Source organism: Modestobacter excelsi (genome assembly GCF_005930495.1).
Classification (GTDB): domain Bacteria; phylum Actinomycetota; class Actinomycetes; order Mycobacteriales; family Geodermatophilaceae; genus Modestobacter; species Modestobacter excelsi.
This window is the reverse complement of the sequence record NZ_SJEX01000044.1, coordinates 1-41,853: the sequence shown is the minus strand read 5'-3', so window position 1 is coordinate 41,853 and position 41,853 is coordinate 1. Positions and strand designations below refer to the sequence as shown.

Sequence of the window (41,853 nt, the reverse complement as noted above, 5' to 3'; positions counted from 1 at the left end):
CCCCGCCTCCGTCCCCGCCCACGCCGGCGCCCGTGCCGCCCGCGGCCGGTCCGCGGCCGGCGGAGTACGGCGACCTGCTGCGGCTGGGCGTCCGGCTGGCCTGCTGGTCCCTCCGCCAGCCCGGCCGCCTGCTGCACCGGCTGCTCGGCGGCCGAGGCTGACCCCGGCGGTCAGCGGGCGGCCCACCACCGCGCCGCGGCCGCCTCGGGCGTCAGTCCCTCGACCTCCACGGCCCGGTTCAGGCTGATGAGGTCGGCTGTGGTCAACCGGGCGCTGACCGCGTCCAGAGCGTCCGCCAGCCGGTGGCCCCACCGGTCCAGGGCGGCGGTGCGCACCAGCGGGACGACGTTCTCGTGCGGCTGGAGCGAGCGGTCGTCGGTGAGCAGGACCACCGGCGCCTTGCCGCCCAGCCGGGCGTCCGTGGTCTCCAGCAGCCCGACCTGGATCGACCCGGCGACCAGCGCCTCGACGGTGGCGGACCGGGACGGCATGTTGACGACGGTGCCGAACCGCAGGCCGTAGACGGCCCGCAGACCGGGCAGGCACAGCGGGCGCTCCGGGCACTCCGGCGGGCCGCCGAAGGTCAGGCCGGGGGCCAGCTGCTCCAGCTGGGACAACCGGCTGACCCCGTGCTCGGTGGCGAAGGCCCGGCTGACCGCGAAGCCGTTCTGGTCCTCGGCCGCCGCCGCGGCGAGCACGTCGACGCCACGGGGGGCGAGCACCTCGCTGAGCGTGGCGTACAGCTGCTCCGGTGTGCTGGTGCCGGCCGTGCTGCCGGGGTCGACGAACTGCACCGCCGTGCCCAGGTAGTCGATCACGACGTCGACGACCCCCTGCTCGAGCGCCGGCTCGACGACCTCGCGGGTGCCGGCGGCGGGCTGCAGCGACACCGGCAGGCCCGCCTGCCGGGCGGCTTCCGCGTAGACCGCGGCGAGGATCTCGTTCTCGCTGAAGTCGTAGGAGGCGAAGCGGATCGTGTCCTCGGCGGGTTCCCCGTCGTCCGAGGACCCGGAGCTGCAAGCGGTCAGCCCGGCGAGCAGCAGCACGACGAGGAGGAGGACGGACGGCGCCCGGCTCCTGAGCACAGTGCCCGCCTTCCCTGCCGGAGCGTCACCACCGTCGGCGTGGGGCCACGGCGGCGCGGCACACGGCCACGCTAGCGGCATCGCCGCGCAGGAGGGGATGTTCGGGACCGCCGGTGAGGTGGAGCATCTGCTGCCGTGACCTCGCTGCCGCAGGCAGTGCCCACCGCGGTGCCTCCCTCGGGGCAGGGACCGCCGGCGATCCACCGCGTCCGGCGCCGGCGGCGCCCCTCGGGCGAGCCGCCGCCGCTGCCGCGGCACCTCAACGCCTCGGGCAAGTGGTGGCTGGCGCTGTCCGGTCTGGTCGTCCTCGCCTGGGTGGTCGTCTGGGCCACCGACAGCGTGGGCCGGTTCGACGTCGCCGACACCTGGGTCCTCCAGGGGTTCGAGCGGATCCGCAACCCGGTGCTGACCGACGTGGCCGACGTGGCCGGCGTGCTGGCCTCGGCCACGGCCATCTACGTGCTGTGGCTGGGCAACCTGGCGGTGCTGATCGCCGTACGGCGGTGGCGGCACCTGTTCGTGGTGCTCGCCGTCGGCATCATCGTGGTGAAGGTCGGCGCCGACATGGCCGGCACGCTGCAGCGCCCCCGCCCCTTCGAGGTCGAGGTGATCGGTCCCTGGGCGGGTTTCTCGATGCCGTCGCTGCCGATGACCGTGCTCGCCACCTTCCTGCTCAACGCCGTCTACTCGCTGGTCCCCGCCGGCCGGTACCGCACCACCGGCAAGTGGGTCGTCTGCGTGCTGCTCGCGGTCACCGCGCTGTCCCGCCTCTACCTGGGCCAGGACCACCCGACCGACATCGCCGCCGGCGTCATCCTGGGCGTCGCCGTCCCGCTGGCAGCCTTCCGGCTGCTCACCCCCAACGACGTCTACCCGGTGCGCTACCGCCGCGGCCGCCCGGCGCACCTGGACGTCACCGGGCCCCGCGGCGAGGCGATCATCCGCGCCCTGGAGGACCAGCTCGGGCTGCTGGCCACCGCCGTGGAGCCGTTCAACCTCTCCGGCTCCGGCGGCTCCACCCCGCTGCGGATCACCGTCAAGGCGGCCGGCGCGGGGCAGAGCTGCGTGTTCGGCAAGCTCTACGCGGCCACCCATGTGCACTCCGACCGCTGGTACAAGCTCGGTCGCACGCTGCTCTACGGCCGGCTGGAGGACGAGCAGCCGTTCCACAGCGTGCGCCGGCTCGTGCAGTACGAGGACTACGTGATGCACCTGTTCACCGACGCCGGGTTGCCCACCCCGCGCCCGCTGGGCATCGTGGAGATCACCCCGGAACGGGAGTACCTGCTGGTCGCCGAGTTCATGGACGGCGCCCAGGAGGTGGGCGACGCCGAGGTCGACGACGCGATCATCGACCAGGGGCTCGCGCTGGTCCGCCGGATGTGGGAGATCGGCGTCGCCCACCGGGACATCAAGCCGGCGAACCTGCTGGTCCGCGACGGCCGGCTGGTGGTCATCGACACCGCGTTCGCCGAGGTGCGGCCCAGCCCGTGGCGGCAGGCGGTCGACCTGGCCAACATGATGCTGGTCCTCGGGCTGCGCACCGACGCCGAACGGGTCTACCGACGGGCCCGCACCCAGTTCTCCGACGAGGAGATCGCCGAGGCGTTCGCCGCCACCCGCGGGCTGACCATGCCCTCCCAGCTGCGCCGGATGCTCCGCCAGCAGGGCCGCGACCTGCACGCGCAGTTCGTGGCGCTGCTGCCCTACCAGCTGCCCTCGGTGCGCATCCAGCGCTGGAGCTTCCGGCGGGTCGGGCTGACCCTCGCGACCCTGCTCGTGGCCCTGATCTGCCTCTCGATCACGGGTGACCTGCTCCGGTCGCCGCTGTGAACCGGCCCGTGGCCGCCGCCGCGCTGGCACTGCTGGCGGCCGGGTGCCTGGCGGGGTGCGGCAGCGACTCGGCGAACCCGACGGCCGCGATCACCGAGCCCCCGCTGTGCCCGGTCGAGGACAGGGCTGGTGCGGGCAACGGGGTGATCCTGATGGCCCAGTCGGTGCCGACGTCGTCCTGGGTGCCCTGCCTGGACGTCCTGCCCTCGGGCTGGACCTTCCAGCACCTGGACGCGCGCGACGGTCTGTCCCGGTTCTGGCTGGACTCCGACCGCGACGGCCCCAGGGCCATCGAGGTCCGGCTCGAGGAGTCCTGTGACACCTCCGGCGCCGTCGAGATCGCCAGCGACCACGAGTACACGCACCGGCTGGAGCGGGTCCGGCGGGTCAGCCCGGCCTATGCGGGCGAGCGGTACTACGTGTTCCGCGGCGGCTGCCTCACCATCGTGTTCCAGCTGGACAAGGGGAGTCCCGGCGAGGCGCTGGCGGTGGCCTCGCAGGCCGTCGGCGTGGTCAGCCGGGAGGACCTCCAGGCCCAGGTGCACGCCGACAGCGGCGGACGGGTCGACCTCGACCCCAGCGGAGGGGACGGACAGCCATGACCACCCTGGATGCGGCCACCACCCCGGCGCGGCCCCGGCGACCGGTCTGGCGACGCTGGCTGGCCCCGGCGTTCTCCCTGGTGCTGGTCGCGGCGATGGTCTTCTGGTTCCTCCCGCAGTTCACCAGCCTCAGCGACGTGTGGGCCTCCGTGCAGGACATGACCGCCCTGCAGATCGGCCTGCTGCTCCTGGCGACGGTGTGGAACCTGGCCACGTACCAGTTCGTCATGGTCACGACGACGCCGGGGATGACCCTGCGGCAGGCCACGGTCTCCACCGAGACGACCACAGCGGTGGCGAACACGCTGGTCGGTGGTGCGGCCGTCGCGATGGGGCTGACCTACGCGATGAACTCCTCCTGGGGCTTCTCGCGCTCCCGGACGTCGGTGTCGCTGCTGACCTCCGGGTTGTGGAACAACTTCGCCAAGCTGGGGCTGCCGGTGGTGGCGCTGGCGCTGCTGGCCTTCACCGCACCCCCCACGCCGGGGCGGCTGCTGGCCGGCCTGCTCGGGGTCGCCGGCCTCGTCGCGGCGGTGGTCGGTCTGTGGCTGGTGCTGCGCAGCCGGGCGAGCGCGGCCCGGGTGGGGGTGGCGCTGGCCCGCTGGGTCTCGGCGCTGCTGCGGCTGGTGCACCGGCCGCCGGTGCGCGGCTGGGACCTGGCGCTGACCAAGTTCCGCGACCGGACCGTGCTGCTGCTGCACGCCCGCTGGCACTGGCTGACCCTGGCCACGGTCGTCAGCCACCTGTCGCTGTTCCTGGTGCTGCTGCTGGCGCTGCGGTTCTGCGGGGTCAGCGCCGACCAGGTCGGCTGGGCCGAGGCCCTGGCGGTGTTCGCCTTCGCCCGGCTGCTCACCGCCATCCCGTTCACGCCGGGCGGTCTCGGCGTCATCGAGGTGGCGATGATCAGCGGGCTGGCCGCCGCCGGTGGGGACCGTCCGGCCGTGGCCGCCGGGGTGCTGGTCTTCCGGGTGCTGACCTACGTCCTCCCCATCCCGTTCGGGGTGCTCACCTACGTCTTCTGGCAGCGCAACAAGTCGTGGCGGCGCGCGCCCAACACCGCGCCGCGCACCGACCTGGTCCCCGAGTCGGCATGACGACCGCCGCGCGGACCGGGCGGCCGGTCCGGGTCGTCCGCCGGCCGCGGGACGCGCTGCTGCTGGTCGGTGGCGCGGCGCTGCTGGTGCTGGCGTCCCTGCCGGTGCACCCGGACACGGTCAGCGCCGCCGAGACGGCGGTGTTCCGGGCGCTGAACGCGACGACGGTGCTGCCCTTCGTGCTCGTCTGGCCGGTGATGCAGCTGGGCAACGTCGTCGTCGTGCCCTGCGCCGCCGCGGTGGCGGCCGCGTTCCGCCGCTGGCGGCTGGCGGCCGGGCTGCTGCTCGCCGGGGCCGGTGTCTACCTGCTGGCCAAGGTGGTGAAGGGGGTGGTGCCGCGGGGCCGGCCCGACGGGCTGCTCCCCGACGTCGTCATCCGGGGGGCCGCGGCGCTGGGCCGCGGTTACGTCTCCGGGCACGCCGCCGTGGTCACCAGCCTGCTCGTCGTCGCCTGGCCGTGGCTGGGCCGGCCGGCCCGGATCGGCTGCACCGTGCTGGTCGTCCTGGTCTGCCTGGCGCGGGTGCACGTCGGCGCGCACCTGCCGCTGGACGTCGTCGGCGGTGCGGCCCTGGGGGTCGCGGTCGCCGGCGGGGTCCGGCTGGTGCTCGGGCACCCGCGCTGATGCTGGTCGACACCCGGCGGGCGCTGGCGGTCAGCGGTGCGCTGCTGGCCGGTGCCGTCGTGGTCGGCGCCCTGGTCATCTGGCCGGTCACCCACCCGGCGGTGCAGGCGGTGGACGACGCGGTGTGGCGGGCGGCGGGCACGGTGGAGAACCGCCCGACCACGGTGGTCGCGGTCGGCATGTCCTGGTTGGGCAGCGCCTGGGTCAACTGGCCGGTGCGCGTCGCCGCGCTGGTCCTGCTGGCCTGGCGGCGGCACTGGCTCCGGCTGGCGGCCTTCGCCCTGGCGGTGGTCAGCAGCGAGGCGCTGATCGGTCCGGTGAAGACCTGGGTCGACCGCCCCCGACCGCCGGACAGCCTCATCGTGACCTCGGGAGCCGCCTTCCCGTCGGGGCACGCGATCGCCGGTGCGGTGACCGCCGTCGGGGTGGTGCTCGTCGTCGCCGCTCCCGGGTCCACGCGCTGGCGCTGGGAGGTGCGCGCGGTGGTGTTCGCCGTGGTGATGGCGCTGTCCCGGGTGTACCTGCGGGCGCACTGGCTGTCGGACACGGTGGCCGGTGGCCTGCTCGGCGCCGGTCTCGCCCTCGGCTGGCCGGCGCTGCTGATGGCCGTGCGGCACGGGACGGAGGGCAGCGCCCCTACCGGCGACCGCCGCGGAACCCGTCGCCGAACCCGTCGCCGAACCCGTCGCCGGGCCCACCGTCCCACAGCCCGTGGACGACCAGGCTGACCAGCACCGCGACCAGCACGACCGCGACGACGGCCGTGACGAGGGCGCGCCGGGACCGGATGCCGGCCGCCCGGGTGCCGGCCACCTCCTGCCGGAGCTGGGCGACCAGGGCCGCGGCGAGGGCGCGCCAGCCGGCCGGGGCGGCGGGCACCGGATGAACCTGCGCGGGCAGGTCGGCCGTGACGGCGGGCAGCTCGTCGCGGTGGCGGGCCGCGAACGCGGTGGCCATCCGGTCGCTGCCCTCCTCGGGCGTGAGCAGCCCGTGTGCGACCGCGTCCTCCAGCACCTCCACGGTCGCCAGGCGGTCGGCGTCCGAGGCGCGCAGCCGGGGTCGGGCCTGGTGGTCGTGGTCCTGCGTCGTCCCTGACGTCATGGCGACGACGCTAGGGGCGCCGGCCCGCCCTGCCATCCTCCTGGCGGAGTGCGTCGGCTACTGCGCCTGCAGTACGTCCCGGACCTCAGCGGGGCTCGGGGTCGCCGGCCCGGACCAGACCGGTCTGGTAGGCCAGCACGACCAGTTGCGCGCGGTCGCGGGCCCCCAGCTTGCTCATCGCCCGGTTGACGTGGGTCTTCACCGTCAGCGGGGACAGGAACAGCCGCCCGGCGATGTCCTCGTTGCTGAGCCCGTGCGCGACGAGCGCGACCATCTCGCGTTCCCGGTCGGTGAGGACGTCGAGGGTCGTCCCGGGCAGCGGGGGCCGGCCCTGCTCGGGCTGGTCGAGGAACCGGGCGATGAGGCTGCGGGTGGCCTGGGGGGACAGCAGCGCGTCGCCGCGGGCGACCACCCGGATGGCGTCCAGCAGCTCCTCGGGCTCCACGCTCTTGCCCAGGAAGCCGCTCGCCCCCGAGCGCAGCGCCTGCAGGACGTACTCGTCGGCCTCGAAGGTGGTCAGCACGATCACCCGGACGTCGGCCAGCTCGGGGGACCCGGTGATCTGCCGGGCCGCGGTCAGCCCGTCCAGCCCCGGCATCCGGATGTCCATCAGGACGACGTCCGGGCGCAGCGCGAACGCCTGCCGCACCGCCTCGGCGCCGTCGGAGGCCTCGCCGACCACCTCGAGGGCGTCGTCGCTGCCGATCAGCGCGGCGAAGCCCGAGCGGATGAGGACCTGGTCGTCGGCCAGCAGCACCCGGATCGTCACACCGACCTCCGGGGGACCTCGGCGTGGACGGTGAAGGTGCCGTCGCCGTCCGACCCGGTCACGAGCAGGCCGTGGACGGCCTCCACCCGCTCCCGCATGCCGATCAGCCCGTGGCCCGCGCCGGGGGACCCCGACCGGCTCGCGTCCACCGGGTTGCGCACCTCGATGGTGACCGCGTCCGGCCGGTGGTCGATCACCAGGTCGGCGGTGCCGGTGCCGTACTTGACGGCGTTGGTGAGCGACTCCTGCACGACCCGGTAGGCGGTCAGGTCCGGGATCGGCGCCAACGGGTACGGGTCCCCGCTGGAGGTCCAGTCCAGCTGCAGGCCGGCCCGCCGGACGGACTCGACGAGGGCAGGCACCCGGGAGAGACCGGGGGCGGGCTCGGTGGGCGCGTCCTCGTCCTGCGTGCGCAGCAGGCCGACGACCGCCGACATCTCCGACAGCACGGTCTTGCTCGCCTCGCGCACCAGCCCGAGCGCGGTCCGTGCCTGCTGGGGGTCGGCGTCCATCAGGTGGCGGGCGACGCCGGCCTGCACGTTGATCACCGAGATGTGGTGCGCGACGACGTCGTGCAGCTCCCGGGCGATGCGCAGCCGTTCGTCGGTGACCCGCCGCTCGGCCTCCTCCTCGCGGGTCAGCTCGGCCTGGTGCGCCCGGTCCTGCGCCGCCGCCAGTGCGGCCCGCTGGCTCCGGACGGCCACGCCCACCGCGGCCGCCGCACCGCTGAGCGCCACGGTGGCCAGCGCCGGCAGGTCACCGCGGTCGTCGAGCCAGCTGCCCATGGCCAGCGCCATGGTGACGGCGTACGCGACGGCGGTGACGGCCGTGGCGACCACGGTGCTGCTGACCGGCAGCAGCCGGCCCACGGTGTACAGGGCGAGGAAGAGCGGGAGCGGCAGCGGCAGCCGCCCGTCGCTGGTCAGGACCGCGAGCACGCCGAGGACCGCGGTCGCCGCCCACACCGGCAGCGGATGGCTGCGGCGGAGGGCGAGGAGGAGCGCGGCCAGCGCCAGCAGCAGCGTGGTCAGGGCGTCCGCGCCCCGGTCGTCGAGGTCGCCGGGGCCCGGGCCGTGGCCGTGGGACAGCCCGGGCAGCGTCAGCAGGGTGAGCACGACCAGGGCCGCCGCGAGGGCGGCGTCGACGAGCCGGGGGTGCGCCCGGCCCCACCGCCGGACCGTCGTCAGGGTGCCCATCGGGATCATCCTCGGCACCGGCGCAGCGGGCCGCGAGCCGGGCCGCCCGGCACCCGGTCCCCCGGTCGGTCGGCGGACGTCGGGCACCGCGGTCACGACCGGGCGGCGAGCGACCAGCTCCGGTGCGACACCCACACCAGCGCGGCTCCGGCGCCGCCGACGGCGAGGTACGGAGCGGCGACCGGGACCGCGTCCAGCACCGACTGCCACCGGTCGACCAGCAGCACGCCCCCGCCGATCAGGCTCGCGTTCCAGCAGAAGGCGCCGACGGCGGTCAGCACCAGGAACCGGGCCATCGGCATGCGCAGCGTCCCGGCCGGGACGGACGCCAGACCGCGGAGGCCGGGGACGACCCGGCTGACCAGCACGACGACGGTCCCGTGCCGGGCGAACCACGACTCCGCGCGGGACATCCGCTCCTCGCGCACCCCCAGCAGACGCGAGAGCCGCAGCACCGCCGGCCGGCCGCCCCACCGGCCCACCGCGTACAGCGCCCAGGCGCCGAGCACCGAGCCGAGGGTGGCGGCCAGCGCGGCCGCCCAGAACAGCAGCTGACCGGTGGAGACCCGGGCGCCGACGAGCGGCAGGACGACCTCCGAGGGGATCGGCAGCACCTCTCCCGCCGCCATGACGACGGTCAGCCCGGCGTAGCCCGCGCTCGCCGCGACCTGCTCGGCGGTCGAGGCGATGTCGGCGAGGACGCTCATCGCGTCGGCCCCGGAGCGGTCGGTGTCATGGGGAGAGCCTCTCCCGGCGGGGGACGTCCCCGCGTCGTCCCGGCGCAGGCCCGCAGGGAAGGGGGATACCGCGGCTGGAGTACGGCGGGAGCCTGCCGAGGGACGACGACGGGCCGGGTGCCGCGGGCCAGGCTGGTCCCGTGCTCACCGAGTCCCGCTCTGCTCCGGCAGGCGACCCCGCCCGTACCGCCGCTGCGCCGCCGGCGGCCCGCGCCCGGCTGGATGCCGGCGTCCGGCTGGGTGCCCTGGTCGTGCTGTGGGCGGGCCTGCTGCTCGTTGCGTACTGGTGGGCCGCCGGCGGCGGGGTCTCCGACCTGGGCTCGTGGGCCGACGGGCTCACCTCCAGCGGGCGGCTGACCGGCCTGCTGGCGTCGGTCCTGCTGCTGGTGCAGGTGCTGCTGATGGCCCGGGTGCCGCTGCTCGAGCACGCCGTCGGGCAGGACCGGCTCGCGCGGGTCCACCGGCTCGTCGGGTTCACCTCGTTCACCCTGATGCAGGCGCACATCGGTCTGGTCACCTGGGGCTACGCCGCCGGCGAGCTCAGCGCGACCCCGGGTGAGCTGTGGGACCTCACCGTCACCTACCCCGGCATGCTGCTGGCCGCCGCCGGCACCGGTTGCCTGGTGATGGTGGTGGTCACCAGCGTCCAGGCGGCCCGCCGTCGGCTGCGCTACGAGTCCTGGCACCTGCTGCACCTCTACGGCTACCTGGGCGTGGGCCTGGCGCTGCCGCACCAGCTGTGGACCGGGCAGGACTTCCTCGCCTCTCCCGCCCGCACGGTCTTCTGGTGGGGGCTGTACGCGGTCACCGCGGCGTCGGTGCTGGTCTGGCGGGTCGCCCTGCCGCTGGTGCGCAGCGCCCGGTACGGCGTCCGGGTCGGCTCGGTCGTCCCGGAGGCCGACGGGGTGGTGTCGGTGGAGTTGACCACCCGGCGGCCGATGCCGGTCGAGGCGGGGCAGTGGTTGAGCTTCCGCTTCCTCGCCGGCGCCGGCTGGACGCGTGCGCACCCGTACTCGCTGTCGGCGGCGCCGGGCCCGCACGGCCTGCGGATCACCGTGCAGGTGGTCGGGGACGGGAGTGCCGCGGTGCGCGGGCTGCGCCCCGGCACCCGGGTGCTGGTGGAGGGGCCCTACGGCCGGCTGTCCGCCCGGGCGCGCACCCGCCGGAGGGTCGCGCTCATCGGCGCCGGGGTCGGGGTGACGCCGCTGCGCGCGCTGGCCGAGGGGCTGGACTACGCACCGGGTGAGGCGGTGCTGCTCCACCGGTACTCCGGCCCGCCGCTGTTCCGGCGCGAGTTCGAGGTGCTCGTCGCGCAGCGCGGCCTGCAGGTGCTCTGGCTGCCCGGACACCGGCGCGCGCCCGGGTCCTGGCTCGGCGACGGGGTCGGCGCCGCGTCCGACCTGGCCGCGCTCACCTGGTGGGTCCCCGACATCGCCGACCGCGACGTCTACGTCTGCGGCCCCCAGCAGTGGGCCGACGACGTCCGCCGGACGACCGCGGCTGCCGGTGTCCCCGCCGACCGGTTCCACGTCGAGAGCTTCGGGTGGTGACGGGGATGCGCAGGATCGTCCTCTGGCTGATGAGCACGCTGACCGTGCTCGTGCTGCTGTTCGGTCACTCCACGTCCACGTCATCACGGCTCCCGGCGGGTGCAGAGTCCTCCGCGGTGGCCCCGGTGAGCAGCGCGACCGGCTCGACCTCCGGTTCGACCTCGGGTTCGACGACCACGTACACCGGGGACTCGGCTCCCACCCGCTGGGGTCCGGTGCAGGTCGAGATCACCGTCTCCGACGGCAGGGTCACCGACGTCTCGGTGGTCGAGTACCCCCACGAGAACGGCAAGGACCAGCAGATCAACGCCCGGGCGCTGCCGGTGCTGGTGCAGGAGACGCTGGACGCGCAGAGCGCCGACATCGACATGGTCAGCGGGGCGACGGTGACCAGCGACGGCTACGTGGAGTCGCTGCAGAGCGCGCTGGACCAGGCCGGGCTGTGACCCCTCCGCCGCCCACCCGGTACGTCGAGCACGTCATGGGCATGCCGATCAGCCTCGCGCTGCGCGGCCGGCACACCGACGACGCCTCGGCCCGGACCGCCTGGGCGGCGGCGATGGCGGTGCTCCAGGAGGCGGACCGGGTGTTCAGCACCTACCGGGAGAACTCCTGCGTCTCCCGGCTGCGCCGCGGGGAGGTCGGCTTGGAGGACTGCCCGGCCGAGGTCGCCGAGGTGCTGGCGCTGGGGGAGACCGCGGAGCGGGAGTCGGCCGGCGCGTTCAGCGTGTGGCTGCCCGGCCCCGACGGCCGGCCCGTGCTCGACCCGAGCGGCGTGGTGAAGGGCTGGGCGGCCGAGCGCGCCGCCGACCACCTCAAGGCCCTGCCGGAGACCGACTTCTGCCTGTCCGCGGGTGGCGACGTGACCTGCGCGACGGCGGACCCGGACGGTCAGCCGTGGCGGATCGGGGTCGAGGACCCGGCCGACCCCCGGCGGGTGCTGGCGGTGTTCCCGGTGCTCAGCGGTGCGGTCGCCACCTCGGGCACCGCGCACCGCGGGGCGCACCTCGTCGACGCGCGCACCGGCCGCGCCCCGGACGGCGTCGCCTCGGTCACCGTGGTCGCCGGGTCGCTCACCTGGGCCGACGTCGACGCGACCGCCGCGTACGCGCACGGGCCGGAGGCCGCGCACTGGCTGGAGAGCAGGCCGGGACGCTCGGGCCTGGTCGTCTGGGCCGACGGGACCACCTCCGTGGTCCAGCCCGTCCTGCCCTGACCGGCCGGCGCCGACCCGTCAGGCGGGGGAGCAGGCATGGTCGGACCTGCTCGGGAGCAGCGGCTCCCCCCGCACGGGTGCTGCCCTGCAGTGAGCCGAGGTGCGCGGTCAGCCCGCCGAGCCGCGCCGGACCGCCAGCAGCAGGCCCGCGGCGGTGGGGGCGACGGTGGACTCCAGGTGCGGGTCCGCCTCCATCCGGCCGCGGACGTCGGCGACCTCGTCGGGGTGGGAGAGCACGTTGTCGACGGCCAGCACGCCACCCACCCGCAGGACGCGCACCGGGTCCGGCCACCACCGCGGGTACAGCGAGCGCTCGGCGTCCAGGAGGACGACGTCCTGGCTGGCGTCCGGCAGTCCGCGGAGGACCACACCTCCGTCCGCGCAGCGGAACTGCACCCGGTCGCGCAGCCCGACCCGGTCGAGGGTGGCCGCCGCCTCGCGCTGGGCGTCACCGTCGACGTCGACGCTGAGCACGGTGCCGTGCTGGTCGTGGACGGCACGCGCGAGCCAGAGGGTGGAGTAGCCGTTCGACGTCCCGACCTCCACGACCCAGCGGGCCCCCATGGCCTGGCAGACGACGGAGAGCAGCGCCGCCGCGTCCGGGCTCAGGTTGCGCCGTCGGCGGCGGCGGTCCGCCTGGCCGGCGTCGTGGCGGACGCCCTCCTCGTGCAGCGCGCGGGCGACGGCGTCGAAGCTCTCGGACACGCGACCTGTCCTACCGCACGGTCCTGCCGAGTCGCGCGCGGACGACCATTGCGCCGGCGGCGACGGAGTCGCACCCTGGTCCCACCCAGTCCCCGGGCCGGCGCGCCGGCCAGTGGTCAGGAGAAGCGATGACGATCGCGCCCGCCCCGATCATCAGCCGGCCCGGTGCCGTCCCCCCGCCGGCGAAGGGGTCGCGGCTGCTCGCGCTGCTGCGGACGACCGACCACAAGACGATCGGCCTCATGTACACCACGGCGGCCTTCGCCTGGTTCTTCATCGGTGGCCTCATGGCGCTGCTGATGCGCGCCGAGCTGGCCCGCCCGGAGCTGCAGTTCCTCTCACCGGAGCAGTACAACCAGCTGGTCACGATGCACGGCACGATCATGCTGCTGTTCTTCGCGACGCCGATGTTCTTCGCCTTCGCCAACCTGATCATGCCGCTGCAGATCGGCTCGCCCGACGTCGCCTTTCCCCGGCTGAACGCCTTCTCCTTCTGGCTGTTCTTCTTCGGCTCGTCGCTGGCGGTGTCGGGTTTCCTGACCCCCGGCGGTGCGGCGGACTTCGGCTGGTACGCCTACACGCCGCTCTCGACCGGGGCGCAGAGCCCGGGCGCCGGCGGTGACCTGTGGATCGCCGGCCTGGCCGTCAGCGGTCTCGGGACGATCCTCGGCTCGGTCAACTTCGTGGCGACCATCGTCTGCCTGCGCGCACCGGGCATGACGATGTTCCGGATGTCGCTGTTCACCTGGGCAGTGCTGACCACGTCGATCCTGGCGCTGTTGGCCTTCCCGATCCTGACCGCGGCGCTGATGGGCCTGCTGGCCGACCGGCACCTGGGCGCGCAGGTCTACACGGCGGCCAACGGCGGGCCGATGCTGTGGCAGCACCTGTTCTGGTTCTTCGGCCATCCCGAGGTCTACATCATCGCGTTGCCGTTCTTCGGCATCATCTCCGAGGTCATCCCGGTCTTCAGCCGCAAGCCGCTGTTCGGCTACAAGGGCATGGTGTTCGCGCTCATCGCGATCACCGCCCTGTCGCTGGCGGTGTGGGCGCACCACATGTTCGCCACCGGCGCGGTGCTGCTGCCGTTCTTCGCGTTCCTGACCTACCTGATCGCCGTGCCGACCGGCATCAAGTTCTTCAACTGGATCGGCACCATGTGGCGCGGGCAGATCACCTTCGAGACGCCGATGCTGTTCGCGATGGGCTTCCTCATCACCTTCCTGCTCGGTGGGCTGACCGGTGTGCTGCTGGCCTCCCCGCCGCTGGACTGGCACGTCAACGACAGCTACTTCGTCGTCGCCCACTTCCACTACGTCGTCTTCGGCACCGTGACCTTCTCCGTCTTCGCCGGGTTCTACTTCTGGTTCCCGAAGCTGTGCGGCCGGATGATGGACGAGAGGCTCGGCAAGCTGCACTTCTGGCTGACCTTCATCGGCTTCCACACCACGTTCCTCATCCAGCACTGGCTGGGCAACGAGGGCATGCCGCGCCGGTACGCCGACTACCTGGCCACCGACGGCTTCACCACCATGCACACGATCTCCACGATCGGGTCGTTCATCCTGGGCGCCTCGGTCATCCCCTTCACGTACAACGCCGTGACCTCGTGGCGGCACGGTGCGCCGGCGCTGCGCGACGACCCCTGGGGGCACGGCAACTCGCTGGAGTGGGCCACGTCGTCCCCGCCGCCGCGGCACAACTTCGTCGAGATCCCGCGGATCCGCTCCGAGCGCCCGGCGTTCGAGCTGCACTACCCGCACCTGAAGGACCGGCTGCAGGTCGAGGCGCACGCGGGCAAGCGCCACGAGCCCTACGCCCAGGAGGCCGGGCTGACCGGCGGTGGCCGGGCCGGCGCGAACGACCCCGATCCCACCTGAGAACCCCTGCCACCGCCCCGCGCACGTCCGGGGAGGAGGCCGGGACGACGAACAGGAGGAGCCCATGAGACTCCGACGACGCCATCGGGACGACTGGTCCTTGCCCAGTGGGCTGGCCGAGGTCGAGCTGTTCCGCTTCTGGGAGGAGGACCTGGTGGGTGACCTGCCGCCGGAGGTCGTGGCGGTCGGTCCTCCGGACGCCGCCGGGCCTCCCGAGCCCGCTGCGGCAGAGGAGCCCTCCGAGCCGTCCGCCGACCCGCTCTGGTGGGCAGCCGGACTGGTCTTCGTCGTCGTGCTGATGGCGATCATCGTCTGAGCGACGGTCCTGGGGTCAGTTCACGACGTGCAGCTGGTCGATCCACCGGATCTCCCAGACGTGGCCGTCCGGGTCCGTGAAGCTGCCGGTGTGGTCCGAGGCGGTGTCCCGCGCCTCCAGCCACGGTCGGCCCCCGGCTCCGAGGGCCCGGGCGACGAGGTCGTCGACTTCGGCACGGCTGTCGGCCGTGAGGCTGAGCAGCACCGTCGGGCCCGAGGTCGGGTCACCGACCTCGCCGGTGACCAGCTCGGCGAAGCGGTCCCGGGCGAGCAGCCGGACGACGATGCTCTCGTCGACCACCATCGACGCCGATCCCTCGTCGGAGTCCAGCCGGTGGAAGGTGAACCCGAGCGCCTCGTAGAACGACCGCGCCACCTCGACGTCGCGTACCGGCAGGTTGACGAACAGCATCCGCACGGTCAGCCCCTCGCCAGCTCGGCGAAGGTGTCGGCGACCCAGTCGGCGATGAAGGTGCTCACGTGCGGCAGGTGGTCCAGCCCGATGTGCTCGGTCGCGCCCTCCTCCGGGGTGAACACCCGCAGCTGCCGCTTGGAGCTGTTGACCGCCTGGTCGTAGGAGCGGTGCGCGTACTCCAGCGGGATCTGCCGGTCGTTGGCGCCGTGCGCGATCAGGAACGGGACGGTGATCTGCTCGACCACGCCGTCCAGGTGCACCCCGTCGGCGAAGTCGAGGAACCCGTCGAGGTCGTTCTCGTCGCCCTCGTGACCCCACACCCACAGCACGTGCTCCCAGTAGTGCGGAACCGGGCGCTCGCCCTCGCGCTCCTTGCGGCGGCGTTGCACCGCACCCCAGTTGTGGTTGGCCCCCCACGCCACGACCAGCGCGAAGCGCTTCTCGAAGGCGGCGGCGCGCGGGGCGTAGTAGCCGCCCAGCGACCAGCCGACGATCCCGATCCTCGCCGCGTCGACGTCGTCGCGCTGCTCCAGCCAGTCCACGCAGGCGCCGGCCCAGGCCTCGGTGTCGATCCGCGCGGTGAGCCCCTGCAGCCGCAGCGCCTCGCCGGTGCCGGGCTGGTCCAGCATCAGGCAGGAGATGCCGCGGGCGGCCAGCTCCTCCCAGTGGTTGGAGGCGTACATGTGCTCCTTGGTGGAGTCCAGGCCGTTGACCAGCACGATCACCGGGGCCGGACCCTCGTCGGTCGCCGGTGCCTGGCTGAAGTAGGCCGGCAGCGTGGTGCCCTCGTACGGGATCGCGACCCGGGAGACCCGCGGGCTGTGCGTGTAAAACGCCTTCTGCGCCAGCTCGAGCATCCGCCGGTAGGTGGGCACGCGGTTCGGGTCGGAGTGGGCGAGCATCCGCTCGGCCTGGGCCAGGTAGTTGCTGGCGCGGAAGTACAGCTGTCCGGCGGTGCGGACGTGCCCGGCCTTCTCGGCGTCCTCGGCCTGGGCGACGAGCTGGTCGGTCAGCGCGGTCCAGGCCCGCAGGAACTCCGGCGTCCCGGCGTCCTCGCCGGCGTTGGCCGCCTCCTTGATCGGCCGGCAGGCGCGGTCGACCTCGTCGATCAGGCCACCGGAGTTCAGCGTCGCGACGACGCCGAGGTTCCAGGTGTAGGGGCCGGTGGGGAAGTACTCGAACAAGGGGTCGGTCCTCTCGCAAGGGGAGTGGTTCAGGGGGCGGCGCGGACGGCGTCGCTGATCGACTTCACGCCGCCGTGGGCGGTCATGCCGCCGTCGACGGGGATCTCCGCGCCGGAGATGAAGGAGGCGTCGTCGCTGAGCAGGAAGGCGACCAGCGGGGCCACCTCGTCGACGGTGCCGGTGCGCCCGAGCGGGGTCTCGGCGACGTTGGCGTCCCGGAACGCGGGTGCCGCGGAGGCGGTCATCGGCGTCTCGATGTAGCCGGGGTGCACGGTGTTCACCCGGATGCCGTGCAGACCCAGCTCCAGGCAGGCGACCTTGGCGAGCCCGCGCAGCGCCCACTTCGACGCGGTGTAGGCGGCCGGGAAGTGACCGGTCAGCGCGGCCACCGAGCCGACGACGACCACCGAGCCGCCGGCCGGCATCAGCGGGGTGAGCGCCTGGATGCCGAGCAGCGTGCCGGTGACGTTGACGTCGGTGACCCGGGCCAGGTCGGCCGGGTCGAGGTCGGCGAGCCGGGCCCGCCACGTGACGCCGGCGTTGGCGACCAGACCGTCGACGGAGCCGAACCGGTCGCGCAGGTGGGCGGCCAGCGCCGCCCAGCCCGCCGCGTCGGTCACGTCGAGCCGGCGGTACTCGACCCCGGGCAGCTGCTCGGCCGCCTCCAGCGTCAGGTCGCAGCCGATCACCGTGGCACCGGAGGTGGCGAGGAGCCGCGCCTCGGCAGCCCCCTGCCCCTGGCCGGCGCCGGTGACGACGACCACCTTCCCGGCCACCGTCACGACGACAGACGGGTGCGGTTCCGCGGCCGCTGCCGCGCCGGGGAGACCGGCGGCAGGTCCACGCCCTGGACGACGCGGTTGCGGATCGTGCCGATGCCCTCGACGGTCATCTCGACGACGTCGCCGGGTCGCAGCGGCGGGGGAGCGGCGTCGGCGCGGGTACCCCACAGCTCGGCCAGGCAGCCGCCGTTGCCGGAGGTCCCCGAGCCGAGCACGTCCCCCGCGCGCACCTCGGTGCCGCGGGAGGCGTAGCTGATCAGCTCCTCGAACGGCCAGCCCATGTTGGACAGCAGGTCCTGGCCGATCTCGGTGCCGTTGACCGACACCCGCATGTCGAGGGCGAGGAAGCCCTCGTCGTCCCGGTACGGCTCGAGCTCGTCGGCGGTCACCAGCCAGGGGCCCAGCGTGGTGGCGGAGTCCTTGCCCTTGGCCGGGCCGAGGCTGACCCTCATCTCCCGGGCCTGCAGGTCGCGGGCCGACCAGTCGTTGAGCACGGTGTAGCCGAAGACGTGCTCGCGGGCCTCCTCGGGGGTCAGCGACGCCCCGTCGGAGCCGGGGACCGCGCCGACGACGACGGCGACCTCCAGCTCGAAGTCGAAGCGCTGCGAGCCCGGCGGGACGGCGACGTCGTCGTGCGCGCCGATGAGGGCATAGGGGTTGGTGAAGTAGAACGTCGGCGCCTGGTACCACTCGGGCACCACGCCAGCGACCCCGTCGATCGCCTTGCGGACGCCCTCGACGTGCTCCTCGAAGGCGACGAAGTCCCGCACGGTGGGTGCCTGCAGCGGCGGCAGCAGCCGCACCTCGGCCAGCGGGACCGGCGGCGCCGACAGCGCCGCCAGTCCGATGTCCAGCGCCGCCGGGAGCCCGGCGCGCACCAGGTCCAGCACGGTGACGTCCGGCGGCAGGGCGTGCAGCCCGTGCTCGCCGACCACGCCGGCGGTGACGATCCCGCCGTCGTCCCAGGTGGCGAAGCGCATCAGACCGGCGGGGCCACGAACAGGCCCTTGTCCGGGTCGTTGAACGAGCGCTGCGCGACGAACTCGTTCATCGCGTTCGCCGTGCCCCACTGGTCGCTGACCTCGGGGTCGCTGAAGTCGTACATGTGCGGGTGCCAGGTGTCCTCGTCCAGCACCTCGAGCTCGGTCGTGTACTCGACGGTGTTGCCCTGCGGGTCCAGGAAGTAGCTGAAGGTGTTGTTCCCGGCCTTGTGCCGGCCCGGGCCCCAGATCTTCTCCACGCCGGCCCGCAGCAGCCGCCCGGTGCCGCGCATGTACTCGTCGATGCCGCGCAGCTCGAAGGACGCGTGGTGCAGCGAGGGGTGCGGGCCGCGGGCGATCGCCATGCTGTGGTGCCAGGCGTTGATCCGCATGAACCACATCATCTCGCCCATCCGCGGGTGCATCAGGGTGTCCGACAGCGCGAAGGCCAGGTGCTTCTCGTAGAAGGCGCGGGTTCCCTCGGGGTCGGCCGAGTTGATGACGACGTGGGACAGCCGGACCGGGATCGACTCGCCCTCCTCGATGGCCCGGTGCTCCCGGACGGCGACGTCGGCGCTGATCTCGACGGTGCGGCCCTCGTTGTCGAAGAACCGGAAGCCGTAACCACCGCCGGGGGTCTGCAGGGTGTCCGGCTCGCCGATCAACGTCACGCCGTCGGCGGCGAGCCGGCCGGCCAGGGTGTCCACGTCGGCCGGGGTCGCGGCCCCGAAGGAGATCAGGTCGATCCGCTTGTCGGTCGCCTGCCGCAGCCGGACGACGTACTGCTCGGGGGAGCCCTCGGCGGCCAGGAAGGCGAGCCCGAAGTCGCTGTGCTCGGCGGTGAGACCCCAGGTGCCCGAGTAGAAGTCGAGCTGCTTGGCGAAGTCGGGCACGGCCAGGTCGACGTGCCGCAGGTGGGTGATCAGACGCTGCTGGGTCATGGTGGGTCCTTCGCTTCCTTACGCGGGCTGGCTGGTGAGCACGGCGATCGAGCGCATGAGGCCGGGGATGTCGCCCTGGACGTGGTCGATCTGCCACTGGGCGAGCTGGTTGGACGCCTCGACGACCGTCTTCGCGCGCTGGTGGCGGCGGGCGGTGAACGCGTCCCACAGCTCCTGGTCCAGCGTCTGCCGGTCGGTCAGCAGCTCGGCCAGGACGACGGCGTCCTCGAGGGCCATCGCCCCGCCCTGGGCGATGGTGGGCGGGCAGGTGTGCGCGGCGTCGCCGATCAGCACGACCCGGCCGCGGTTCCACGGCTCCTCGAGCACGTGGGTCTCGAACCAGGTGTAGTTGACCCGCGACGGGTCGGTGAGCGTCTCGCGGATCTCGTCCCACGGGCCGTGGTAGGCCCGCGACAGCTGCTTCATGGTGGCCAGCTGCTCGTCCGGGGACAGCCCGCTGCGGTCCTGGGCCGGCTCCACGATGTAGGCGTAGAGCGAGTCCGCGCCGGTGGGGCAGTAGCCGGCGATGAACGACGGCCCGCCGTAGAACAGGTCGGTGCGGGTGACGCTGGCCGGGCGGGGGCCGAAGGCGCGCCAGATGCCCATGCCGACCGAGCGGGTCTCCAGGTTGATGCCCAGCGCCCGGCGGGTCCACGACCGGACGCCGTCGGCGCCGACCACGACGTCGTAGCGCCCGGTCGAGCCGTCGGAGAAGGTGACGTCCACGCCCCCTTCCCCGTCCGCGGAGTCGTCCTGGGCGAGCTCGGTGAACGTGGTGCCGAACCGGACCTTGACGCCCACCTGGGAGGCCCGGTCGAGCAGGATGCGCGCCAGCTCGGGACGGGGCATGCCCATGGCGGCCGGCAGGTCGGGGCCGCCGGTCTTCGCGTCCGGGATCTCGGCGACGATCGAGCCGGCCGGGTCCGGCGCCCGGATGCCGGTGACGTCGAAGGCGTACCCGGCGGCGGACACCTGGTCCCAGACCCCGAGCGAGCGCAGCTCCCGCAGCGCGTTGCCCTGCAGGGTGATCCCTGACCCGAGCGCCGCGACGTCCGGCTTGATCTCGATCAGGTCGACGGCGACGCCGGCGGCGGCGAGGTGGACGGCGGTCGCCGATCCGGCGAGACCGCCGCCGACAACCAGGACGCTGTTCACTGCGGGCATCTGCAGCTCCTACTTGACGGCGATGGGGTTGACCGGGGCGCCGACGGCGCCGGTCACGGGCAGGGGGGCGGCGGTGAGGAAGAAGTCCCACTGGCCGTCGGCCGCGCAGTCCGCGGCGAGGGCGTCGAGGTCCCACATCTCGCCGAGGAACAGGCCCATGTTGGGGATGGCGACCTGGTGCAGCGGCTGGAAGGCGATGTCGAACTCGTTGGGCCGCACCTCGAAGCCCCAGGTGTCGGTGGCGATGCCGGCGATCTCGCTGCCGTGCAGCCAGTCGGCGGTGGTGAACGACAGCCCGGGGGAGTCCCCGCCGGCGTAGTCGCCCCAGCCGCGTCCCTCGGCGATGTCGCGACGGGCCCGGGTGAGCCGGCCGGTGCGCACGCACAGCAGGTCGCCACGGCCGACCCGGGCGGAGGCGCCCTGGGCGGCGATGGTGGCCTCGAGGTGCTCGGGAGTGATGGCGAACCCGTCGGGCAGCTCGCCGTCGGTGCCGAGGGAGGCGCCGATCGCCCGGCCGACGTCGAGCAGCACGCCGCGACCGGCGATGTGCGCGGCGGCGGTCTGGATGCCGGTGACCTTGTCCCCGTCGCTGGTGACGACGTCGCCGGCGCGGCGGCCGTTCCAGGCGTTGCCGTGGTCGAAGATGTGGCCGAGACCGTCCCACTGGGTGGAGGCCTGCAGCGGCATCGCGATCACGTCGTCGGCGCCGCCGATGCCGTGCGGGAAGCCCTGCACGCCGCGCTCGGCGTCCGTGCCGGTGTCCAGCATCGTGTGCACCGGGTTGGTGCGCCGCCGCCAGCCCTTCTGCGGGCCGTCCATGTCGAAGCTCTGCGACAGGGAGAAGCTCACCCCGCGGCGGACCAGCCCGGCACCCTGGACCCGCTTGTCCGCGGTGAGGAAGTTCAGCGTGCCCAGCACGTCGTCGGCACCCCAGCGGCCCCAGTTGGAGCAGCGCTTCGCGGCGGCCGCGATGGCGCCCTCGGGGTCGGTGCGGTCGAGCTCGTCCGGCATGCGTTCCTCCTCGGTGCGACGCGCACCACACTCGGGCACTCCGGACGAGGGGGGAAGGGGAGATGTCTGATGACGCCCATCACCGCCGTCGATACGGTGGGCTGGTGAACCTGGCCAGCCTGGACCTGAACCTGCTGGTCTCGCTGGACGCCCTGTTGCAGGAGCGCAGCGTCACCCGGGCGGCCGCGCAGATGGGGCTGTCCCAGCCGGCCCTGTCGGCGTCCCTGGCCCGGCTGCGCCGGCACTTCGGCGACGAGCTGCTCACCCGGGTGGGCAACGAGTACCGGCTGACCCCGCTCGCGGTCCAGCTCAAGGAGCTCTCCCGGATCGCGGTGACCGGTGTGGAGCGGGTCTTCACCGCCCAGCCGGAGTTCGACCCGGGGTCCTCCACCCGCGAGTTCACCCTGCTGGTCAGCGACTACGTCGTCGCCGTCCTCGGTGACACCATCGCCGAGCTGCTCGCCGAGGAGGCGCCGCACACCCGGCTGCGCTTCACCTCGCACACCCCGGCGATGGTCGAGCGCGCCGACCAGGTGCTGCTCACGACCGACGTGATGATGCTGCCGCACGGCTTCCTCAGCGACCTCTCCCACCGCGACCTCTACCGCGACGAGTGGGTCTGCGTGGTCGCCGCGGACAACCCGCTGGCCGACGAGGGGCTCACCATCGAGCACCTCGAGACGCTGCCGTGGGTCGCCACCTACCACGGTCCGACGGCGTCCACCCCGGCCGCGCGGCAGATGCGGATGCTCGGCATCGAGCCGCGCGTGCAGGTGGTCAACGAGGCCTTCCTGACCGTGCCCGCGCTCATCGCCGGCAGCGACCGGATCGCGCTGCTGCAGCGCCGGCTGATCGACCTGCTGCCGCTCACCAGCGGCGTCCGGGCGCTGCCGTGCCCGTTCGAGGTCGGACCGCTGATCGAGGCGATGTGGTGGCACCCGGTGTTCGACGACGACCCGGAGCACGCCTGGCTGCGGGACCTCGTCGTGCGGGCGGCCGAGCTGGCGGTCGGCAGCTCCGCCACGGTCGGTATCGACCTGGGTGATGACCCCCCTCAGGAGAAGTGATTTCCGCTCGGCCCGCACGCTGCTGACACTTCCGCTCCAGTGATGCCGGTCACCGGGACCGGCCCCTCCTCGTCAACGGAGACGCCCGTGTCGGAAGTCGTGAGTCCCGAGTCGCTCGCCGAGGAACCGCTGGCCGGTGAGGTCGCCGTCGACCCGGCGACCGGTCGCCCGGCCGGGCGGGCTCAGGCCGTGGTGCTGATCCTCGCCAGCTGCCTGGGCGTGCTGGGGGCGGTGCTGCTGGCACCGGTCCTCCCCGCCATCGAGGACGCCTTCGCCGGCACCGCCGGGGTGCAGGCCCTGACGCCGGTGGTCCTCACCGCGCCGGCGCTGGTGATCGGCCTCACCGCGCCGTTCGCCGGCCGGGTCGTCGACCGCATCGGCCGCAAGCGCCTGCTGGTGGCCGCGCTGGTGGTCTACGCCGTGGTCGGCACCGCGCCGCTCTGGCTGCCCTCGCTCCCGCTCATCGTGGCCAGCCGGGTGCTGGTCGGCCTCACCGAGGCCGTGATCATGACCTGCTGCACCACGCTGCTGGCCGACTACTTCCACGGCTCGCAGCGCGAGCGGTACTTCGGCCTGCAGGTCGTCAGCACCACGGTCGCCGCGACCCTGTTCTTTGGCATCGGCGGGGCGCTGGGCTCGCACAGCTGGCGGACGCCGTTCTGGCTCTACCTGGTGAGCCTGCCGCTGGCCGTGGCCGCCGCACGGCTCATCTGGCAGCCGGCGCCGCACCGCTCGGGTCCGGTCCTGACCCTCCCCGCGCTGCCCTGGCGGCAGCTCGCCGCCCCGGTGGTCACCTCGCTGGTCGGTGGCCTGGTGTTCTACGCGCTCATCGTCGAGCTCTCCTTCAAGCTCGACGACGTCGGCGTGGACTCCACCGGCGCCATCGGTGCCGTCAGCGCGATCGGCTCGCTGGGCACCGCCATCGGCGCGCTCTCCTTCAGCCGGCTGGCCCCCCGCGGCCCCGCGGTGACCGTCCCGCTGGCCTTCGCGGTGTCCGGGGTCGGGCTGGTCGGCCTCGGCCTGGCGCCCAACGTGCCGGTGATCGTGCTCTGCGCCGTCGTCACCGGCCTGGGCAACGGCCTGCTGCTGCCCTCCCTGCTGACCTGGGCGCTGGGGTCGCTGTCCTTCGAGCAGCGGGGTCGCGGCACCGGCTGGTGGACCGCTGCGGTGTTCCTCGGCCAGTTCGTCTGCCCGCTGGTGGTGCTGGGGCTGTCCGGCGCGATCGGCGGGCTGGGCTCGGCGCTCGTGGTGCTCGGCGTCGTCGCCGTCCTCGCCGCGGTCGTCGTCCGGTCGTCGCGTCAGGCCCGGGTCGTGGCGCCGGCGACCGGCGCCTGAGCCGCCCGGGCGGTCCCGAGCAGCCGCTCGACCAGCGGTGAGCGGAGCACCGGGACCGCCCGGCCGGCCAGCTCGGCGGCGTGCAGGTGGTCCAGGACCAGGTCCAGCGCCGGCGGGGACAGCGACGTGACCGACCCCGCCTCGATGCGGTCGACCCGCGCCGGCTCGCGGCCGTAGCGCTGCAGGAAGGCGGCGACGACGGCCTCGTCGACCTGGCCGGCCAGGCAGAGCACCCGCCCGGCGGAGGTGTTGAGCAGCCGGACGACGCCCCGCGCTGCGGAGCCGGCGGACAGCGGCGAGGTCACCCGCCCAGTCTGCCGCCGGCCCGCGCGGGGCGCTCGGGTCAGCCGACCGGGACCGGGTCCTCGCTCGTGCGGGCGGGCGTGCCCTGCTCCAGCGCGGCGCCCTCCACGTCCAGCTGGGGCAGCCAGCGCAGCCAGCGGGGCAGCCACCAGGCCCGCTCGCCGAGCAGGGCGAGAGCCGCCGGGACCAGCACCATCCGGACGACGAAGGCGTCGAACAGGATGCCGCTGGCGAGGGCGAACGCGATCGACTTGATGGTCGCCTCGTCGCCGGTGAAGAAGCCGGCGAAGACGGCGAACATGATCAGCGCAGCCGCGACGACGACCGGGGCCGCCTGCCGGAAGCCGGTGCGGATCGCGTCCATCGCCGACGCCCCGGAGCTGTGCGCCTCGTGCATCCGGGACACCAGGAAGATCTGGTAGTCCATCGCCAGGCCGAACAGGATGCCGATGACCAGGATCGGCGTGAGGCTGATCAGCGGTCCGGTGCTCGGGATGCCGAGGAGGTCGGACAGCCAGCCCCACTGGAACACCGCGACGGTGGCACCCAGCGAGGCGCCGATGGTGAGCAGGAAGCCCAGCACGCCGACCAGCGGCACCAGCAGCGACCGGAAGACCAGCACGAGCAGCACGAGCGCCAGCCCGACGACCAGCACCAGGTAGACCGGCAGCGCCGCGTCGAGGGACTCGGAGACGTCGACGCTGACCGCGGTGGAGCCGGTGACGTAGGCGTCCACGCCGTCGAGGTCGGCGAGCTGGTCGCGCAGGTCGGCCACCAGCTGCTCGGTGGCCTGGCTGGTGGGCCCGGACTCGGGGATGACGGTGAGCAGCGCCGCGCTGTCGTCGGCGTTGGGGATGGCCGGCGCGACGGCGGTGACGTCGGCCAGGTCCCCGATCGCACCGCTGGCCGCGGTGGCCGCCTCGGCGGCGCCGGCGCTCTGGAACAGCACGGTGAGCGGGCCGTTGAAGCCCTCGCCGAAGCCGTCGGCGAGCAGCTGCTCGGCCCGGGCCTGGGTGCTGCCCTCGGGCTGGGTCTGCACCAGCGTGGTCCGCATCGAGAAGAACGGGACCGCGATCGCGCCGAGGGCCACGGCGGCCAGCAGCAGCGAGAGCACCCGTCGCCGGGTGACCGCAGCGACCCAGCCGGCCAGGAAGCCGTCCCGGGCGGCCGCGTGGTGGGTCACCCCGGGCGCGGTGCGGTCCCTGCGGGGCAGCGTGCGGCGGCCCAGCAGGCCGAGCACGGCGGGCACCAGCGTGAGGGCGACCAGGACGGCGACGACGATGGTGCCGGCCGCGGCGATGCCCATCTGGGTCAGGAAGGGGATGCCGACGACGGCCAGCCCGACCAGGGCGATGACCACCGTGAGCCCCGCGGTGACCACGGCCGAGCCGGCGGTGCCGACGGCGGTGGCGACCGCGGTGCCGACGTCCGAGCCGCGGCGCAGCTCCTGCCGGAACCGGCTGACGATGAACAGGCCGTAGTCGATGCCGACGGCCAGGCCGAGCATCCCGGCCAGCGCCGAGGTGGTGGAGGAGAGGTCCAGGAACCCGGTGGCGATGGTGATGCCGAGGACCCCGGTGCCCACCCCGATGACCGCGGTCAGCAGGTTCATGCCGGCGGTCACCAGCGTGCCGTAGGTGATGGCCAGCACCAGCAGCGCGACGACGACGCCGGCCAGCTCGCCGATGCCGGCGACCGACGGGGTCTCGTTCAGCGCGTCGCCGCCGATCTCGACGGTGAGCCCGCTGCTGCCGCGGGCGTCGTCGACGGCGGCGACGAGCGCGTCCTGCTCGGCGACGGTGACGCCACCGACCGCGGCGTCGTAGGTGACCGTGCTGTAGGCGGTGGTCCGGTCGGCGTTGACCGCCGGGGCGGCCGGGTCGAGCGGGTCGCTCGCCGACACCACCCCGGGCAGCCCGCCCAGCTCGGTGACCAGGCCCTGAACGGCTGCGGCGTTCGTGCCCCCGGTGAGCGGCGAGCCGTCGGGGGACTGCACGACCACCCGGGCGGTGGCCCCGTCACCGCCGGCGCCGAAGTCCTGCTCGATCAGCCGCAGCGCGGTGGTCGACTCCTGACCGGGGATGGAGAAGGTGCTGGAGGTCTCGCCGGCCAGCGTGGCCGCGCCGACCCCACCGCCGACCAGCACGACCAGCCAGACGAGCACGACGGCCCGGCGGTGCCGGGCCGAGAAGGCGCCGAGTCGGGACAACAACAGAGCCATGGGGGATCAGGCCTCCACCTGGACGGGACCGGTCGGGGGAGCGCCGGGACGGCGGTGGCCGAGCGCGTCGAAGCTGGTGGCGATGATGTGCGGCCGGAGCAGGGCGGCCTCGCCGTCCTGCTGGGCGCGGAGGGCGAGGACGGCGAGCGCGACCAGGGCGCCGGCCACCCGGACGCAGCGCTCGCGCTCGGCGGTCCGGGGGTCGACGCCGAAGGCCGCGAAGGCCCAGAGGCCCGCCGGGTCGGTGTCCGCCTCGACCACCGCGCCCCCCTGGGTGACCGGCGTGAGCAGGAGGGACACCAGCCCCGGGTGCGCCAGCGCGGTGTCGACGAGCACCTCGATCGCGCGGTGGTCGCGCGCGGCGCCCGGCGGGAGGTCGCGCACCTGGTCCAGTGCGCGGCGCCCGAGCGTGTCGACCTGCGCGCGCACGGCCTCGTGCAGGGCGTCCTTGCTCGGGAAGTGGTGCAGCAGGCCGGCCTTGGACAGCCCGACCGCGTCAGCGACCGCCTGGACCGAGGTCTGCTCGAAGCCGTGCCGGGCGAACAGCGCCGCTGCCCGGTCGAGGATGCCCGCGTCGATCTGCTGACGGAACGGGCGGGCCACGGGACGACGATAACCCGCTTACCGACCGATCCGGTCGGCGAGCCGACCAGATCGGTCGGTGCCGTCGCTCACAGCGGGTCGGGCAGACTGCACGTCGGCACGACCACCGACCGAGCAGGAGGCGCTCCGATGACCGAGCCGGCGACCGAGGGGACGCTGCCGTCGGGTCAGCACTGGGCCGGGTGGACCGTCGACGTCCCGGCCGGGGTGGTCGTGCTGGTGCACGGGCTGCACGAGCACGGCGGTCGCTACGCCCACGTGGCGGAGCGGCTGGCGCGGGCCGGCTACGCGAGCTACGCCGTCGACCACCCGGGCCACGGCCGCTCGCCCGGCGTGCGCGGCAACATCGGCAGCATGGCCGGCACCGTTGCCGGGGTCGGTCAGCTGGTGCCGCTGGCGGCCCAGCGGCACCCCGGCGCACCGCTGTTCGTCTACGGCCACAGCCTCGGCGGGCTCATCGCGCTGCAGTACCTCACCGGCACCCCGGACGACCGCATCCGCGGCGCGGTCGTCTCCGCCCCGGCGCTGGACACCGGTGCGGCCACGAAGGTGCAGCAACTCGCGGCGCCGGTGCTGTCCCGGGTGCTGCCCGACCTCGGCGTGCTCACCCTGGACGCCGAGACGATCAGCCGCGACCCCGCGGTGGTGGCCGCCTACCGCGCCGACCCGCTGAACCACACCGGCAAGGTCCGGGCCCGCACCGGCGCGGAGATGATGACCACCGCCGCGGCGATGCCCGCGCGGCTCCGCTCGCTGACCATGCCGCTGCTCGTGCTGCACGGCGGCGCCGACCGGCTGGTGCCCACGGCGAGCAGTGAGCTGGTCCCCGCCTCCGCCGGCTCGACCGACGTCACCCGCACGGTCTACCCGGGGCTGTACCACGAGCCGCACAACGAACCCGAGCAGGAGCAGGTGCTCGACGACGTCGTCGCCTGGCTGGACGCCCACCGGGGCTGAGGGTCACCCCGGGCGGCGGGGGTCACGCCGCCGGCGGCGCGACTTGGCGCCGTACATGGCGTGGTCCGCCCGGGCCACCAGCCGGTCCGGGGCCTCCCCGGGCTCGCCCACGGCGTGGCCGATGCTCACGCCGATGGTGAGCTCACCCGCCGGGTTGGCGAAGGGACGCCGGAACGCGGTGGAGACCTCCGCGGCCAGCATGCCCAGCCGCGCGCTCGCCCCGCCGGGGCAGACGACCACGAACTCGTCCCCGCCCAGCCGGGCCACCAGGTCCGACGGCCCGGCCAGGGACTGCAGGCGGGCGGCCGCATCGGCCAGCAGCCGGTCACCCACCGCGTGCCCGTGCCGGTCGTTGACCTGCTTGAAGCCGTCGAGGTCGCAGAACAGCAGCCCGCATCCGCTCCCGTGCTCGGCGTCGAGGTGCTGACGGAGCGCATCGAACAGGGCGCTGCGGTTGGGCAGGCCGGTCAGCACGTCCGTGTGCGCCCGCCGGCGCAGGGCTGCCTCGCGCTCGCGCTCCTCGGTGACGTCGAGCCCCAGGCAGGCCAGCGCCCACGGGGCACCGGTGTCGTCCCGCAGCACGTCGATCGTCATCGAGACGCGACGGCGCACCCCGCCGGCGGCCAGCCAGTCGCCCTCCTGCGGGAACGTGGTCCCCGTCGCCATGGAGCGGGCGATCGCGTCCTGCGCGAGCAGCCGGTGCTCGGGCGCCACGTAGACGTCGTGGAACGGGCGGCCGACCAGGTCCGCGGCCGGCCTGCCGGTGAACCGCTCCATCGCCGGGTTGACCAGGAGCAGCCGGTCGGCGCCGTCGACGACGCACAGCAGGGCGCGCGTGGAGCGCACCACGTCCACGGCCAGCTCGTGCTCGGCCCGGCCTGCCCGGATCACCGCCCGACCCTAACCGGGCCGGCGGACCGGGGGAGCAGGACGGCCGACCGCCCCGACCACCAGCACCTGGACTACCTGGCGTCACTCCGCGCTCCCGGTCTGTGGCCACGCCGTGAGTGGGCTGTGCGCTGCCATTGACACCGCTTCGGCCGTCTCCCTACGGTCGGGTCGTTCTAGGACGGCACGGGGGGCACACCCTGCACGTCCGCCGGCGCCCGGAACTGCCGTGCCCCCGACCACCGCGCGACGACGCCGGTGGACCGCAACGGACACGGAGTTCTCCATGCCTGGACGTCTGGCACCACCCCCTGCCCACCTCCCGGCCGCCGCCGCGCCGGCGCCCCGCCGGCGACGGCGCCGCTGGCCGCTCGTCGCCACGCTCAGCGCCGGCCTGCTCGCCGGCACCGTGGCCACCCCGGCCGGGGCCACCGACGGCGGGTGGGGCGGCGGCTCCCACGGACACGCGAGCACGACGGTGGAGCCGTTCGGCACCACGCCCGACGGCACCGCGGTGGAGCGCTGGACGCTGACCAACGGCGACATGACCGTCCGCGTGCTCACCTACGGCGGCATCGTGCAGTCGCTGGAGGTCCCGGACGCCCGCGGTGAGGTGGACAACGTCGTCCTCGGGTTCGCCGACCTGGCCGGCTACATCGAGAACAACAACCCCGGCCCCTACTTCGGCGCCCTCATCGGCCGCTACGGCAACCGGATCGCCGGTGGCACCTTCGAGCTGGACGGGCAGACCTACCAGCTGCCGCTGAACAACAACGACAACACCCTGCACGGCGGGACGCAGGGCTTCGACACCAAGGTCTGGTCGGCCACCCCGGTCGGCGACCGGGACGTGGCCGCCCTGGAGCTGACCCTGGTGAGCCCGGACGGCGACATGGGCTTCCCCGGCACGCTCACCACCACCGTGACCTACTCCCTCGACGACGAGGAGCGGCTCTCGGTGCACTACGAGGCGACGACCGACGCCCCGACCGTGGTGAACCTGACCAACCACACCTACTGGAACCTGTCGGGCGAGGGGTCGGGCACCATCTACGACCACGAGCTGCAGCTCAACGCGAGCGGCTACACGCCGGTCGACGAGGAGCTGATCCCGACCGGTGAGATCGCGCCGGTCGCGGGCACGCCGTTCGACTTCCGCGAGCCGACCCCCATCGGGGCGCGCATCCGGGAGGACGACCAGCAGCTGCTCTACGGCCAGGGCTACGACCACAACTGGGCGCTGGACCGCGTGGACAACGGCGCGCGGGAGGGCTCGGACAGCGAGGACGCCCTGGAGCCGGCGGCCCGGCTGTTCGACCCGGACAGCGGCCGGACGCTGACGATCGAGACCACCGAGCCCGGCATCCAGTTCTACTCGGGCAACTTCCTGGACGGCACGCTGGTCGGGACCAGCGGTCGCATCTACCGGCAGAGCGACGGACTGGCCCTGGAGACCCAGCACTTCCCGGACTCCCCGAACCAGCCGCAGTTCCCGTCCACCGTGCTGCGCCCGGGGGAGACCTACGACAGCACCACGGTGTTCGACCTGTCCTCCTGACCCGCTCAGGAGCCAGCTGACGAGGGGCCCCGGCCGTCGCCCCGACGGCCGGGGCCCGCCTGGTCTCCACCGACGACCACCTGACCTGGCTGCTGGTCCCGAGGCGCACAGCGGCGGAGCGACCCAGCCGGGACGATGGGGACGTGCGGCAGGTGCTCCGGGCGGCAGGGGTCGTCCTCGTGGTCGTGGTGCTCGTCCCGGTCCTCGTCCTGACGGGGCTGCTCTGGGCGCTGCAGCGGCGGCTCGTCTACTTCCCCGACGACGGGCCCGTGCCGGCCGCCGCCGACGTCGTGGCCGGCGGTCGCGACGTCCGGCTGACCACGGCGGACGGCCTCGAGCTCGGTGCCTGGTGGGTGCCCGCCCCCTCGGCGGACGCGCCGACGGTCCTCGTGGCCGGCGGCAACGGCGGCTCGCGGGTGCTGCGGGCGCCGCTGGCCCGGGCGCTGTCGGTGGCCGGGCTGGGCGTGCTGCTGTTCGACTACCGCGGCTACGGGGGCAACCCGGGCAGCCCGAGCGAGGCGGGCCTGGCCCTCGACGTGCGCGCCGCCCGCAGCCACCTGCTCGGGGCCGGCGTCCGCCCGGACCGGCTGCTCTACCTGGGCGAGAGCCTCGGCTGCGCGGTCGTCACCGAGCTGGCCGTCGAGCACCCGCCGGCGGGCCTGGTGCTTCGCTCCCCGTTCGTGGACCTCGCGGCCGCGGGCAGCGGCCGCTACCCCCACCTGCCGGTCCGGCAGCTGCTGCGCGACCGGTACCCGGTGGCGCGGCAGATCGCCGAGGTCACCGTCCCGACGACGGTCGTCCACGGCAGCGGCGACACCGTCGTGCCCCCGGCGCAGAGCCGGCAGGTCGCGCACGCCGCCGGGCGGCTGCACCGGCTGGTCGAGGTGCCCGGCGCGGAGCACGGCGACGCCGTGCTGACCGACGGTGAGCTGCTGGTCGACGCCGTCGTCGAGCTGGTGGCCCTCGTGGTGCCGTGAGCCCTCAGGTGCCGCAGAAGGTCCGGTAGACGCCGAAGTCGACCGGTGCGGGAGCGGCGTACCGCGCCAGGCCGGGGCGCTCGGTGAAGGGCGAGGTCACCGCGTCCAGCAGCCGGTGCAGCGGGTCGAGGTCGCCTGCGGTCGCCGCGGTGAGCGCCTCCTCGACCAGCTGGTTGCGGGGGACGTAGACCGGGTTGACCCGGTCCATCGCGTCGGCGTCCGGGGCCAGGGTCCGCCAGCGGGCCAGCCAGCCGTCGATGCCGGCGAGGTCGAGGAACAGGACCCGGACCGGCTCGGCGCCGCCGCGGGCCGCCGCACCCAGGGCACGGCAGAACGAGGTGAGGTCGACGTGGTCGGCCTGCAGCAGGGCGAGCAGGTCGTCGACCAGCGGGCCGACGACGCCGTCGTCTCCCCCGGCGGGCAGGCCGAGCTTGGCCCGCATGCCCGCCGTCCAGGCGTCGTCGTACTGCGGACGGAACCCGTCGAGGGCCGCCACCGCGAGCTCGACGGCCTGCTCCTGCTCGTCGGCGAGCAGCGGCAGCAGCGCCTCGGCCAGCCGGGCGAGGTCCCACTCGGCCACTCCCGGCTGGTTGCCGTAGGCGTAGCGGCCGCGGTGGTCGATGGAGCTGTACACCGTCGCCGGGTCGTAGGCCTCCATGAAGGCGCACGGGCCGTAGTCGATCGTCTCGCCGGAGATGGTCATGTTGTCGGTGTTCATCACGCCGTGCACGAACCCGACGAGCATCCACCGGGCGACCAGCTCGGCCTGGGCGCTGACCACCGCCTCGAACAGCGCCAGCGCGGGGAGCTCGGCGTCGGCGGCGGCGGGGTGGTGCCGGGAGATGGCGTGGTCGGCCAGCCGGCGCAGCAGGTCGACGTCCCCGGTGGCCCGGGCGTACTGGAAGCTGCCGACCCGCAGGTGGCTGCTGGCGACCCGGGTGAGCACCGCGCCGGGCAGCGCGGTCTCCCGGCGCACCTCGCGTCCGGTCGCCACCACGGCCAGCGAGCGGGTGGTGGGGATGCCGAGGGCGTGCATCGCCTCGCTGACCACGTACTCGCGCAGCATCGGCCCGACCGCGGCCAGCCCGTCGCCGCCGCGGGCGAACGGGGTGCGGCCCGAGCCCTTGAGGTGCAGGTCGCGGAGCCGGCCCTCGGTGTCGACGAGCTCGCCGAGCAGGAGGGCGCGGCCGTCACCGAGCCGGGGGACGAACCCGCCGAACTGGTGCCCGGCGTAGGCCTGGGCCACCGGCGTCGCACCGGCCGGGACGTCGTTGCCCAGGAGCAGCCGCACCCCGTCGGCGCTGCGCAGCTGCGCCGGGTCGAGGCCGAGCTCGCCGGCGAGCGGCTCGTTGAGCACGAGCAGCTGCGGAGCGGGCGCGCGGTCGGCCTGCCAGGGGACGGTCAGCTCGGGGAGCTCGCGGACGAACCGGTTGCCGAGGTGGACGCTCAGGTGCGGGGCGACGGTCACCTCTCGAGGGTAGGAGCAGCTCCGCGCGGCTGCGCGCGCTCGCGGGCCCGCCGGGCGGCGCGGCGGCGGACGGCCCGCCGTGCCCGTCGCACGTAGAGCCCGACCAGCTCGCGGCCGGCCGGGACCCGGGCCGCACGGACCGTCCACGGCGACACCCGCTCCTGCACGGCGAAGCCGTTGGCCGTGATCCAGTACCGGTCCGCCGCGAGCACGTCGGCCGAGGGTGCCCGCATCGTCCGCTTCTGCAGGTGCACCAGGAGCGCCGTGCGCCGGACGACCTGGCCGCGGTCCAGCCGGTACTCGCAGACCTCGCCCTCCTCCCAGGCGTAGCGACGGGGGTCGCGCCCGGGTGGGTGCTCCGCCCGCGTCCGGTAGCGGGCGAACGAGAGGTCGAAGATCGTCTCCTCCTGCCAGATCGGCACCTCGAGGTCGCGCAGGAGGTGGAAGATGCCCGCCCACTCGTCGAAGTGCCGGGCCGCCGGGTCGGTCAGCACGTCCCGGTAGCTGACCCCGTCGATCTCGTGGCGGAACCAGCCGGCGGCGTCGGGGGTGTTCCGGTAGAGCGCGAAGTTGCCCTGCACCAGCACCTTGTCGGCGGCGAACGCCTCGGCCGGGAGGTGGTCCCGGACCCGGCCGAACAGCACGTCGAGGTCGCAGTGCCCCCAGAAGTCGCAGCCGGCCAGCTCGTCGGCGAAGACCTCGCCGAAGGCCGGCCGGAGGTCGCACAGCTTGTACGGGCTCTCGATCGCGAGCGGGAAGTCGAAGGAGCGCTGGACGCGGGCCACCAGGTCGGGGAAGTCCCACCGCTGCACGGTCAGGTTGGGTGGTGCCCCGGGCACCGGCGCGTCGGTGAGCAGGAGCCAGTCGACGTCGGGGTTGGCGGCCATGCTGCGGACGACGAGCGGGAAGTACGACGGCCGGTCGCCGAAGTAGGGGACGACCAAGCGGATGGAGGGTCCGGGCACCCGCCGGACGGTAGCGACTGCGGCCCGGTCGCGGGACCCGCGCGGCGGCGCCGCCGTTTTACCGGCACCCGGAGCGGGGACCACCGGGTCGTGCCCCCGATTCCGCCCGACCGTGCACCCGCCGCTGTCCACCCGACCTACCTGGACGCCAACCGGGTCTGGGTGGACTCCCGCCCCCGCGCCCTGGTGCAGCGGCGGTTCGAGGCCCCGGTGCTGCTGCGGCTGGGCGGCCCGGTGTCCGGCGGCCGGGCCCTGGAGCTGGGCAGCGGCCGCCGCGGCACCGGCCTCCGGCTGGCGCTCGACCTGTTCGGGGCTGCCCGGGTCGACGGCGTCGAGCTGCACCAGGCGAGCGTGGCGGCGTGCCGGGCGGCGGTGCGCGACCTCGGCGACCGGGTCGAGGTGCAGGTGGGCGACGCGACCGCGCTGACGGCGGCGGCAGGCTCCTACGACGCCGTGTTCGGCTACCACGTGCTGCACCACGCCGACGCCTGGCGGGACGTCGTCCGGGAGGCAGCGCGCGTCCTGCGTCCCGGCGGGCGGCTGTTCTCCTGCGAGATGACCGCGCGGATCGTCGACAGCCGTCCGCTGCGGGCCGTCTCCCGCCACCCCTCCGACGGCGACCGGCCCACCCCGGCCGGGCTCGCCGCCGCCTGCTCGGCCGCCGGGCTCACCGTCACCGGGCAGGAGACCCGGTTCGCGGGTTGCTGGACGGCCCTGGTGGCGACCAAGCGGTGAGCGACGCCGGACGCTCCGTCCCAGGCGTGCTGCGCGCGGCCGTGCAGCTGCTGGTCAGGCACTGGCGGGCGGCCTACCTGACCTCCCTCGCGGCCACGCTGGTCAACACGGTGCCCGACGTCCTGCGTCAGGTGCTGGTGTGGGACGACCCCCGGGTCGCGGCCGCCGTCGCCGTCGACGTGGTCGGGTTCGCGACGGCGCTGGTCGCCCAGCTGTGGGTCACCGGCGCCCTGGCCGAGCTCCCCGGGACCGGTCGACCGGCTCCGGCGGGTGCGCTGCGGCGGGGGACCGGCCTGGCCTGGCGCGCCGTCCGCACCGCACCGGGGACGGTGCTCGCCGGTGTGGTCTGCGGCGGGGCGGTCTCCGCGCTGCTGACCGTCCCCGCCTCGGTCGCCGCGCTGGGACTGCACCGGGTGCTCGGCCCGCTGGACGCCCCGGGCGTGGGAGCGTTCACCGTCGCCACCGTCAGCGACCTGGTGGCCAGCGCGGTCACGCTGCCGTTCCTGGCCCTCGTCCTGGTCCTCATCGCCACCGGGCGCCGGTTGACCGCGTCCCCGGCCGGGCAGTGACCGGCCATGGCCGGCGAATGGGACGTCACCCGCAAGAGCATCGGGACACTGTCGATCTGGTTGGGCACCGGCGCGCTGTTCGCGCCCCGGGCGATCACCAGCGTGCTGGGGGTGGACGGCACCGCGGCGCAGACCGACCGGGCGCTGCCGCTGCTGGTCCGGCTGATCGCCGCCCGGAACATCGCGATGGGTGCCGCGCTGCTGGTCACCCCGCCGCCGCAGGCGCGCCGCACCACCGAGGTGACGCTGCTGCTCACCCTGCTCGACGCCGCCGCGGTGCTGGTGGCGCGCCGCGGCGGGGACGTCGCGCCGCGCAGCGCCGGCCTGTCCCTGGCCGTGCTGGGCACGACGGCGGCCGGCACGCTGCGCTGGCACCGTCGCTGACCGCCGCGGGTCCGCTCAGCGACCGTCGAAGGTCGCCTTCCCCGGACCCTCCCGGAGGAAGCCGGCGACCGCCGCGCGCAGGTCGGCGCTGCCGAACAGCGCGCCGGACAGCGCCGGGGTGAGGTCGTCGGCGGCCCGCACGCCGTCCCGGACGGCGGTGGTGACCAGCCGCTTGGTCACCGCGTGGGCCAGCGTCGGGCCGGCGGCCAGGTCGCGGACGTAGTCGTGCACGGCGTCGGAGAAGCCGTCCTCGGGCAGCACCTCGGTGACCACGTCCCACCGCTCCAGCGTGGCGGCCGGGTACCGCTTGCCGGTGTAGACCAGCTCCTTCGCGCGGGCCGGTCCGGCGCGCTCGGCCAGCCGCTGCGGTCCGCCCATCGACGGGGACAGGCCGACGACCCGCTCCACCAGGCCGAAGGACGCCCTCTCGGAGGCGAGCAGCAGGTCGCAGGCCAGCGCCAGCTCGAACGCCGCCGTCAGGGTGAGGCCGTGGGCGGCGAACACCGTCGGCACCGGCAGGTCCTCGACCGCCTGGGTGATCCGCAGCAGCCGCCGCCAGAGCACCGCGCCGTGCTGGGCGGCGTCCTCGCCCTCGGCGATCGCGGAGAACAGGGCGACGTCGACCCCGCCGGAGACGACCTTCCCGCGGGCCTCGACGAGCACCGCGCGGGCCCGGTCCGGCGCACCCGGGCCGGTCAGCTCGCGGAGCTGCTCCACGACGTCCTCGAGCCCGGCGAACACCGCCTGGTCGAAGAGGTTGAGCGGCGGGTGGTCCAGCACCACCACGGCGACGTCCCCGTCGCGCTCGAGCCGGACGGGGGCCTGGTCACTGGTCATCTGGGCATCCTGTCCCTCGGGGCCTGTCGCGGCCATGGCCACCGCGCCACCATCGGCCCATGGACGTCGACACGCGACTGCGAGAACTCGGCATCGAGCTGCCGGCCCCCCGGGGCCCGGCGGGCAACTACGTCCCCGGCCGGCTCGCCGGGGACCTGTTCTTCCTCTCCGGGATGGGCCCGGTCCAGCCGGACGGCGGCCTGGTGACCGGGAAGGTGGGCGACGGCGGCCTGGACCTGGCGACGGCCCGGGCCGCTGCCCGGCTGACCGGGTTGCAGCTGCTCGCGGCGATGCGGGCCGAGCTGGGCGACCTCGACCGGGTCCGCGGGGTGGTGAAGCTGTTCGGGATGGTCAACTGCCGGCCGGGCTTCACCCGCACCCCGGCCGTCATCGACGGCTGCTCCGACCTGTTGATCGAGGTCCTCGGCGAGCAGGGCCGCGGTGCCCGCTCGGCGGTCGGCATGGCCGAGCTGCCCTTCGACATCGCGGTCGAGGTCGAGGCGGTCGTGCACGTCGCCGGGTGAGTCAGCCGCCGGCCTGCTCGTCGGCGGCCCGCTGCCGCTCGATCTGCTCCAGCACGGTCTTCCGCCCCTTCCCGAGCTCCCGCTCGGCCTGCTCGGCGCGGTCGAGCTGCGTCTCGCCGTGCATCGACCGCACCCGTTCGCGGGCCTCCGGGGCGGCGGCGTCGACCAGCTCGGCGGCCGCGCGCGCCTCCTGGGCCGCCGGGGTGTTGGGCACGTGCTGGGTGTCGCCTTGCCGCTTCACGCGGTCGGTGGCCTGCTGCTCCTCCTCGCTGAGCAGCTGCCACGCGGCGTCGGGCAGGTAGCGCTCGGTGCCGTCCTCGCCCCGGGCGCCGGTGCTGCCGTCGGCGGTGTGCCAGTCCTGGCGCGTCCACCCGGCGAGGTGCTGCTGGGACGCCGTGCGCTCGCCCTCGTGCCGGTAGCCGCCGCCCTGCGCCTCGTACTCGTGGGTCAGCAGCTGGCTCTTCCGGGCGCTCCACTGACCCGGCCGGCCGCCACGGTCCCCGGCCTCGATCTCGTCCTTGAGCCGGGCACGCAGCTCCGGGTCGGTGTAGTCGTCCGCGTAGTCCGCCGCCGTCTTCCCGCTCATGGCCGTGCGCTACCCGGACCTGCGGGCGCCCACGCACCGCCCGCCGAGCGGCCCGGTGTCAGAGGTCGCGGCGGACGAAGGACACCGCGGCCAGGCCCCAGACCATCGCCACCCACAGCGCCGCCCACGCCAGGTAGGCCAGCGTCAGCGGTGCCTCGCTCAGGAACGGGAAGCCGTCGAAGGCCGGACCCAGCTGGGTCAGCACCGACGGGTCCTGGAAGGCGTGCATGGCCCCGCGCCACAGCCCGTCGGTGGGCAGCAGCACCCGGGAGATCGTGCCCACCCGCGCCACGCCGTCGTTGCCCAGCGCCTCGCCGATGCCCCCCACCACGCCGGCGATCCAGGTGGCCCCGAACAGCCCCACCGCGACCACGCCCGAGGCCATCGGCGAGATGACGGTCGACAGCAGCAGCCCCAGCGTGAGCAGCACGACCGTCTGGGCGGCGAGCAGCGCCAGGGCCCCCACCGGCTGGGGCGGCCAGTAGTCGACGGTCAGCCGGACGACCAGGCACAGCGACAGCCCGGCGACCACGATGAACCCGGCGCCGAACGCGACCAGCCCCAGCCACTTGCCCAGCAGCACCGTCGACCGGCGGACCGGCCGGGCGAGCACCGACAGCGCGATGCCGGACTCGACCTCACCCGACAGCGTCGGGCCGGCCAGGAACGCGGTGCCCAGCGCGGCGATCAGGCTGAGGCCGAACATCACCAGGTTGAGCAGCTGGGACGCCACCAGCCGCGCCTCACCGCTGGTCAGCGTGCCGAAGTCGCTGGTCGCCGTCAGCCGGGAGAAGCCCCAGGCGCTGAGCCCGAGGAGCGCGAGGGTGAGCACCGCGAGCGCCCGCAGCACCCGGCGGCGGGCGGCCTCCCGCAGCGTGAGCCCGGCGATGGTCAGCACCACGCGGGCGGTCACCGGGGCTCCTCCGCGCCGGTGCGCAGGATGCCGAGCAGCCGCTCCTCCAGGCTGATCCGCCCGGGCTCGACCGCGTGCACCCGGACGCCGAGCGCGACCAGGTCGGCGACCAGGTCGGGCACCGCCGTCCCGTCGTCGTCGGCGGGGAGCGCGACGGTGACCCAGTCGCCGGCGATGTCGACGACCCCGGCGGCGGCCAGGCGTGCCTGCGCGGCCGGCGGCACCGCGGTCAGCTCCAGCCGCACCTCGCGCTGCCCGAGCAGCTCGGTCAGGGTGCCGGCGGCCGCGACCCGGCCGCGGTCCAGGATCACCACCCGGTCGCAGACCCGCTCGACCTCCCCGATCAGGTGGGAGTTCAGCAGCACCGCCACCCCGCGGGCCCGGAGTGCGAGGACCAGGTCCCGGACGTCGACCCGGCCCAGCGGGTCCAGCGCGCTGGTCGGCTCGTCCAGGACGACGAACTCCGGCCGGGCGACGAGCGCGACGGCGAGCCCCAGCCGCTGCTGCATGCCCTTGGAGAAGCCGCCCACCCGGTCCGCGGCGCGGCCGGCGGCGTGGTCGGCGGCGTGGTCGGCGAGGCCCACCAGCGCCAGGCACTCCCGCTGCTCGGCCGCCGGCACCCGGACGCCGGCCAGCCGGACGTGCAGCGCCAGCACCTCGGTGGCGGTCAGCCACGGCTGGTAGCGGAAGAGCTCGGGCAGGTAGCCGACCCGGACCCGCGCCCGGGGGTCGGAGGCCGGGCGCCCGAGGAGCATCACCTCACCGGCGTCGGGGCGGACCAGGCCCAGCAGCATCTTGATCACCGTGGTCTTGCCGGCGCCGTTCGGGCCGAGCAGCCCGAGCACCTCGCCGCGGGCGACCTGGAAGGACACCCCGTCGACGGCCTGGTGCCGCCCGTACCGCTTGCGCAGCCCGGTGCACCAGACCGCCGCCGTCGGCGGCAGCCCGGCCACCAGGTCCGCCGCGGCGCGGACGGCGCCGTCCCCGAGGGCCGTGGAGTCGGGAGCCACGGTCAGTCGAGGTCCTCGGCGACGGCGAGCACCTCGTCCGGGCCCAGCGACCCGGCGACGACGGTGACGACGCCGTCCTCGACCCACAGCACGGCGGCGAGCGCCTGGTCCCGGGTCTCCAGCACGGTGGCCGGCACGCTGTCCACCTCGGCGGGTGAGGTGGTCACCCGGTCCGACGGCACCGGCAGCGGCAGCGTCGAGCCGTCGGCGGCGAAGGTCCGCAGCTGCGCCGCGACGTCGTCGGGCAGCCCGGGCAGGGACAGCAGGTAGTCCCGCATCGTCTCGAACGGGACGCCGGAGGAGCTGTAGGCGGTGGGCGCCACGGCCCGGCCGACGACCAGGGCCGGGACGCCGGCGGACTGCCTCCAGATCGCGGCGACGCCGGGGCCGGCCACCAGGCGGACCTGGCTGCCGTCCAGCCCGGCCGGCGGCGGGGGCGCCGGCTCACCGCTCTCGGCGGCGGCCCGGGCGGCCCGGTCGGCCGAGAAGGTGAAGGTCGCACCCAGCTCGCCGACCACCTGGTACTCGGGCTCGCCGGTGACCCCGCGGGGCAGCGTGGCCACCGCCGGGACGTCGAGCCCGCTCTGCGCCGCCGCGGCGGCTGCGTCGGGGACCTGCTGCGGGCCGTCGCCGCCGGTGACCTCGATGTCGCCGTAGGCGCTCAGGTCCGGGAGGGCGACCAGGTCCGCGGGATCCAGGCTCACCGGCTGCAGCTGCTCGGTGCGGAACACCGGCAGCCAGTCGTTGGCGGCGGCGGTGCCGGCACCGGCCAGGACGGCGGCGAAGGCGACCGCGGCGACGACCGGGCGGCGCAGCACCGCCCGGGCCCGCCGGGCGCGGGCGCGGACCGGGGCGGGCGCCGGCTCGGCGCCGCCCGCCGGGAGGGCGCCGGCCAGCCGGTGCCAGGCGGCGGGAACGTCCACGGTCCCCTCGCCGGCCGGCTGCAGCGCGGTGCCGACGGCGGCAGCGTCCCGGCGGGCGGTGGCCAGGCCCGCCAGGCAGACCGGGCAGCCGGCGACGTGGGCGCGGTCGGGCTCGGAGACACCGGCCGGCTCGTCGAGCAGCCGGCGCAGCACGCCCTCAGTCGGATGACGCATGACGGATCAGCTCCTTGCGCAGGGCGGCCTCGGCACGACGGACGGTCGTGCCCACGCTGCCGGGGGACATGTCGAGTGCCGTGGCCACCTCGGCGTAGCTCAGGCCGCTGTGCCGCAGCACCAGGGCCACGGCCTGCTTGCGGGGCAGCCCGGCGAGCGCGGCGCGCACCCGGCTGCGGTCCTCACGGGTCAGCACGGTCTCCGCGACGTCGGGTGCGACCACCTCGGCGGTGGCGGCGACGGTCTCCTCCCGGGACGCCCGGCGGCGCCCCGAGCGGATGAGGTTCAGCGCGGTGTGGGCAGCGGCGACCGACAGCCAGCCGGGCGCCTCACCGGCCGGGACGGCGGACCGCCCGAAGGCCAGGAAGACCTCCTGGGCGACGTCCTCGGCCTCGTCCCGGGAGCCGAGCACCCGGGCGGCCACGCCGACGACCCGCTGGTAGTCGCGGCGGAAGACCTCGGCGAGGTCGGCCCGCACGGCGTCCCGCGCCCGACCCGACACCGCCACGCCCTTCCTCCCCGCGCGCGACGACGCACGCCCGGTGACCGCACCGGCCAGCGGCAGGTCCACCGTGGCCGCCGGCCGCCCGTGCTGAACCAGGTCCATGTCAGGAGAGCACCGCCGGTCCGCCCGATGTGACACCCGGCGACCACGGTGCACCCAGGACGACCTTGAACTGCTCGCCGGGAGGGCGCACAGTCGGGGGGCCCACCCCCCCGACTCCCGTGGAGCGCCGGATGCTCGAGTTCCTGATCGTCGTCGCGCTCGTCGGCCTCGTCCTCGCCGGGCTGCTGGTCGGTACCGCCGTGTTCCTGCTGCGCCGCCTCCTGCGCAGCCGGCTGGTCGTCGCCGCCACCGACCTCGTCGCCGACGGCGTGCTCGCCGTCAGCGCGTGCCGCCCCCGGACCACGCCCAACCGGGCTGCCGCGCTCCGGGCGCTGCGGGTGTCCCGGGCCCACCGGCTGCTTCGGGAACGGGTCGCCGTCGCGCAGCGGGCCGGCGCCCACCTCGGTGACGTGCCCGCCGTGCTGCCGCGGCTGGAGGCGGAGGGGCGCCGGCTCCGCGCCGCCCTCGGCCGGCTCGTCGGTTCCACGGCGGCCGCCCACGAGCTCCTCGACCGGGCCGACCGGCACCTGGCCGTGCTGGCCGACCTGACCGAGGTCGTCGACACGGCGGCCGACGCTCCCGCGGCCGACGACGCGCTGGCCCGGGACGCCGAGGAGGCCGCCCTCGCGCTGCGGCTGCACACCGCCGCCTACACCGAGCTGATGGGCCGGGACCCGCAGCACGCGGAGCAGGCAGACCGCCAGCGGGGCCGGGCCGCCTCCTAGGGGTACCCCGGCCACGTCCTCAGCTCGGGGACGCGCTGGTCGGGGACGCGCTGGTCGGCGTGGTGCTGGTCGGCGTCGACGGTGCGCTGGTCGTGGTGGGTGGTGCGCTGGTCGTCGTCGGCGGTGCGCTGGTCGTGGTGGGTGGTGCGCTGGTCGTCGTCAGGTCAGCGCTGGTCGTCGGGACAGCGCTCGTGGTCGGCGGTGCGCTGGTGGTCGGGGCGGCGCTCGTGGTGGGCGTGGCGCTCGTGGTGGGCGTGGCGCTCGTGGTGGGCGTGGCGCTGGTGGTGGGTGCAGCGCTGGTCGTCGGCGGTGCGCTGGTGGTCGGGGGGGCGCTCGTGGTG

The 41,853-nt window shown here is 74.8% G+C and carries 46 protein-coding genes; 21 read left to right on the top strand and 25 right to left on the bottom strand.

Annotation, left to right across the window (positions count from 1 at the left end; genetic code table 11):
* Positions 1 to 170: 170 nt before the first annotated feature.
* Positions 171 to 1,085, bottom strand: coding sequence for an ABC transporter substrate-binding protein (locus FHL80_RS15040; protein ID WP_138734201.1), 915 nt, complete (start codon positions 1,083 to 1,085; stop codon positions 171 to 173).
* A gap of 135 nt (positions 1,086 to 1,220) precedes the next feature.
* Here FHL80_RS15040 and FHL80_RS15035 point away from each other — a divergent pair, with 135 nt between their 5' ends.
* The 5 genes from FHL80_RS15035 to FHL80_RS15015 are packed head-to-tail and all read left to right on the top strand — an operon-like array spanning position 1,221 to position 5,965.
* Complete coding sequence (locus FHL80_RS15035; protein WP_138734200.1) at positions 1,221 to 2,918, top strand: phosphatase PAP2 family protein; 1,698 nt, start codon at positions 1,221 to 1,223, stop codon at positions 2,916 to 2,918.
* Positions 2,915 to 3,520, top strand: a complete 606-nt coding sequence (locus tag FHL80_RS15030; RefSeq protein ID WP_138734199.1) for a hypothetical protein — start codon at positions 2,915 to 2,917, stop codon at positions 3,518 to 3,520. The genes FHL80_RS15035 and FHL80_RS15030 overlap by 4 nt, the downstream gene beginning before the upstream one ends.
* Entirely contained in the window at positions 3,517 to 4,614 is a 1,098-nt protein-coding gene (locus FHL80_RS15025; RefSeq protein ID WP_138734198.1) for a lysylphosphatidylglycerol synthase transmembrane domain-containing protein, read from the top strand. The genes FHL80_RS15030 and FHL80_RS15025 overlap by 4 nt, the downstream gene beginning before the upstream one ends.
* Positions 4,611 to 5,237, top strand: a complete 627-nt coding sequence (locus FHL80_RS15020) for a phosphatase PAP2 family protein (protein WP_138734197.1) — start codon at positions 4,611 to 4,613, stop codon at positions 5,235 to 5,237. The genes FHL80_RS15025 and FHL80_RS15020 overlap by 4 nt, the downstream gene beginning before the upstream one ends.
* Complete coding sequence (locus FHL80_RS15015; RefSeq protein WP_138734196.1) at positions 5,237 to 5,965, top strand: phosphatase PAP2 family protein; 729 nt, start codon at positions 5,237 to 5,239, stop codon at positions 5,963 to 5,965. The genes FHL80_RS15020 and FHL80_RS15015 overlap by 1 nt, the downstream gene beginning before the upstream one ends.
* Here the strand turns inward: FHL80_RS15015 and FHL80_RS15010 are convergent.
* The 4 genes from FHL80_RS15010 to FHL80_RS14995 all read right to left on the bottom strand — a co-directional run bounded on the left by FHL80_RS15010 (position 5,874) and on the right by FHL80_RS14995 (position 9,010).
* Positions 5,874 to 6,338 (bottom strand): DUF1707 SHOCT-like domain-containing protein, encoded by a 465-nt coding sequence (locus FHL80_RS15010; RefSeq protein WP_216870750.1) that lies wholly within the window; start codon positions 6,336 to 6,338, stop codon positions 5,874 to 5,876. The genes FHL80_RS15015 and FHL80_RS15010 overlap by 92 nt on opposite strands.
* Positions 6,339 to 6,423: 85 nt before the next feature.
* Complete coding sequence (locus tag FHL80_RS15005) at positions 6,424 to 7,107, bottom strand: response regulator (RefSeq protein WP_138734194.1); 684 nt, start codon at positions 7,105 to 7,107, stop codon at positions 6,424 to 6,426.
* Entirely contained in the window at positions 7,104 to 8,303 is a 1,200-nt protein-coding gene (locus tag FHL80_RS15000) for a sensor histidine kinase (protein ID WP_138734193.1), read from the bottom strand. Before FHL80_RS15000 ends, FHL80_RS15005 begins: the two co-directional genes overlap by 4 nt.
* 92 nt (positions 8,304 to 8,395) lie before the next feature.
* A complete protein-coding gene (locus tag FHL80_RS14995) occupies positions 8,396 to 9,010 on the bottom strand; it encodes a DedA family protein (RefSeq protein WP_138734192.1) in 615 nt (204 codons plus the stop codon).
* A gap of 170 nt (positions 9,011 to 9,180) precedes the next feature.
* On the opposite strand from FHL80_RS14995, the gene FHL80_RS14990 reads away from it, so the two are divergent.
* The 3 genes from FHL80_RS14990 to FHL80_RS14980 are packed head-to-tail and all read left to right on the top strand — an operon-like array spanning position 9,181 to position 11,806.
* The gene (locus tag FHL80_RS14990; protein WP_216870749.1) at positions 9,181 to 10,590 is read left to right on the top strand and encodes a ferredoxin reductase family protein; all 1,410 of its coding nucleotides are present in this window, start codon (positions 9,181 to 9,183) and stop codon (positions 10,588 to 10,590) included.
* 5 nt (positions 10,591 to 10,595) lie between these two features.
* Complete coding sequence (locus FHL80_RS14985; protein ID WP_138734191.1) at positions 10,596 to 11,036, top strand: FMN-binding protein; 441 nt, start codon at positions 10,596 to 10,598, stop codon at positions 11,034 to 11,036.
* On the top strand, positions 11,033 to 11,806 hold the full coding sequence (locus tag FHL80_RS14980; protein WP_216870748.1) for an FAD:protein FMN transferase: 774 nt from the start codon (positions 11,033 to 11,035) through the stop codon (positions 11,804 to 11,806). Before FHL80_RS14985 ends, FHL80_RS14980 begins: the two co-directional genes overlap by 4 nt.
* Positions 11,807 to 11,914: 108 nt before the next feature.
* Here the strand turns inward: FHL80_RS14980 and FHL80_RS14975 are convergent, their stop codons facing one another.
* On the bottom strand, positions 11,915 to 12,511 hold the full coding sequence (locus tag FHL80_RS14975; protein ID WP_138734190.1) for an O-methyltransferase: 597 nt from the start codon (positions 12,509 to 12,511) through the stop codon (positions 11,915 to 11,917).
* Between the two features lie 128 nt (positions 12,512 to 12,639).
* Here FHL80_RS14975 and ctaD point away from each other — a divergent pair, with 128 nt between their 5' ends.
* Both ctaD and FHL80_RS14965 read left to right on the top strand, forming a co-directional pair.
* Positions 12,640 to 14,391 carry an aa3-type cytochrome oxidase subunit I gene (gene ctaD / locus FHL80_RS14970; protein ID WP_138734189.1) on the top strand — a complete coding sequence of 584 codons (1,752 nt, stop codon included), beginning with the start codon at positions 12,640 to 12,642 and terminating at the stop codon, positions 14,389 to 14,391.
* A 64-nt stretch (positions 14,392 to 14,455) separates the two neighbouring features.
* Complete coding sequence (locus tag FHL80_RS14965) at positions 14,456 to 14,707, top strand: hypothetical protein (protein WP_138734188.1); 252 nt, start codon at positions 14,456 to 14,458, stop codon at positions 14,705 to 14,707.
* 15 nt (positions 14,708 to 14,722) lie between these two features.
* Here the strand turns inward: FHL80_RS14965 and FHL80_RS14960 are convergent, their stop codons facing one another.
* Genes FHL80_RS14960 through FHL80_RS14930 form a run of 7 tightly spaced genes read right to left on the bottom strand, consistent with a single transcriptional unit; the run spans position 14,723 to position 21,183 of the window.
* On the bottom strand, positions 14,723 to 15,118 hold the full coding sequence (locus FHL80_RS14960) for a VOC family protein (protein ID WP_246078695.1): 396 nt from the start codon (positions 15,116 to 15,118) through the stop codon (positions 14,723 to 14,725).
* An 8-nt stretch (positions 15,119 to 15,126) separates the two neighbouring features.
* Positions 15,127 to 16,305, bottom strand: coding sequence for an alpha/beta hydrolase family protein (locus FHL80_RS14955; RefSeq protein WP_138734186.1), 1,179 nt, complete (start codon positions 16,303 to 16,305; stop codon positions 15,127 to 15,129).
* Between the two features lie 29 nt (positions 16,306 to 16,334).
* Positions 16,335 to 17,081, bottom strand: a complete 747-nt coding sequence (locus FHL80_RS14950; protein ID WP_216870747.1) for an SDR family NAD(P)-dependent oxidoreductase — start codon at positions 17,079 to 17,081, stop codon at positions 16,335 to 16,337.
* Between the two features lie 2 nt (positions 17,082 to 17,083).
* Complete coding sequence (locus tag FHL80_RS14945; RefSeq protein WP_138734185.1) at positions 17,084 to 18,067, bottom strand: fumarylacetoacetate hydrolase family protein; 984 nt, start codon at positions 18,065 to 18,067, stop codon at positions 17,084 to 17,086.
* On the bottom strand, positions 18,067 to 19,008 hold the full coding sequence (locus FHL80_RS14940) for a VOC family protein (protein WP_138734184.1): 942 nt from the start codon (positions 19,006 to 19,008) through the stop codon (positions 18,067 to 18,069). The genes FHL80_RS14945 and FHL80_RS14940 overlap by 1 nt, the downstream gene beginning before the upstream one ends.
* A gap of 18 nt (positions 19,009 to 19,026) precedes the next feature.
* Positions 19,027 to 20,172 carry an FAD-dependent oxidoreductase gene (locus FHL80_RS14935; RefSeq protein ID WP_138734183.1) on the bottom strand — a complete coding sequence of 382 codons (1,146 nt, stop codon included), beginning with the start codon at positions 20,170 to 20,172 and terminating at the stop codon, positions 19,027 to 19,029.
* A gap of 9 nt (positions 20,173 to 20,181) precedes the next feature.
* Positions 20,182 to 21,183, bottom strand: coding sequence for a cyclase family protein (locus tag FHL80_RS14930; protein ID WP_138734182.1), 1,002 nt, complete (start codon positions 21,181 to 21,183; stop codon positions 20,182 to 20,184).
* A gap of 104 nt (positions 21,184 to 21,287) precedes the next feature.
* Between FHL80_RS14930 and FHL80_RS14925 the strand changes: the two genes are divergently transcribed.
* Together FHL80_RS14925 and FHL80_RS14920 are read left to right on the top strand one after the other, a co-directional pair.
* Entirely contained in the window at positions 21,288 to 22,250 is a 963-nt protein-coding gene (locus tag FHL80_RS14925; RefSeq protein WP_138734181.1) for a LysR family transcriptional regulator, read from the top strand.
* Between the two features lie 87 nt (positions 22,251 to 22,337).
* Positions 22,338 to 23,585, top strand: a complete 1,248-nt coding sequence (locus tag FHL80_RS14920) for an MFS transporter (protein ID WP_138734180.1) — start codon at positions 22,338 to 22,340, stop codon at positions 23,583 to 23,585.
* Here the strand turns inward: FHL80_RS14920 and FHL80_RS14915 are convergent.
* Genes FHL80_RS14915 through FHL80_RS14905 form a run of 3 tightly spaced genes read right to left on the bottom strand, consistent with a single transcriptional unit; the run spans position 23,549 to position 26,712 of the window.
* Entirely contained in the window at positions 23,549 to 23,890 is a 342-nt protein-coding gene (locus tag FHL80_RS14915) for a hypothetical protein (protein ID WP_138734179.1), read from the bottom strand. The genes FHL80_RS14920 and FHL80_RS14915 overlap by 37 nt on opposite strands.
* Positions 23,891 to 23,928: 38 nt before the next feature.
* Complete coding sequence (locus FHL80_RS14910) at positions 23,929 to 26,109, bottom strand: MMPL family transporter (RefSeq protein WP_138734178.1); 2,181 nt, start codon at positions 26,107 to 26,109, stop codon at positions 23,929 to 23,931.
* A gap of 6 nt (positions 26,110 to 26,115) precedes the next feature.
* Positions 26,116 to 26,712 carry a TetR/AcrR family transcriptional regulator gene (locus FHL80_RS14905; RefSeq protein WP_138734177.1) on the bottom strand — a complete coding sequence of 199 codons (597 nt, stop codon included), beginning with the start codon at positions 26,710 to 26,712 and terminating at the stop codon, positions 26,116 to 26,118.
* Positions 26,713 to 26,841: 129 nt separating this feature from the next.
* Between FHL80_RS14905 and FHL80_RS14900 the strand changes: the two genes are divergently transcribed.
* A complete protein-coding gene (locus tag FHL80_RS14900; protein WP_138734176.1) occupies positions 26,842 to 27,669 on the top strand; it encodes an alpha/beta hydrolase in 828 nt (275 codons plus the stop codon).
* A gap of 3 nt (positions 27,670 to 27,672) precedes the next feature.
* Here FHL80_RS14900 and FHL80_RS14895 read toward each other — a convergent pair whose 3' ends face one another.
* Positions 27,673 to 28,560, bottom strand: a complete 888-nt coding sequence (locus FHL80_RS14895; protein ID WP_138734175.1) for a sensor domain-containing diguanylate cyclase — start codon at positions 28,558 to 28,560, stop codon at positions 27,673 to 27,675.
* A gap of 283 nt (positions 28,561 to 28,843) precedes the next feature.
* On the opposite strand from FHL80_RS14895, the gene FHL80_RS14890 reads away from it, so the two are divergent.
* Both FHL80_RS14890 and FHL80_RS14885 read left to right on the top strand, forming a co-directional pair.
* Entirely contained in the window at positions 28,844 to 30,115 is a 1,272-nt protein-coding gene (locus FHL80_RS14890; protein ID WP_138734174.1) for an aldose epimerase family protein, read from the top strand.
* 143 nt (positions 30,116 to 30,258) lie between these two features.
* The gene (locus FHL80_RS14885; protein ID WP_216870746.1) at positions 30,259 to 31,092 is read left to right on the top strand and encodes an alpha/beta hydrolase; all 834 of its coding nucleotides are present in this window, start codon (positions 30,259 to 30,261) and stop codon (positions 31,090 to 31,092) included.
* Between the two features lie 4 nt (positions 31,093 to 31,096).
* Here the strand turns inward: FHL80_RS14885 and FHL80_RS14880 are convergent, their stop codons facing one another.
* Both FHL80_RS14880 and FHL80_RS14875 read right to left on the bottom strand, forming a co-directional pair.
* On the bottom strand, positions 31,097 to 32,560 hold the full coding sequence (locus tag FHL80_RS14880; RefSeq protein ID WP_138734173.1) for a protein adenylyltransferase SelO: 1,464 nt from the start codon (positions 32,558 to 32,560) through the stop codon (positions 31,097 to 31,099).
* Positions 32,557 to 33,525 carry a DUF6625 family protein gene (locus tag FHL80_RS14875; RefSeq protein WP_138734172.1) on the bottom strand — a complete coding sequence of 323 codons (969 nt, stop codon included), beginning with the start codon at positions 33,523 to 33,525 and terminating at the stop codon, positions 32,557 to 32,559. Before FHL80_RS14875 ends, FHL80_RS14880 begins: the two co-directional genes overlap by 4 nt.
* A 90-nt stretch (positions 33,526 to 33,615) precedes the next feature.
* Here FHL80_RS14875 and FHL80_RS14870 point away from each other — a divergent pair, with 90 nt between their 5' ends.
* From FHL80_RS14870 to FHL80_RS14860, 3 genes are read left to right on the top strand one after another with little or no spacing between them, the layout of a single operon-like run.
* Positions 33,616 to 34,260 carry a class I SAM-dependent methyltransferase gene (locus FHL80_RS14870; RefSeq protein WP_246078694.1) on the top strand — a complete coding sequence of 215 codons (645 nt, stop codon included), beginning with the start codon at positions 33,616 to 33,618 and terminating at the stop codon, positions 34,258 to 34,260.
* Positions 34,257 to 34,829 carry a hypothetical protein gene (locus FHL80_RS14865; RefSeq protein WP_138734171.1) on the top strand — a complete coding sequence of 191 codons (573 nt, stop codon included), beginning with the start codon at positions 34,257 to 34,259 and terminating at the stop codon, positions 34,827 to 34,829. The genes FHL80_RS14870 and FHL80_RS14865 overlap by 4 nt, the downstream gene beginning before the upstream one ends.
* Before the next feature lie 6 nt (positions 34,830 to 34,835).
* Positions 34,836 to 35,213: a DUF4267 domain-containing protein gene (locus FHL80_RS14860; RefSeq protein ID WP_138734170.1), complete on the top strand. Its 378-nt coding sequence runs from the start codon at positions 34,836 to 34,838 to the stop codon at positions 35,211 to 35,213.
* A 15-nt stretch (positions 35,214 to 35,228) separates the two neighbouring features.
* Here the strand turns inward: FHL80_RS14860 and FHL80_RS14855 are convergent, their stop codons facing one another.
* On the bottom strand, positions 35,229 to 36,050 hold the full coding sequence (locus tag FHL80_RS14855; RefSeq protein WP_138734169.1) for an enoyl-CoA hydratase/isomerase family protein: 822 nt from the start codon (positions 36,048 to 36,050) through the stop codon (positions 35,229 to 35,231).
* 59 nt (positions 36,051 to 36,109) lie between these two features.
* Here FHL80_RS14855 and FHL80_RS14850 point away from each other — a divergent pair, with 59 nt between their 5' ends.
* The gene (locus tag FHL80_RS14850; RefSeq protein ID WP_138734168.1) at positions 36,110 to 36,574 is read left to right on the top strand and encodes a RidA family protein; all 465 of its coding nucleotides are present in this window, start codon (positions 36,110 to 36,112) and stop codon (positions 36,572 to 36,574) included.
* 1 nt (position 36,575) lies between these two features.
* Here the strand turns inward: FHL80_RS14850 and FHL80_RS14845 are convergent, their stop codons facing one another.
* Genes FHL80_RS14845 through FHL80_RS14825 form a run of 5 tightly spaced genes read right to left on the bottom strand, consistent with a single transcriptional unit; the run spans position 36,576 to position 40,787 of the window.
* Positions 36,576 to 37,160 carry a hypothetical protein gene (locus tag FHL80_RS14845; protein ID WP_138734167.1) on the bottom strand — a complete coding sequence of 195 codons (585 nt, stop codon included), beginning with the start codon at positions 37,158 to 37,160 and terminating at the stop codon, positions 36,576 to 36,578.
* Positions 37,161 to 37,218: 58 nt separating this feature from the next.
* Positions 37,219 to 38,073 carry an ABC transporter permease subunit gene (locus FHL80_RS14840; protein ID WP_138734166.1) on the bottom strand — a complete coding sequence of 285 codons (855 nt, stop codon included), beginning with the start codon at positions 38,071 to 38,073 and terminating at the stop codon, positions 37,219 to 37,221.
* Positions 38,070 to 39,083, bottom strand: a complete 1,014-nt coding sequence (locus tag FHL80_RS14835) for an ABC transporter ATP-binding protein (protein ID WP_138734165.1) — start codon at positions 39,081 to 39,083, stop codon at positions 38,070 to 38,072. Before FHL80_RS14835 ends, FHL80_RS14840 begins: the two co-directional genes overlap by 4 nt.
* Positions 39,084 to 39,085: 2 nt before the next feature.
* The gene (locus FHL80_RS14830) at positions 39,086 to 40,180 is read right to left on the bottom strand and encodes a hypothetical protein (protein WP_138734164.1); all 1,095 of its coding nucleotides are present in this window, start codon (positions 40,178 to 40,180) and stop codon (positions 39,086 to 39,088) included.
* The gene (locus FHL80_RS14825; RefSeq protein ID WP_246078693.1) at positions 40,164 to 40,787 is read right to left on the bottom strand and encodes a sigma-70 family RNA polymerase sigma factor; all 624 of its coding nucleotides are present in this window, start codon (positions 40,785 to 40,787) and stop codon (positions 40,164 to 40,166) included. Before FHL80_RS14825 ends, FHL80_RS14830 begins: the two co-directional genes overlap by 17 nt.
* A gap of 131 nt (positions 40,788 to 40,918) precedes the next feature.
* Here FHL80_RS14825 and FHL80_RS14820 point away from each other — a divergent pair, with 131 nt between their 5' ends.
* Positions 40,919 to 41,512 carry a hypothetical protein gene (locus FHL80_RS14820; protein ID WP_138734163.1) on the top strand — a complete coding sequence of 198 codons (594 nt, stop codon included), beginning with the start codon at positions 40,919 to 40,921 and terminating at the stop codon, positions 41,510 to 41,512.
* A 59-nt stretch (positions 41,513 to 41,571) separates the two neighbouring features.
* A partial coding sequence (locus FHL80_RS25595) for a hypothetical protein (protein WP_216870745.1) occupies positions 41,572 to 41,853 on the top strand: 282 nt, incomplete at its 3' end.

Excerpts from the sequence above, each read along its gene's own strand:
- FHL80_RS14855 (WP_138734169.1), bottom strand. The coding sequence starts at position 36,050 with ATGACCAGTGACCAGGCCCCCGTCCGGCTCGAGCGCGACGGGGACGTC.
- FHL80_RS14825 (WP_246078693.1), bottom strand. The coding sequence starts at position 40,787 with ATGGACCTGGTTCAGCACGGGCGGCCGGCGGCCACGGTGGACCTGCCG.
- FHL80_RS14985 (WP_138734191.1), top strand. The coding sequence starts at position 10,596 with ATGCGCAGGATCGTCCTCTGGCTGATGAGCACGCTGACCGTGCTCGTG.
- ctaD (WP_138734189.1), top strand. The coding sequence starts at position 12,640 with ATGACGATCGCGCCCGCCCCGATCATCAGCCGGCCCGGTGCCGTCCCC.
- FHL80_RS15015 (WP_138734196.1), top strand. The coding sequence starts at position 5,237 with ATGCTGGTCGACACCCGGCGGGCGCTGGCGGTCAGCGGTGCGCTGCTG.
- FHL80_RS14930 (WP_138734182.1), bottom strand. The coding sequence starts at position 21,183 with ATGCCGGACGAGCTCGACCGCACCGACCCCGAGGGCGCCATCGCGGCC.
- FHL80_RS14820 (WP_138734163.1), top strand. The coding sequence starts at position 40,919 with ATGCTCGAGTTCCTGATCGTCGTCGCGCTCGTCGGCCTCGTCCTCGCC.
- FHL80_RS14940 (WP_138734184.1), bottom strand. The coding sequence starts at position 19,008 with ATGACCCAGCAGCGTCTGATCACCCACCTGCGGCACGTCGACCTGGCC.
- FHL80_RS15000 (WP_138734193.1), bottom strand. The coding sequence starts at position 8,303 with ATGGGCACCCTGACGACGGTCCGGCGGTGGGGCCGGGCGCACCCCCGG.
- FHL80_RS15010 (WP_216870750.1), bottom strand. The coding sequence starts at position 6,338 with ATGACGTCAGGGACGACGCAGGACCACGACCACCAGGCCCGACCCCGG.
- FHL80_RS14945 (WP_138734185.1), bottom strand. The coding sequence starts at position 18,067 with ATGCGCTTCGCCACCTGGGACGACGGCGGGATCGTCACCGCCGGCGTG.
- FHL80_RS14995 (WP_138734192.1), bottom strand. The coding sequence starts at position 9,010 with ATGAGCGTCCTCGCCGACATCGCCTCGACCGCCGAGCAGGTCGCGGCG.
- FHL80_RS14900 (WP_138734176.1), top strand. The coding sequence starts at position 26,842 with ATGACCGAGCCGGCGACCGAGGGGACGCTGCCGTCGGGTCAGCACTGG.
- FHL80_RS15020 (WP_138734197.1), top strand. The coding sequence starts at position 4,611 with ATGACGACCGCCGCGCGGACCGGGCGGCCGGTCCGGGTCGTCCGCCGG.
- FHL80_RS14890 (WP_138734174.1), top strand. The coding sequence starts at position 28,844 with ATGCCTGGACGTCTGGCACCACCCCCTGCCCACCTCCCGGCCGCCGCC.
- FHL80_RS14845 (WP_138734167.1), bottom strand. The coding sequence starts at position 37,160 with ATGAGCGGGAAGACGGCGGCGGACTACGCGGACGACTACACCGACCCG.
- FHL80_RS14935 (WP_138734183.1), bottom strand. The coding sequence starts at position 20,172 with ATGCCCGCAGTGAACAGCGTCCTGGTTGTCGGCGGCGGTCTCGCCGGA.
- FHL80_RS14860 (WP_138734170.1), top strand. The coding sequence starts at position 34,836 with ATGGCCGGCGAATGGGACGTCACCCGCAAGAGCATCGGGACACTGTCG.
- FHL80_RS14965 (WP_138734188.1), top strand. The coding sequence starts at position 14,456 with ATGAGACTCCGACGACGCCATCGGGACGACTGGTCCTTGCCCAGTGGG.
- FHL80_RS15025 (WP_138734198.1), top strand. The coding sequence starts at position 3,517 with ATGACCACCCTGGATGCGGCCACCACCCCGGCGCGGCCCCGGCGACCG.
- FHL80_RS14850 (WP_138734168.1), top strand. The coding sequence starts at position 36,110 with ATGGACGTCGACACGCGACTGCGAGAACTCGGCATCGAGCTGCCGGCC.
- FHL80_RS14910 (WP_138734178.1), bottom strand. The coding sequence starts at position 26,109 with ATGGCTCTGTTGTTGTCCCGACTCGGCGCCTTCTCGGCCCGGCACCGC.
- FHL80_RS14830 (WP_138734164.1), bottom strand. The coding sequence starts at position 40,180 with ATGCGTCATCCGACTGAGGGCGTGCTGCGCCGGCTGCTCGACGAGCCG.
- FHL80_RS14960 (WP_246078695.1), bottom strand. The coding sequence starts at position 15,118 with ATGCTGTTCGTCAACCTGCCGGTACGCGACGTCGAGGTGGCGCGGTCG.